We start from the raw sequence: 57,671 nt of genomic DNA on the forward strand, positions 1-57,671 counted from the left end.
ATCAAATTGTTGTTCGCCTGGTTGAAACTCTTCTCCGAGATATCCGTCAAGGAATTACTATTGGAATCGTATGTGATATCTGTCGTCGTGATCTTGTCAAAGAAAGATTCTGCAGTGTAGATAACCCTACCATTAGAGCCCGAATACATATATTGTGTTGATTCATCAAATGTTGGAAAACTATAATCATATTTGGTCTCATTTCTCTTGATGTTATTAACATCATACACCTCCTTCTTTTCTAAAAGACCGTTCTTAACCAGATTGAAATGAGGTATTGCCAACTCATTATTGAAAATATGATTAGGATAATCATCAGCTGTCTTGAAGTAATATTTCGTATAACCCGCCTTATCACTCTCCGTTATTTTGAGGTTCTTATAAATCATTACTCCCTCTTCACTCAAAGATGATACACCACTGGACAATCCTGAACCATCAAAAAGACTGTAATCATAGTTGATGCTCTTTTTTAACTCATAGGTCTCCGTCCCATTATCATAATGTGTAGAGTTTTCGGCCAGATCATAGAATTTCATACTTTCAAGCACCAGACTTCCTGATATGACATTTTCGTATGGCGGAGGCAAATAGGTTTTCTCAACTATGGTAAATTTGCCTTTCCCCCCCGTTCCTGTTACCTGAAGATATACATTATGGTCCGGTTCTATTATATAGGTACCTGTATCAGTTCTAGAATGTTCCGCGGCACCGACTACAGTGGGATCTACCAAGCGGTATTCAAAACTCATCGGCAGATCCCCACCTAAGCTAGGATTATCAGTGGTTCCATTGGGATACCATTCCAGTCTTTGAAATCCTACCTTTATCTGGGTTCTTGGTCTGTGTAAAAACCAGGATGAACGCAAAGGGTAATTTCTGTTTTGATTTTTGGTATCGATAACGATCTCCCTCTCTGTCGTATAAAAACTGATTCCATAAACAAATACATTAGGATTTTGTATATAACCAATAAACGCCGCGCTGTTTAAATCTCTTGGGGAGGCTATTTTAGTGTAATCAAAATTATATTCGATCTTTTTGCCGGAAGAGAACTTGACCATATTCAATATGCCCAGATCTAAAGGAGGGGGCAGGATCGTACCATAAGGTACATAAGGATAGACCTTATAACTAAGATCAACTTTATCAATTATAACATCATTTTTATCTACGTTTAGGATTTTGTGAAGATCTCTGCTATAGATCTGATTAAATTCGAATTCATATGGTGTGCCCGTGTCTATATCTAATATACTTTTTGATATGAAATTTTCTTTATGGTCCTTCAAAGTAACGCTATAAATATAGTAACTGTCCTGTAATGGAAACCTATCATTATAACTATTGCTGTATCCATGCACAAAATTGACACTTCCATATGCTGTTGTAACTTTTTGCGGTAGGTAATACCATGCATCATTGTCCTCGTTCGCATATCTTGCATTGCTGAACGTTACCACTATTCTATTTGAGGCATCCTCTACCCTTGTCACATAGAAATTATTCCTTAATTTCATTGTAGGTTGTCCTCCATATGGAGTGTAATAAACCATTTTACTCTGATCATAGTCTGTAAAATAATATTTGTATCCCTTGCTATCCGTTACCGTAAAGGACTGTACGATTCTAGCCTCTCCTGCCCAAGTAGTTGCAATTCTCTGGCAATCGATAATCAGGTTGCTGGGAGTCAGTTTGATGATTTTATAAGTGTCATTGGGATAAGTGCCTTTTTTTTCAAATTTGAAACTTCCTTGCTCGCCATTGAGATTGTAATAATAAATATCATCCCAATACCATTCTTTTGCTTCTATAGTATCTATCTCGTCAGGTGATTCATTATTCACGCTTCTTGTAATTGTGAAATTACTTCCTGTTAGTGCCCAGTTCTTTGCGATCAGACCTGAAAAACCCCCTCTTTTATAGGCATTGGCATTATAAGCCAGTCCAAAATTGATGGTCATATCCTTTGTGGCCGGAAGGCTTGTTAAGGGAAACGATATGTCAGGTACACCCGTCTGATAGGCTGCAGGGGTATTGACGGAAGCGGCCAGGGAATTGTCCTGACCCTTGTAAAATATTCCTATCGATAATATTAGTAATAATTGTAATTTTCTCATAGTGTTTTATTCTTTCACGATCTTAGTAGTTAGTTTTTTATCTTTCTGTGTCGGGATATTGGCTTTGATAACATAAACACCCTGCGGAAGTTTACTGGTATCAACCTTGGTAACTTTATTCTTTGTTTGCAGTTGTTGGATCACTTTCCCAGCCATATCATAAACATAGATATCTGCACTTTGGTAGTCCAGTCCTATCTCCACATAGGCATGGTCCCTCACAGGATTCGGGTAGATCCGGATATCCTTGTTCTCCATCAGGTCATCCAGCTGTTCATCTCTAAGCTTCACTATTTTCCAGTTCTCCTTGCCCAATTCCTCCGCGCTTGTTCCGGCCAAAAGGTATGAAGCATCACTTTGTAATTTCGCAGAGACCAGTCGTTCCTCATTCTTCTTCTCCTTTCCTTCAACATACTTGCGCCATCCCTCCTTGCCATTCGTGTCAATATACAGCATCCAGAACTTCTCATCATCCTTCTCCATCTTCTCCTCTGCCTGGGTATAACCACCAAGCAAGAAGCCTTTATCCTCACTATAGTTATCCTTGTTGGTCTTTCTGATAACATCCAGACTCATAGCAACATCACGGTTACCAAAGCTGTAGTTTTTCTGCCATATATCATTACCCGATTTATCCAAATTGATAACCCATAAATCGGTTCCTTCTTTGATATCTCCTTTCTTGTTGCCCGACGAACTGCTTCTGCTTTCCCCTGCAATGATGTATCCATTCTGGGTATTGGCAATAGCTTTTGGCCTGTCATCGCCTGTTCCTCCATAGGTCTTTTGCCACTCTATATTGGCGTTCTTGTCCAGTTTCACGATCCAATAATCTCCATTCCCAAAACCGTCCTCGGACTTACCAATGAAAGTTTTTACGGTTGAAGTTATTTCTGGGTTTATATTTTCGCTCGAGGTATTGGGGGCATTATTTTGAGAATGAGTTCTGTCAGTATTATTGATGTTGACGGCCTTTCCGGAAGTGGAGTAAACAAGCAAAACAACACCTCCATCCGGAGTAGGGATCATATCTGTGACTTCATCCAAAGCCTTTCCTCCCAGAATAATGGTTTGTTTTAACTTGCCATCTTTTTCCAGTTTTGAGACAAACACATCCTTGGAACCGAACAGCTTTTTATGATTGTTAATATTCCCTGCAACAAAGAAGCCTTGATCTGTAGATTGTACTATCGCAGAAGCCTCATCGTTGCTCTTTGTACCCAATGTCTTTTGCCAGAGTTCCTCCCCATTTTCATTTAATCTAAGCAACCATAGGTCGCTCCCGCCAAAATTATTCTCATTTTTATCTCCCGAAATATTGGAAAACGAAGTACCTACCAAAGCGAATCCACCCTCTTCTGTTGCAATGCTTGATGCAAGATAATCGTGCCTACTTCCCCCAAAATATCTCTCCCAGAGTTTGGAGCCCTGTTGGTCGAGTTTTACAATATGATAGTCGTAACCTGAGTTTTGCTTCTGACCTCCGTCTTCGGTCTTCCGACTTTGAATGGAGCTTCCCGAAAGCAATATCTGCCTGTCAATAGTAGAGGTCATCGTCGTGAGAAAATCCTGTGTGGAGGAAGGGATATCCCTCTGCCAGCTCACCTTTTGGGCATGGACATGGCACAGGACAAGAATGCCCACGCCGATGCTGAGTCTTTTCATGTTATGAGTTTTTTTAATTGTTATTCTCTCGATGCAATGATAGCAAGGAGATGCGACAAAACGTGTCGCTTTATAATTTGCTTTAAAAATAATTATTTTTTTTAGAATCACCTTACGGAAAAACCACAATAATCAATGTTTTCTGTAATGATTTCCGAAATTATCCCCATCGAATTATCGAACAAGCATCGAACATAGGATATACAAAGGATATACAACTATCGAAGAACGGATATACAAGGGATATACAAACTCACTTATTATGTTAAATTCAAAATCATAAACAACTAATTATAAACATCTTGAAAATATAACACGACAAATTTTGACGCATCAAGGAACTTTGGGATATAAAAAATCCCTCGCCAAAAACGAAGGACTTGATGAAATATGAATGTTTGTTTTTATTTCTGACCCAGAAAATATTCCGCCTCAGCTTCTCCCCATTTTGGGTCAAGGGAAGATTTTGATTTGTAAGTACCGAACTGCTCAATCGCTTTTTTGAACAACTCAGCACCCTTTGTTTTGCTACCACCGAATTGCTCCGGCGTGAAATAAGCATCTTCTGCTTGTAGAACTGTGATTCTCGGATTGTTTGGGTCCAATTCCTGAGCTTTAGCCAATGCTTGTTGTGCAATCGGTGCTTCGCTCATATATCTGGACATCGGGTCTGCCATCATTCTAAGTCCGCTGGCCATTTTTTTCAGGATAAAAAGCTCAGCATTGTTTGGACTGAGAGCTTCTGCCTTGGCAATATATTTCTCTGCATCGGCGGCAACTACATCTAAACCAGATTTATCATCCCCTCGCATCAGGATTCTTCCCTTTTGGATGGTTGCAAATGCGGCGTAATAGTAAGGTAGCCATTGCGTACTTTCCTTGATCCCGATCCTGTCAAAATCGTTGGCCAAAGCTGTGAACTCATCGGGTGTTTTGTGATCTTCCACACTAGCAATTTTCTCCGTCATTGCTTTTTCAAATGCTGTTTGAGCAAATGCTGTAAATCCTATTAAGGAAAGGCTGATTGTTAAGATTAATTTTTTCATAATGAATATTTTTATTTGTTATTTTAAATTTCTGATTCAAAGATAGAATGATTGTTCTTTCAATTAAATTTTATTCTACCGAACTGTGATTTTTTATGTCTGAGCTGTAATTCGAAAGATTTTATCGCAAAGAATCTATTAAGTTCAAAGATTCAGTAATTTGAATTTAAATAAGACCCACAGAACTTTTGTGCCTTTTGTGGTTTTAAATCATTTACAAATTATTATTAATCGCATCATTCGTCTTATCAACTCCAAAACTTACGAAGACTCCTACAAAAACAAACGTATTCACTGGCGGTCTAACAGCTGTTCTGCTATTGCCATCAGCAGAATAATTATAGCCGTAAATATTTTTATTTCCAAGAATATTATTGATGCTCAAAACAAATACAGTAAATGACTTCAAATCTTTCTTGCCAACGCTTGGAACATAATTGATACTGAAATTCAGCCCGCTGTAATCTTTTAATTTCCCTTGATGGCGAACAATATTCTCTCCATTTTCGGAAACCAAATCATAATAAGGTCTTCCTTTGGAATAAGTATAGGACAAATTAAATCCTGTTTTCCATTCCATTACAAACTTCTTCGCCACCGCATTGAAAGTATGTTTTGAAGCAAAATTCGGAGCTAAACTAAAAGGATAGTTTAAGAAGTTTCTTTTAGAATCCAGATAGGAATAAGTCAGCCAATAATCAATGTCTTTGAACGTTTTTTTATCTCTCCAGAATAATTCGATTCCTTTCGCAAAACCTTTTCCCGCATTGCTATTTGCAATTTGATAATATTGGTTATTTGCCGAAGAGACATTGTCTGCTAATGAAATGGTTTTGATCAGATCATCGTATTTTTTATAAAATGCCTCAAATCTCAAACTTCTCCCATCCGAATTTTTCTGAATCTGAAAGATATAATGGTCTGCTCTCTGAAAATCAAAATTCTTGCTGTAAAGATATTTGCTTTCCGGATTTTGATAGAAGATTCCGTAAGCCAGAGAAGTTGTCCAGTCTTTGGAAATTCTGTAAGCCAAAGCAGCTCTTGGTGAGAAATTCCATTTATCAAGATAAGAAGAATGTTCTGTTCTGGCTCCGATTTTTGCGGTTAGATTATTAGTAAATATCAAGTCGGTTTCTGCAAAGGCTGAAGAGATCAAATCTTTATAATCTCTTTCAAATGTTCCATATTTCATCGTTTCATCAGCATTATTCAGTTCAAATCCTGCTCTCAAAACACTTGCTTTGTTGATTTTTCTTTCAACAACTGCTTTTGCATTGATGTAATTGGATTGGTTGTTGATTGGCGTATTAGATAGCTCAACATTATCTTTAAAAGTCACAAAATTCAAGTCGCTGGAATTGTATGTATAAGACGTTCCGATATTCAAAAGATACTTCCCGAATTTCTCTCTATAAGACAGGTTATGATACATATTCTGACCTTTCAGACTGACCATATTTTTGTCAGAATCCGGCTCCAGGCTCTCCGATCCTACTGCCATTTTATTTTCATCTACGCTTCCATAATATTTGATGAAACCTCCTTTTTTGGTTTTGATTCTGAAATTCCCATCGAATCCGTAACCTTGTGGATATTTGTCAAAATCTGTATTGAAGTTGAACAGTTTCCCCATCAATCCGAGATTAGAATAACCGCCTGCAACGCCCCAGGAAGCTGTTTTTTCCTGATTAAGTTTCTGATAATTGGCACTAAGGAAAATCGGGGAAACTCCGAAGTCAAATGATGTCGTATCCGGCAGATCCACACTTTCCAAAATCAAAACCGATGACAAAGCCTGCCCATAAACCGCAGAATATCCACCACTTGAAAACACATTACCTTTGAATAATGATGTATTAAAACGGTCTCTCCCGGCAATTCCCGGAACAGAATTGGTGAAATAATTATTGACCAGGTTGCCATCCATAAAGATCTTGGTTTCCACTCCAGTTCCACCTCTCACAAATAATCCCTCACTCTCTCCTACTTTCTGAACGCCTGGTAAATAACCTAAAGCTGAGGAAATCTGTCCGTTAGCTCCGGCTGTTGTATAAACGTCCAAAGGTGTCAACAGAGCTGTCGCACGTTTCTTGTCGCTGGCTTCTATACTTCCCGCAGTAATCACCACCGCATTGATTTCACTAATTTGCTCTTTTAGATTAGCATTCATAGAAATATCTTTTCCTTCAATTTTGACAGGAAATTCAACTTCGTCATAATTTTGTCCTGAAAAAACCAAAGTCTTATCTCCGGTTTCTGTAGTGGTGAAAGAATAATTTCCATTGGCATCCGTGGTTGCACCGTCATAAGTATCTTTAAGCGTTACATTGATGTCTTTCAATGCTTTATTCTTATAAGTTACTTTTCCGGAGATAGTAATTTGTGACCAAATACTAATGTTTACCAAAAATAATAATAGACTGATAATTTTACTTTGAGTTTTCATATATTATAGTTTATTTATTGCTTTTAAGGTCATATGAAATCGTATATCTTCGTTGGGATCTATATTTCAAGATTATGGCGAATTCATATCTCTTAATATTGATTCAAAGATATTTCAGGGAATATTAATATTAAATTAATTGTAACCGAACTGTAGATATTCCTAACCGAATCGTAAATGTTTCACGTAAAACATTAGGTTTATAATATTGGCTTTAAATTTGTTACATCAAAAATAACAAATAAACTATCTTATGAAAAATCTACTACTTGTGGGCATTGCAGGTCTTTCTTTGGCTTCGTGCAAAACGGTATCGAAACAATATATCGTTCGCCCAAAATCCCATACAGAAACTCAAGGGACAGCTAATTTTACACAGAAAAAAGGAAAAGTCGAAATGGATCTGAGTGTTTTCAAATTAACACCTGGTCTTCACGCTGTTCACATCCACGAATTTGGAAATTGTAGCGCAACAGACGCTTCATCTGCCGGCGGACATTGGAATCCATCAAAAGACGACCACGGAAAATGGGACACAGAACACTTCCATATGGGAGATATTGGAAATCTGGAAGCTGATAAAAACGGGCAAGCACAATTGATCTTTACTACGGATAAATGGTGCCTTGGATGTGATGACCCAATGAAAAACATCATTGGAAAAGCAATCGTAATCCACGCAGGAGTTGATGATTTCCATACGCAACCTACTGGAAATGCGGGTGGTAGAGTTGGATGTGTGGAGATAAAGTAAATTAGACTTTTTAGATAATAGACGGATAGATGATAGACTTTGAATGAAAATCTATCATCTATCCGCCTATATTCTTTTGAATATATTATATTTCAAAACTTTGGAAAGCATCGATAATATGATGGATTTCCAAAGTTTTTTGTTTGTTCGGAAGCACCGAAATAATATCAAATCTGACTTCCTTATCAATATTATTTTCTTCGATAAAATAATTAGCTGCGGAAATTAACAATTTGATTTTCTTTTTGTTAACAGATTCCTGGGGTTCCAGAAAAGCATCTGTATTTCTAGCTTTCACTTCTACAATGACAATTTGATTCTTGAACTCAGCAATGATATCTACCTCTGCTTTCAGGTAACGGAAATTGCGAGCCAGGATCTTGTAGTGATTCTTGACTAAAAAATCAACAGCCAAGTCTTCAGCTATTTTACCAAAATCGTTGTGGTCGGCCATTTTAAATTATGATTGATAAAACTCAACGCTTACTTTTTTACCAACTTTCAGATTGATTTCTGAACCGATGATTAAAGGTCTGTTGTCAAAAATATGCCCATTTGGAAAGGTAAAAACAGTTGGAAAATCATATTTGGAAACTCTGTCGGCAATCAATTGATACGTGAAGGAATCGAAAGATTCTTCGTATTCTTTATTCTCATTTTCTTTGCCCATATTGGTCATTCCGCCAACAATTAATCCTTTGATCTTTTTGAAAATGCCGGCTAATTCCAAGCTTATAATCATTCTGTCCAAAGCGTAGAAATTTTCTCCGATATCTTCTATGAATAAAATTTTATCTGCGAAATCAAAGGAATATTGAGTTCCTAAAAGTGCATAAACCAACGCCAAATTTCCTCCAATTAGAATTCCGGAAGTCTCTCCTACTCTATTATTTGGATTTGAATCGATTTTATAATTGAGTTTTTTGCCTTTCAGAATATCAAAAATCAGTTCATAACTTTCTTCTGTAACGCCAAAACTTGAAGTTTTAATCGTTTGTCCGTGAATAGATGCAAAACCTTTTTTCAGCAAATAACTTTGAATAACCGTATTATCAGAATAGCCGATATACCATTTTGGATTCTTCTTGAATCCTTTCAAATCTAAATGTTGAACCAAATGCTGACATCCATAGCCACCTCTTGAAGCCCAGATTGCAGAAATATCTGGGTCGTTTAAAGCCCAATTGATATCATTTATCCGTTGTTCTTCTGTTCCGGCGTATGAATAGCCGTTTTGGTATTTTGTGTACAGATTTTCGCCTAAAATGGGTTCGTACCCTTTGGACTTTATTAATTCTAACGTTTTATCCAATTGTGGAATCTCGACAGAACCTGCTGGCGAAATAATGGCAATTTTATCTCCCTTTTTGAGTGGTTTTGGGAAAGTGATGTTTTGCATTTGTGTTTGTTTGATGTATTGATTTTAACGCAAAGGTCGCAAAGATTTTTTATTTTTATTGAAAATATTTTAAAGCTCATAAAGCCGTAGTACTCAGCAAATAATTTGATTAAAGATCGATTTTGTCATTCCGTAAGAATCTCAACAGTATAGATTCCTATGGAATGGCAAAAATTGTGTTTAGACTGTTTCTTTTTTATTTTGAATCTGCAACCCGACTTGAGCGGTTGGGCCCTTTGATTTTGCTCAGGATAAACTACAGACGGATAAGTTGCCCCAAACTATCTCTACTTGATCTTCGGCTGTTGTTTCTCTGCTTTTTCTAATTTTTCCTCGAACTTATTGAACTTTTTGAAGCTTTGAAGGAAAATAAAGAAACTAAATAATACCAAAATACAACCCACTGCCTTTCGGATTTTGTTGGCAACTCTTTGATTTAATTTATCGTGGAATTGTTTTGCTAAAAGTATCTTGGAAAGGTCAATTAACAAATAAGTTCCAATTACAATCCCAATATAAAGTATAAAATCCTGAACTTTTGGATAGGCATTTCGGACTGAAACTACGGTAACTAACCAAAATAAAACGACTCCTATATTTAGTAAATTGAGTAAAAATCCGTTTAGAAAGGTCTTGATGTAATTCTGGTCGATGAGTTTTTCTTCGCCTTCGATGTGCATTTTGGTTCTAGAGAGAAGCATATAAATGGCATAAATCAAAATGAGAAACGCCGAAATACGATAAAATCCGGGGTGTTTATCGATAAGACTTACCAAATCTGCGCTGGCATAATAACTGACAACTATACAAAGTAAATCGGCAGAAACTACACCGATATCCAAAGCAATGGCGTGTCTTGGACCGCGGGAAAAACTGGTTTCTATCAACAGGAAAAAAATAGGTCCGATAAAGACCAAACTTAGCATTATTCCTAATCCGACAGCGTATAAAATGAGTTCGAGCATTCTTTTTAAATTTCAGAACCGGCTGTAAAAATAGAGATTTAAAATTTAAAGCAATGTTTAAATTTCATCAAAATTGATTCTCCAACTCTAAAGAACGCAATTTTGATGAAAATTTTAGTCATTAATAATCTTAAAATCCAGTTGCTTAGCAATCAGATTGGCTTTCACCACTTTGATTTTGACCTCGTCTCCTAATTGGTAAGTGTTACCTGTTCTGGAACCGATAATCGCATAATTCTTTGCATCCAAAGAGTATGAATCATCCACCAAATCTCGCAATTTTATCATTCCTTCTGCTCCATTTTCAGGGATTTCTACCCAGAAACCATACTCTGCAACACCGGAAATAACGCCTGAGAAAACTTCGCCAACGTGGTCTTCCATAAACTTGACCTGCATAAATTTGATGCTTTCTCTTTCCGCTTCAGAAGCTAATCTTTCCATTGCTGAACAATGTTTTGCTTTCTCTTCCACTTCTTCTTTGTTAGGCGATTTTCCGCCGTCCAAATAATGTTGTAGCAATCTGTGCGCAATCAAATCCGGATAACGCCGGATTGGCGATGTAAAGTGCGAATAATACTCGAAGCCAAGTCCGTAATGTCCAATCGGGTCTGTGGAATAAACGGCTTTGCTCATACTTCTCATAGCCAAAGTTTCTATCATATTCTCTTCTCCTTTTCCTTTTACATCACTCAATAATTTATTCAAAGATTCAGCGACTTTTTGAGTATTTGCCAAATCCATTTTGTAACCGAAACTTCCTACAAAATCTCTTAAAGCCGTTAATTTCGCTGGGTCCGGGTCATCGTGGATTCTATAGATGAAAGTATTTCCCGTTGGTTCATTTCTTTTATTAAGTGAAATAAATTCGGATACTTTTTTGTTGGCCAAAAGCATAAATTCCTCGATCAAGTGATTGGAATCCTTGCTGACTTTGAAGTAAACGCCAATCGGTTTGTTATTTTCATCCAAATTGAATCTAACTTCACTTCTGTCAAACGTAATTGCACCATTTCTGATACGTTCCTGACGCATTATTTTAGCCAATCTGTCCAACTGAAGAATTTCCTCAACCAAGTCTCCTTCTTTGGTTTCAATTCTTTCCTGCGCTTCTTCATAAGCAAATCTTCTGTCGGAATGGATAACCGTTCTGCCAAACCATTGTTTATGGATTTTCGCTTCTTCATCCAGTTCAAAAACGGCTGAGAATGTGAATTTATCTTCATTTGGACGCAGTGAGCAAACATCGTTACTCAAAACTTCCGGAAGCATCGGAACTACCCTATCAACCAGATAAACCGAAGTTGCTCTCGCATAAGCCTCATCATCCAAAATGGTCCCAGGTTTTACATAATGCGAAACATCAGCAATATGAACGCCTATTTCCCAAAGTCCGCTATCTAATTTTCTGATAGATAAGGCATCATCAAAATCTTTGGCATCTTTCGGGTCGATCGTGAATGTCAGAATATCACGCATATCCCAACGTTTCGCCACTTCATCCGCATTGATACTTCTGTCGATTTGGTCTGCATCGTGTTCTACTTCTGGCGGAAAATTATAAGGCAATCCGTACTCTGCCAAAATTGAATGTATTTCTGTTTCGTGGTCACCAGGCGTTCCAAGAACAGTTGTGATTTCGCCTTCCGGATTTTTGCTTCCTGGTTTCCATTCCAGCATTTTTACGATGACCTTATCGCCGTCCTCTGCACCATTGAAATGGTTTTTGGAAATGAAAATATCGGTGTTGAGCTTCTTCTTATCCAAAACTACAAACCCGAAATCTTTTTCCGCGATCTTTTGAAAAGTTCCAACGAAAGTGTCTTTGGCCCTTTCCAAAACTTCTACCACAGAACCTTCCAGTTTTTTGCCTTTGAAATTGTAAGTTACGATCAGGACTTTATCGCCTTGCAAAGCGTCTTTTACATTTTTCTGATGTATGAAGATGTCATCATTGATTCCTTCAACTTTTACATAAGCATTTCCGGATTGATTGAAATCTATAACGCCTGTCAAAGTCCCTTCTATATTGAGGTTGACGATGTATTTTCCTTTCTCTGTTTCTTTGATTTTCTGGGTTGCCTGCAACCTGTGAAGCGCCTGAATCACAAGCTCTCTTTGTCTTGGATTTTTGTAATTTATCCCTTCTGCAATCTGTTTATAATTGTAGATTTTGGATGTTTTCTGATTCATAAAACGAAGGATCGTCCTTCCTAAATCCAGAAGTTTCTGTTCGTTTTTATGACTTATATTTTTTTTGTTTTTCATTTTTTAATTTTTTGTTTCAATCAATTTCCATTGATTGTTTACATATTGATAAAATAATTCCTTCCTGATTCTTTTTTCTCCGTTATATAATTCCAATTCAAAAAAATATACATTAGAAAAATCCATGTATGATGTAGGAAATACATTTAAAGCATAAATTATTAAAGATTTTTTTGATTGTGTTTCTTTTTTATCAAGATACAACTCTAATTCTTTTTTAGGTTTTTTATCAGAAGTATAGTAGAATTTTTTCTTATTATTTTCAGAATCTATATACAACCCTTCATATATAGGTTTAATATCATTTTCGGTTAAATAATCTGCTGATATTAAATTACCATTTACTTCTTTTATTCTTATTCCATTAGAATAAATTGAAGGAATAATTATTTTATTTTTGAAAAATTTTTGAAATCTTTTGTAATTTTCCTTATTCCACAATTTCTGATAAATCGAAAAGGAAATTTGATTATAATATTCAATACAATTATAATTTTTTACATTATTTGCTATTGGAATTCCATCTTCAATATATAAATAAAGTATTTTTATTTTATTGGATTTTATATTTTTAAATTCTTGCAATTCAAAAAGTTTCGGAAAAAAATTTTCGAAATTGATATTTTTTAATTTTTCTATTTCTTCTTCATCTCTTTTCTTTTTCTTTTCAAAATGTTTTTTACAATCTTCCTGAGTTCTCACAATTTCTGTAATATCATTTGTACTTGATGAATCTATTTCTTGCGCTAATAAACACAAAAAAGAAAAAATCATCAGAATAGAAAAATATATTTTCATTATTTTAGAATTTATCCTGTTCCTCTTCTATGATTCTTTTCAACTCCTCTTCTTTTGGAAGGCTTACCATATATTTTTTCACAAAAATCTGCTGAGAAAGTCCTGTGGTAGCATATTTTACCAAAGATTCATTTTTATTGGCGCAAAGAATAATTCCTATTGGTGGATTATCACCTTCATTTTTCTCGTTTTCGTTGTAATAATTGAGATAAACATTCATTTGACCAGCATCTGCGTGAGAAAACTCTCCTAATTTTAAGTCTATCAAAATATTACATCGCAAAATCCTATGATAAAAAACCAAATCTATGTAATAATGCGTATTATCAAATGTAATTCTCTTCTGTCTTGCTTCAAAACAAAAACCTTTGCCCAATTCCAAAAGAAAAGTCTGCAAATGATTGATAATACTGAGTTCTAATTGATTTTCTGTGTAAGAATTTTCTTCTTTGAGACCCAAAAATTCCAAAATATAAGGACTTCTGAAAAAATTTTCTGCCTGAGGTTTTTCAGATTTTTGATGTTCCTCCAAGACTTTTTGCTTGTCTTTGCTGAGACCAGTTCTTTCAAAAAGCATAGAATTGATGGCTCTCTGCAATTCCCGAACCGACCAATTATTCTTGACAGCTTCTGTTTCGTAGAAAGTCCTTTTGGTTTTATTTTCTAATTTTAGAAACTCGATGAAATGCGAAAAACTTAATTGATTGATTAATTTATTTGAATCATTACTCCAATGATTTTCTTTATTAATATCATCATTTTCAGATTCTGCTGACAGCGACCGCAAAATTTCATTTTGTTGGTTTTCAGTTAAATACAATTTTGCGGTCGCTGTCAGCAAAATGCTTTGATAAGTAATATAGAAATCCTTACAAATATAAAGATGCCTTTCTCTTATTTGTTCTACACCAGAATTTTTTAGTCTTTTTTCAATTTCCTTATACAGATTTTTTCCGTATTCTGCTCTGTCGTTACCATTCAACTCATATTCAGAAATATAAAAACCAATCAACCAATTTCTCAAAGTAAGTGCCACATTCACTTGTCTTTGAGCTTGGTTTTTGAAGAAGACTTGAGTTTCTCCAATCTTGGAAATTAGTAGAGATATTTCTTGCATTTTTATTTTAATCCAAAAATGGATTTAATTTTTTATTAAAGATAAAATAAAATAGGGGAGTTCAGGAAACCTTTGTATTAATTTATGGTTTCGTGAGAAAGAACTTTCTCTGTGAAATGCGTTGCAAAGATACAATTTTATTAATAATTCAGTTTTTTGCGGTCAATTAAAATAAAAAAGACTTACAAATTGTAAGTCTCTATATCTAGCAAAATGCGATTTTATCAACTCTGTTCTGATGTCTGCCACCTTCAAAATCAGTAGTGAGGAATCTATCTACAATCTCGAATGCCAATTCTTTTGCAATAAATCTCGCAGGAATCGAAATCATATTCGCATCATTATGTTGTCTCGCTAATGATGCAATCTCGGGCATCCAACACAACGCACATCTTATTTTCTGATGCTTATTTGCTGTGATCTGAACACCATTTCCACTTCCGCAGATCAAGATTCCCAATTCGTTTTCTCCGCTTTCCACAGACGTTGCTGCGGGATGTACAAAATCCGGATAATCTACAGAATCAGTAGAGTAGGTGCCAAAATCCTGAACTTCGTACTTACCTTCGAGGTATTTTTTTATCAATTCTTTGTATTCAAAACCGGCATGGTCAGCGGCTATTGCTATCTTTTTCATTTTAAAATTATCATTTTTACTTTTGACATTATAAAATTACTACATATTTTGTAATTGTTGGCATAGTATTTTAATATAATCAACATTAATATTTTGAATTAATTATTTAAATATCAATAATATAAAATTTATAATGATAATTAATTAAACAAAATTTATAATCATTAATAAAAAGATAATAGAATGTTAGAAATTGTTAGAAAACCTGTGGATAACTTCTGTCAAATAATTCTTTTAAAAATTGATTAATTTTAGTAATGCACTTTTATGGAGAACAAATAATTCTTTTTTTCAAAAAACTTTTATTGGAGATCAGGTTCGTTTATCCGCAAGAAGGTTTTGAAGAAGAGAGAAAATTTATAATTATAAACATTTGTTGATAACCTATTTAATTATTTGATTAATAGAATCTTAAATATGTTAAAAAGGTCTTAATTACTTCACATTTCCTGTGACAAAATATTCCATATTTATTTATCCGCATACTCTCTTCTACAACAATATACTACAATCTTATTTTTTATAAAAAGAAAAAGAAAGTTGTTTATGAATGTAAAATAAGTTTGTGGATTTTTTTTGAGAATAAAATTTTTAAAAGGAGGGAATTAGTTTTAAATTTGTGAAACAAAGAGAGGAGGATTGATTTCGAGTCTCTGTAAAAACCTTAAATTATATTTTAAATGAAATCGCTGCAAAGTGATTGCATTATAGCAAATGAAATAATATAAATCTGTATATGAAAACAATAAAAGATTTCGATTTTAAAAACAAAAAGGCTTTAGTAAGAGTTGATTTCAATGTTCCTCAGGATGAAAATCTTAATGTAACTGATAATACAAGGATTACTGCTGTAAAGCCTACTGTAGATAAAATTCTTGCTGACGGAGGTTCCGTAATCCTGATGACGCATCTAGGAAGGCCAAAAGGAGAAGTGAATGATAAATACTCTCTAAAACACGTTTTGAGCGAGGTTTCTAAGGTTCTTGGTCAGGAAGTAAAATTCGTGGAAGAATCGATAGGAGAGAAGGCGGAACAAGCAGCAGCTGACCTACAAGCCGGAGAGATCTTATTATTGGAGAATCTGCGTTTTCATAATGAAGAAGAAAAAGGTGACGAGGCTTTTGCTGAGAAATTATCTAAATTAGGTGATGCTTATGTGAATGATGCCTTCGGAACGGCTCACAGAGCACACGCTTCAACAGCTGTGATAGCAGAATTCTTTCCTTCTACTAAATTTTTCGGTTTACTGATGGAAAAAGAATTGGTAGCAATTGATAAAGTTCTAAAGTCCGGTGAAAAACCTGTAACTGCGATACTTGGAGGTTCTAAAGTTTCCACGAAAATTACAATAATAGAAAATATTCTTCCAGCAATTGATAATTTGATTATAGGTGGAGGAATGTCATTTACTTTCATTAAAGCACTTGGCGGAAAAATCGGACAATCTATTGTTGAAGATGATAAATTGAATCTTGCTATCGAGATTCTTGCAAAAGCAAAAGAACATGACGTAGATGTTTATCTTCCGACTGATGTTGTGATTGCCGATGATTTCAACAACGAAGCTGAAAGAAAAGTAGCGGATATCCGAGAGATCCCTGAAGATTGGCAAGGTTTGGATGCAGGCCCAAGGTCAAGAGAAATTTTCAATGATGTTCTTTTGAATTCAAGAACGATTTTGTGGAATGGTCCAATCGGTGTTTTTGAAATGCCTAATTTTGCTGCAGGAACTATAGCTTTAGGAGAAAGTATTGCTGAAGCTACAAAATTGGGAGCTTTCTCATTAGTGGGAGGGGGAGACAGTGTTGCTTTTGTAAAACAATTCGGTTATTCTGATAAAGTGAGTTATGTTTCAACAGGAGGTGGAGCTATGTTGGAAAGCTTGGAAGGATTAGAACTTCCAGGTGTTGCAGCAATTAACAAATAAGAATTCATTTTCTAAAATATAAAACCGACAAAGCAATTTGTCGGTTTTTATTTTTGTACGTACCTGAATAATATCTTCAAGAAAAATATTTTAAGCGATTCTCAAGGACTTAATTTAAAATTGAGAAATGTTTTTGATTTTTTAAATTTTTGCATTTATTAACAATTTTTGAACAAAATAGCTGAAAATTGACTTTCATAAACTACTCAAAAATCCATTTTCTATTTTTTTTCGATAATGTATATCAAACTTGAAAATTCGTTCGAAAAAAGTGCCTTTACGTTCGAAATTGTTCCATGAAAGACTGCTTTTAGCCAAAAAAGAGGTGATTTCTTATATTTTTCACTCAACATCGAGATATAAAATGAATCGAGTAGGAGCGGTTTGATTTTCCTTAATTTCCAATTTGGGTTTTTAGAAATCAGATTTTCCATTCCGTTTTTTGAAAAATGGTAGATGTGTCTAGGTACATCATAAGCTGCCCAGAATTCTTTGTAGTGTTTTGCATCATAAGAAGTTGGATTTGGAACAGCAATAATTAACAATCCTTTTTCATTTAATTTCTGGTGAAAAATTTCCAACATCTCGCTTTGATTTTCGATATGTTCGAAAACGTGCCAAAGCGTAATTGCATCAAGACTTTCATTTTCTATTGAATTAATATCATCAATGATTCTAGCTTTTGATGTTTTGTTAATAGCCGCATTCCTTGCATCAGAATTTGGTTCAAATCCAGAAGTTTGAAAATCATTTTCAATATATTTTATGAATTCTCCGGCACCACAACCGTAATCTAAAACTTTAGAACCTTTTTTTATTCTGTCCAAAAGAATCGTTTTCTTGTATTGAAGATTGAAAGACTGTAGAAATTTATAAAGCTTTTCTTTCAAACTTCCGTTATCCTGATGGTGCGAAATATAATTTTCACTCTCATAATATCTTGAAATATTAGAAGGAATAGGAAAGGTTTTAAAAACGCCTTTTGTTTCAGTTTCTATAATTTCAAATTCTTCTTGTGTAAGAAAATGGTCTTTAATTTTCATTCTTAATAAAAGTTTTTAAACAAAAAGAACAATGAAAAATAACATTGTTCTTTGGAATGTTTCACGTGGAACATTTATATTTTTATCTTCCCAAATATATCAAAAGTACATTAATATCTGCTGGTGAAACGCCACTGATTCTTCCTGCTTGTGCAATAGTTTTAGGTTTCACTTTACCCATTTTTTGTTTAGCTTCTGCAGACAGAGATGTTATTTTTGAATAATCAAAATCATCAGGAATTCTAATAGTTTCTAATCTATTCAATTTAGCAACATTTTCCTTTTCTTTCTCAATATAACCTTTGTATTTTATATTGATTTCTGCCTGTTCTCTTACTTCATTTTCATAAGTAGAAGCTACATCTTTTATGGCTTCGATTCCTTCTAATTTTTCCAAAGTCATATTTGGACGTGTCAAGATTTGAGCAGCTCTATATGCCTGATCAACAGGAGAGGATTCGATTGTTTCAAGAATAGGATTGATAATTCCTGGTTTGAGAGAAGTTTCTCTTAGAAAGTTTTCTAATTCCTCGCTTTTTGCGATTTTTTCCTCAACTTTTCTAAGTCTTTCTTCTTTTGCTAATCCAAGATTGTAAGCTTTCTCGGTTAATCTGATGTCAGCATTATCTTGTCTTAGCAGTAATCTGTATTCTGCCCTGGAAGTGAACATTCTATAAGGTTCTTCCGTTCCTTTGGTAATCAAATCATCAATTAAAACGCCAATATAAGCCTCATCACGATTAAGAATAAACTCTCCTTTGTCGTGAACTTTATTATGAGCATTGATTCCGGCAATTAAACCTTGTCCGGCAGCTTCTTCATAACCTGTTGTACCATTGATTTGACCAGCGAAATAAAGGTTTTCAACCAGTTTTGTTTCTAATGTATGGTTCAATTGGGTAGGAGGGAAGTAGTCGTATTCTATGGCATAACCAGGACGGAAAACTTTTACATTCTCAAAGCCTGGAATATGTTTCATTGCTTTGATCTGGATATCTTCTGGAAGGGAAGAACTGAATCCATTCACATAGATCTCCACAGTTCTCCAACCTTCTGGTTCTACAAATAATTGATGTCTGTTTCTCTCCGCAAAACGGTTGATTTTATCTTCAATACTTGGGCAATATCTTGGTCCCAAACTCTGAATAGTTCCGTTAAACATAGGACTTCTATCAAATCCTTCACGTAAAATATCGTGTACAGTTTCATTCGTATAAACGATATGACAGCTTAATTGTTTGGTTAATTTAGGTGTGTCTAAATAGCTGAATTTCTGAGGTTTTTCGTCGCCTTTTTGTTCCTCCATTTTAGAATAATCCAGACTTCTTCCGTCCACACGTGGCGGCGTTCCGGTTTTCATTCTACCGGCTTCAAAACCTAAAGAAACCAATTGTTCTGTGATTCCGAAAGCTCTTGGTTCTCCCATTCTTCCACCTCCTAATTGCTTATCCCCAACGTGAATCAAACCGTTGAGAAAAGTTCCATTCGTCAGGACAACTGATTTAGCTTTGATTTCGATTCCAAGGGAAGTTATAACGCCAGAAACTTTATTATTTTCGATAATTAGGCTTTTTACCATATCCTGGAAAAAGTCAAGATTAGGCGTATTTTCTAGAGCTAAACGCCATTCTTCTGCAAACATCATTCTATCGTTCTGTGTTCTTGGAGACCACATTGCAGGGCCTTTGGAAAGATTCAGCATCTTGAACTGGATTGCAGATTTATCAGCTACAATACCGGAATAGCCTCCCATTGCATCGATTTCTCTTACAATTTGTCCCTTTGCAATTCCACCCATTGCAGGATTACAGCTCATTTGTCCAATGGTTTGCATATTCATTGTGACAAGGAGCGTTTTTGAACCAAGATTGGCAGCAGCAGCAGCAGCCTCGCAACCAGCGTGACCTGCTCCGACTACAATTACGTCATATATTTCGCTTATCATATTCTATATTTTAAAGGTAATGTTTCACGTGGAACATTAACCATAATATTGGAACTAGCCCCGATTGTAGCGGTTACCCCGCAACTAGCTTTGGGAAAAGCATTGGCGTGAGGAGTATGAGCGGAAAGCGGGAAATAGCTCCTAAAAATTTTTAAATTGATTGATATAAAAATCTTCTTTTGCTCGCATTTGGGTTTGTTCTTCCTCGGTTTTATCCTTGTATCCGCAAAGATGAAGAATCCCGTGAGCCAAAACACGATTGAATTCTGATTCAAAGTTTTGGGATAGAGTAGATGCGTTGTCCAAAATGCGCGGCAAAGATACGAAAATATCTCCCGAAATGGTTTTTCCCTTCACATAGTCAAATGTGATGATGTCTGTGTAATAATCGTGGTCGAGATAATCCTGATTGACCTTGAGAAGATACTCGTCGTCGCAAAAAATATAATTGATTTCGCCAAGCTTCTTGTTTTCTGCCTGAATCAAGTTTTCCAACCATTCTGATGTTTTTGGATGGATTTCTACTTTGTCAATTTCTTCAAAAAAATAGTTTATCATAATTTAAAACCAATGTCCTAAAATGACACTGAAAACGCCTTTATGTTTGTTGAGAGATTTGCTGTAATTGATTTTTATCTGTCCAAATGGTGATTTGTAACCTGCAGTAAGTCCAAGAGAACTGTAATTAAGTTTTACTGCATCTTCAAATTTGATAGAGCTGAACATATTTGCCAGACTGAAATTACCAACTAAAAAATAGTTTTTACTGAACCTTAACTGGAAATCATTAGATGCAATGAAAATATTATTATCTGCCAAAGAAGCGAATTGATAACCATTTAATCTTTTAAAATTGACAATAGATTGTTCAAAAATTCCTCCGACCCTATACTTATAAAAAGAAGGAAGAGTTTCTTCCCCTATCGTAATCCCGCCGTAAAGGTTTAAACGATAAGTGAACATCTTTGAAATAAAGAAATTCATCTTGATATCAGCTTTGATAGTAATTGGTTTTTTCTCTAATTCTGAATTGAAGAGGTCGATGATCTTTCCTTCAGCATTAAGATAAAATCCTTTAGTCGGGAAATCTTTGTCGTTTTGCGTGTCACTTTTCAGAAATAGATATGGACTGAGATATTTTTCTACGTTTTTATTTGAACCGTTTATATCACTTTCAAAATAGTCGTGACTCAAACCACCACCAATTGCAAATTTGTCTTTCCAAACGGATTGTAAAAAGACCTCGTTTCTGAACCAATCCCAAGTTTCGGTTGTATTGTTATCAAAGTTTTTGAGGTCAAAAGTCATTCCTGTAGAATAAATTCCAAAGCCAGGAATGTAACCATTATCTATAAAATAATTGAAATAATATCTGGGATTATCTCCAATTATAACATCTAAGGAAAGGTTAGAGTTTCTAAAAAGCAATCTTTTTGCAGAATAATTCAGCAGCAAGCCGGTCTTGAAAACTTCGTCGTAATGAAGTCCAAACTTCAGAAAATGTCGGGAATCGTCTTCAGTAACATATAATTTGAGATAACTTCCACTATTTTCCTGAACGATATCGTAATTGATAAATTTATAATTATTGGTTGCGTAGAGTTTATCAATCATCTTGTTGATACTTCCATACGTCTGCATAGATGGTAATTTAAGTCCCATTTTTCCACGAATGTAGTTGGACTTATATATTCTGCCATTTTCCACGACAAGACTGTCTATTTTGTAAACACTGGAATAGATTGGATTGATAGAAGACCTTATTCTTTCGAAATTACGTTTGGGCAATTCGTTCAGAATATCAACATATTTTTGAGCTTCCACATAACCGCTGTCAAGGATTTTTCGTTTATCATCATAACTTGTAGCAGTCATTCCGGTAAGGTTCGGTTTTATGTTGATATCTGTATATTTATATTGATTTTTTGTTTCTTTTTGAATACCAAAATCAACAATCTGGTTCAATATCGAAATAATGTTAGTGAGATTATCACGCTTTGCCAATGGCTGATTGAGGTCAACTCCAATCACAATATCAATTCCTTTATCTTTCAGAGGTTTTGAAGGAAAATTAACGGTCATTGCACCATCAACATAAAGGCTATCTCCAATCTTTACAGGATCTAAAAGCGAAGGAAAAGCAGAACTTGCCATAATTGACGAAACCAAATCTCCCTTCTCAAAAATCTTCATTTCTCCACTTTCCAGATTAGTTCCAATACACATAAATGGAATTGGAAGCTTGGAAAAATCATCAATATTGGAAACATTTCTGAGCAATTCTTTCAGCATATAAACATTTCTCTGTCCTGTACTGATGGAAGATGGAAATGAAATTTTTCCGTTTTTCAAAGGAACTGTGAACAGATATTTGTCAACACTTTTATTGAAAAAAGAAGTTTCTTGTCTCGTTTTTGGTTCTGTTATCAAGGAATAGAAATCCGTATCCATTACGATTTTCTCGATGTCTTTTCCTGTATAGCCGGAAGCGTACAAACCGCCGACGATAGCGCCCATACTCGTTCCGGAGATGTAATCGATTTTAACACCAAGAGAATCCAGAACTTTCAAGACTCCAACGTGTGTAAATCCTTTTGCGCCTCCGCCAGAAAGAGATAATCCAATCTTAGGATTTTTTGGAATGACAAGATTTTCTTTTACCTGAGAATAACTCATCAGATAAGCTAAAAATGGAATCAGATAAAAGAGTTTCTTAATCATTTTTAATTTTTTATATAAATTCTTTTTACTCTAGGAGAAATCGAAGTTAATACTTCATAAGTAATTGTTCCACAATATTTTGAAAATTCTTCAAGAGTAGGATTTGAATTGAAAATTATTACAGAATCGCCTTCTTTTACTACAACATTATCCACGTCAATCATCATCATATCCATACAGATGCTGCCGACAATTGGGCAAAGTTGATTGTTAATGCCCACATTTCCCACTTTATTTCCAATCAATCTGGGTATTCCGTCTGCATAACCAACCGGAATGGTAGCAATTTTTGTGTCGTGTTCAGCTTTGAATCTTCTGCTATAACCAACTGATTCATAGGTTTTTACTTCCGAAATTTGAGAAATCACAGTTTTGAAACTAACAGAATGCTGAAGTTGTTTTTTGATGTCTGGATTCGAAGTTTCTCCAATCATTCCGATTCCAATTCTAACCATATCATATTGATAACCAGTATAATTTGTAATTCCGGAAGAATTTAAAATATGTCTTATGGGCTGATAACCCAATTTATCAATTAAATAACTGGAATTCTTTTCAAAACTTTTTAACTGGTTCAATGTAAATTCTTTTTCGTCTGGCATATCAGAAGAAGATAAATGGCTGAAAATACTCTGAACTTTGACATTCATCGAGTTTAATTTTTCAGTTAATTCATCTAATTCAAAATCCTTAAAACCAAGACGATGCATTCCTGTTTCCAGCTTGATATGAATCGGATATTTCTGCTGGTTTCCAGATTTTATCAATTGTTCATTGAATAATTCTAAAACTCGAAGACTGTAGATTTCAGGTTCCAGATTATATTCGATGACGCTATCATAGCTGTGCTGTTCAGGATTCATTACAATAATTGGCGTAATGATTCCTTTTTTTCTAAGCTCAATGCCTTCGTCTGCAAATGCAACACCAAGATAATCAATATGATGATGTTGAAGAAATTCGGAAATCTCATAACTTCCTAATCCATAAGCATTAGCCTTTACCATTGCCATCATTTTGGTTTCGGGTTTTAGTAATGATTTATGGAAATTGATGTTATGAAGAATCGCATTGAGATTGATTTCCAAAACTGTGTCATGTTTTCTTAGTTCAAGAATTTCCTTTATTTTTTCAATCTCGAATTTTCTAGCACCTTTAAGTAAAATAACCTGGTTTTCGATTTCATTAATCACTTTACTTTCAATAAATTGATTTGTGTCATTAAAAGTAAAAGTTTCAGAATTAAATATTTTATAAAACGAACTAATTTCTTCACCAATCAAGAAAACTTTATCAAATTTTTGTTCATTGACCAGCTCAGCAACTTCGGAATATAATTCTTCCGAATTCTCATTAGAATCCAGAATATCTGTAAGAATCAGAGATTTTTTCGGTTTGTTATATTCACCAATAAACTGAAAAGCAATTTTCAGAGAATCCAAATCCAGATTATAAGAATCATTGATAATCAGATTATTTCTAATTCCTTCGATACTTTCAAGACGCATTTCAACCGCTTTTAGCGCATCGATTTTTTCTTTGATTTGAAGATTTGACAAGCTGAGCTCTTTCAGAATTCCAATCAAAGCCAGAACATTGGTCAAAGTTGCCTCATCTCTTTGATTGATTGGAAGAGAGAATTCTTCATCAAAATATTTGATTTTAATATCCTGATTTCGGTCATTAATATTAGAAATTATTGTAATATCATTCTTACCTTTTAACCCATAAGATATTAATTTTTTACTTGAATATAATTGACGAATTGATTTGTTTGTCAATCCATTATCAGAATTGAAAAATATAATTTCCGATTGTCTGAAAAGTTTTAATTTTTCATTGATTAACTCTTTTTCAGAACTGAAATTCGCTGAATGTGCTGTTCCAATATGAGTTAATAATCCAATTTTTGGGTGGAAAACATTTTCCTGTTTTTCCATTTCGTCAGGTTTGGAAATGCCGACCTCGAAGATTCCCAATTCGTGTTTTTTATCGATTTGAAGTAATGACAAAGGCAAACCGATTTGCGAATTAAAACTCTTGGGACTTTTAACCGTAACAAACTCATTAGAAAGACATTGATAAAGCCATTCTTTAAGAATTGTTTTTCCGTTACTTCCCGTAATTCCAATTGAATTAATATTAGAATGCTCAAAATGATATTTGGCAAGCGTTTGTAAAAATTCGACCGAATTTTTTGTAATGATTTGATTGATAGAAAGATTATCGATTTTATTTTCAGTAATAATTGTATCGATTCCTTTTTCGATGACAGTCTCGATATATTTCTGCCCGGAATTCTTTTTGGTGCTTATCGCAAGAAACGCAGTATTTTTTGTAGAATAGATCGTTCGACTGTCAAAAGCAATATTTTTGATTTTGATTTCACCGTTTCCAATAATTTTGGAATTTGTTATTTGTGCAATTTCTTTTGCTGTATAATTCATGGATTATAAATCGTCTATTACAAATTTTTTATCTTCATCCTGATAATTATTGTACAGTCTCAGGACTTTCAAATAATCATATTCTAATTTGTATATTAAAGTTGTCTGTTCCGTAATCAGAAGCTTGTTATAGTTGGGAAATTTTTCAAGTTTTTGGAAAATTACTTTTTTATTTAATATTAAACTGATTTTATGATTCAGAATTATAATAAAATTTTGATACTCTCTATAAGTAAATCTATTTCCGATATAATCTTCTATCTGCTCCAAATCTGCGAGCGCAAACTTAGACCACCTTATTTCCATACTTTTTCAAAAAACGTTCTTCAGAAATTTTCATTACATCATCGTGGGAAAAATAGATTCCATTATCAAAATCTTTTTCAGCTTCTTCCAAAGTTTGTAATAGAGAAGTTTCTGGATCAATGATTTCCGCAATCTTGAGCAACTCTTCCGGATTGAACTTCTTTTCCTTCATTTTTCGAAAAAAAGTAGGTTCAGAAATTCCGCTTTTCTCAATAATATATTTGATTTTAAAAGGAGAATTCTTCAAAATCTCATCAATCGAATTGCTAATCTTTATATAATTTTTAATTTCTAATATCATTTTTTGAGAGTTTTTACTATTAAAATTTAAACAAATTTAATGAAAATAATGATATTAATCTTTTTTGATCTTTAAAACTTCATCTACAAAAACTCTTCTACTTACTGCGTCATAAGCTTCAGTTTCTCCAAGCTCCACTAATTCCTTTCCTGCAGAAGTCCGCATAGAATAGTTGGCGAGGTTTCCTGTTCTTTTACAAATTGCGTGAACCTTGGTCACATATTCTGCAGTTGCCATCAGATTGGGCATTGGACCAAAAGGACGACCCAAAAAATCCATATCCAAGCCAGCAATCACAACTCGTATTCCGTTGTTTGCCAATTGGTTGGCAACATCTACAATACTTTCGTCAAAAAACTGGGCTTCATCTATCGCAACAACATCACAATTAGAACCCAACAAAAGAATCTCGGAAGGACTTTCCACAGCTGTACTTCGGATTTTCGTCTGATTATGGGAAACAACATCTTCCTCAGAATATCTTGTATCGATTTTCGGTTTGAAGATCTCGACGTTCTGACCGGCCATTTCCGCACGACGGAGTCTTCTGATGAGTTCCTCCGTCTTTCCGGAGAACATAGAACCGCAGATAACTTCCATCCAACCGCTTTGTTTGGCATGATTAATTGTATTTTCTAAAAACATTATTAATTTAGCAAAAAATTGTTTTAAAATTTTTGTTTCAACGCAAAGGCACAAAATCAATTTCTCTAATCTAATTTTTAAGGCGCAAACTGACTTTTATTCAATCAAATTTTGCAACTTAAAAATGTTTTACTGGTAAAAAATAGCAACTTTGCAATTAAATTTTACAGCATTCATAGATTAAAATAATTACAGCAAAAACCTTTTGGGAACAAAATTGTTCTTAAATTTATAAACATCAAATTTAAGTAAAAATTAATAAGATATATTATGCAAAACCTGCAAGATACTTACGAAGAAATTTTCGATGAGATCAAAATTATTTTATCAGAATTATCAAAATCTGATACATATGAAGCTATTTTGGAGAAAGAAAAGGAAATTAATCAGCTTTATCAAAATTTTTCTTTCCTTAAGGTTTCTCAGAATTTTGATGTTTCGTCAGCAGACATTGAACCTTTACAAATTATTGATAATCAATTTACAAACATAGATTCTGATTTGATCTCTATTGAAGAATTTGAAGAAGAAAAAAAGGTTGCGGAAATCGTTGTTGAGGAAACTGAAGTTCACGATATTTTTGATGATGTTCCGGAAGTGGAAGAGGTTCATTCTTTTGCTGAAATTGATGCAGAGGAAAATTTGGTTGATGAATCAGTTTTTGAAAATGAAGTTGTTAATGAAATCAATGAAGAAAATCAGCCTGAAGAAATCATTGCAAATGAAATCGAAGTTGAAGCTCAGAATAAAGATTTAATTGAAGAACCGATTTTAGAAAATGAAGTTGTCAGTGAAATTGAAGCTCAAAACTACCACGAAGAAATAGTTGAAGCAGTGGCTGAAATTGAGAGTGAGGAGGAAAATCTTTTAGACGAACCAGCTGAAAAACTCGAACCAATGCAAGATAGTCAGTTTTCTTTTGCCATGGAAAAAGAAGAACCAATTGCTGAGGTTTCTAATGATGATTATGAAGCGAGATTGGCAGAAAAAGAAGCTAAGCTGAAAGAACTTGAGGAAAACAGAAGAAAAATCGTAGAGTTCTCAAAAGAAAATACTCCCCAGCCCAAGGAAGATGCTCAGGAAGTTTACGAATCTCAAACTCAACAGGAACATCATGATAAGAAATTCAAACTGGCCCACATCAAAGGCCTTAAAATAGCTAAATCTTTATTTGATGATGACCATTTGGAGGAAGAAGAAAAATCTGCTCCAGCTCAAAACTCAGGAAGTCTTTTGAAAAATAATGTTCCTACAGATTACATGGAAGCGCCGAAACCAAAACCAGAATTCAAGCTTGACCTGAATGATAGAATTGCTTTTTCTCAATATCTTTTCAACGGAAGCCAAAGTGAATTGAATGAAGTGGTTAATACGCTGAATTCTTTTACTTCAGTTGAAAAAGCTCAGGAATTCTTGAGTGATATCTATTACGAAAGGGATTGGAAAAAAGTGGATTCATACGCACAGAGATTGTGGACTTTGGTTGAAAATAGGTTTTTGTAGATGAGCGGTATTCTTTATTTTGTTCCAACACCCGTTGGAAATCTAGAAGATATGACTTTCCGGGCTGTGAAAGTTCTGAAAGAAGTGGATTATATTTTGTGTGAGGATACAAGAACTTCTGGCGTTCTTCTCAAACATTACGAAATTTCCAAACCTCTGAAATCCTATCATTTACATAACGAACATCAGGCAACTGAAAGAGTTGTTCAGGATTTGGGAAATGGACAGAATATTGCCATTATTACAGATGCCGGAACACCCGGAATTTCAGACCCAGGCTACCTTTTGGCGAAAGCCTGTGCAGATAAAGATTTAGAAATGATCTGTTTACCTGGTGCAACGGCTTTTGTTCCTGCTTTGGTTGTTTCCGGACTGCCGAATCACGATTTTTATTTTGCCGGCTTTCTTCCTCAGAAAAAAGGGAGACAAACCAAACTGAAACAATTGGCTGAAGAAAAGAAGACAATTGTTCTTTACGAAAGTCCACATAAAATCAATACAACATTGGAGCAAATCAAAGAATTCTTTGGAGAGGAAACAAGAGTAAGTCTGAGCCGGGAAATTTCTAAAAAATTCGAAGAAACTAAACGAGGGACAATCAATGAGTTAATTGAATTCTCGAAAAGCAAAACTTTAAAAGGAGAGATTGTTCTGATTGTGAATAATTCTTAAAGTATTATTTTTGCCATAACAAATTTAGAAAACATTATAAAAATATATGGGATTACTACAAGGTAAAGTTGCAATCATAACAGGTGCGACGCGTGGAATCGGAAGAGGAATTGCTGAAGTTTTTGCCAAAGAAGGAGCGAAAATCGCATTCACTTATGCTGGTTCTGTTGAAAAAGCTAAGGAATTAGAATCAGAATTAAGCAAAATAACAGAAATCAAAGGATATCAGTCAGACGCTTCGGATTATGACGCCGCTCAAAAATTGGTTGAGGATGTGTTGGCGGAGTTCGGAACCATTGATATTTTGGTGAATAACGCCGGAATTACGAGAGATAACCTAATGTTGAGAATGTCAAAAGACGATTGGGATACGATTATCAAAGTTAATCTGGATTCGGTTTTCAACTTGACGAAAGCGGTTATCAAACCAATGATGAAAGCTAAATCCGGTTCTATTATTAATATGACTTCGGTTGTTGGTGTGAAAGGTAACGCAGGACAAGCCAATTACGCCGCTTCAAAAGCCGGAGCAATTGGTTTTACTAAATCTATCGCTTTGGAATTAGGTTCCAGAAATATCCGTTGCAACGCCATCGCTCCAGGTTTCATAGAAACTGAAATGACAGCTGCTTTGGACGAAAAAACAGTTCAGGGATGGAGAGACGGAATCCCAATGAAAAGAGGAGGGCAGCCGGCAGATGTTGCCAATGCGTGTGTTTTCTTCGCAAGTGAATTATCTTCTTACGTTACAGGTCAGGTTCTGAATGTTGACGGAGGAATGTTGACTTAATTAAAACAATATCAATTATTTATAAAGCTTTTTGTTTACTATGCAAAAAGCTTTTTTTATAGAAATTATGATAATCGATTTTCCATTGACGTTTCAGATTTTCGGCAAAACTGTTTTGGCGCATCCTGTGTTTGAAACAGTCGGGATTTTTCTGGCGATGCGTTATTACTTTTATTTGAAAAGAAAATCATCGGAGAAAATGTCATTCAGTAGTTCGGCAGCGGTTCTTATTGGAGCGACTGCTGGAGCTTTGATTGGCTCAAAGCTGATTGGGAATTTGGAGAATCCTTATTTGTTATTCAATGATTTTAATATCCAAAGATTTTGGACCAATAATACTATTGTTGGAGGATTATCATTTGGATTAATTGGAGTGGAATTAGCAAAAAAGATTGTTGGTTATCAAAAAAGTACGGGAGATCTAATCGTTTATCCTTTGATTTTAGCAATGATTATCGGGAGAATTGGATGTTTTTTTACTGGAGTTTATGAGGAAACTTATGGGATTCCGACTGATTCGGTTTTTGGAATGCATCTCGGCGACCAATATCTCAGATATCCGGTTGCGCTTTATGAGATTATTTTTCTCATCATTCTTTGGATTACTTTGAAGAGGATACAAATCAAATCAAAATTTTCGTCAGGCTTTATATTTCAATTGTTTATGTTGAGTTACTTCACGTTTCGATTGATGCTTGATCTTATAAAACCTAAAATCGAAATTATAGGAAATCTCGGAACGATTCAATTGGTGTGTATTGTTGTGATAATTTATTATATCTTTAAAATGAAAAACACATTGAATCAAAAATCAAATCAATAAAAGATGAAAACTCTAACGCTTTTAGAAGTCGGTAATTTGGGAGGTTTAGTAGCAATGATTATTGGTATTATGATAATTGTGGCTCTTGTTATTTCCCTTTTCATTACATTTTTTGTAAAATCAATTTATGAATCCAAAGACGGACGCAAGTTTTCCAATTCTCAGTTTTGGCAGACAATGCTGATTTCATTATTGATTTGTGGTTTGATAAGTGGAATGATATGCGGAGGAATGTAAAAATTTGAATCATGCCTGTAAGAAACTATACTTATTACGATTACACCATCAGTCTTTGTCCGGAATGTCTGAAAAGAGTAGGTGCTAAAATTATCATTGAGGATGAATCGGTTTTTATGACCAAGAGGTGCCCTGACCACGGTTTTTTTAAAACTAAAATCGCGTCCGACGTTCATTATTACAAAAACATTAGAAACTACAACAAAGCGTCTGAAATGCCGGTGCATTTTGGAACGGATGTAGAATATGGCTGTCCTTACGATTGCGGATTGTGCGTAGATCACGAGCAACACAGCTGTCTTTCTATTGTGGAAGTTACTGACCGATGCAATCTGACTTGCCCAACCTGTTACGCGATGTCCTCGCCACATTACGGAAGCCACAGAAGTCTGGAAGAAATTGAAGCGATGTTTGATGTCATTGTTAAAAATGAAGGTGAGCCGGATGTTGTTCAAATCAGTGGAGGTGAACCGACGATTCATCCGGAGTTTTTCAAAATAATGGATATTGCGAAGTCAAAACCGATTAAACATCTGATGCTGAATACAAATGGTGTAAGAATCGCCAATGACCCGGGTTTTGCTGAAAAGCTGGTAACTTATGCGCCTGAATTTGAAATTTATCTTCAGTTTGATTCTTTTAAGCCTGAGGTTCTGAAAGATTTCCGAGGAAAGGATTTGACAGATGTTAGAATGAAAGCTTTGGAAAAACTCAATGCTCTGAATCTTTCGACAACACTTGTAATCGTTCTTCAAAAAGATAAGAATATTGATGAAATTGGAAAAATCATCGAGTTTGCTCTAAAACAAAAATGTGTGCGAGGAATCACTTTTCAACCTGTCGAAATTGCCGGAAGAAATAGGGAAGATTCGGCTCACGAAAAGATAACTTTAACAGAAGTAAGACAGGAAATTTTGAATCAGTTTCCGTTATTAAATTCAGACGACATCATTCCGGTTCCTTGTAATCCGGATGCTTTGGCAATGGGTTATATTTTGAAACTGGAAGGAGAAACAATTCCTTTAACAAGATATATTAATCCGGCTGACTTGCTGAATAATGAAACCCGAAACACCATTGTTTATGAACAAGATACAGGATTGCAGATGCAACTTTTGGATATTTTCAGCACAGGAATTTCGGTGGATAAAGTGAAGCCTAAAGTTAACCAACTATTATGTTGTCTTCCGGAAGTTTCTGCTCCAGATTTGGATTACGATAATCTGTTCAGAATCATCATTATGAATTTTATGGATGCTCACGATTTTGATGTCAGAGCGGTTAAAAAATCCTGCGTTCATATTGTCAACAAAGATTTGAAAATGATTCCGTTTGAGACGATGAATCTTTTTTATCGTGATGATAAAAGCAAATATCTGGAAGAATTAAGAAAAAAAGACAAGGTTTTGTTTTAAATTATTTAGATAATATTCACATTAATAATGACAATCAACGGAAAAAATTATAATAACATTTTATTGGTTTTTGCTTTGGAATCTGAGGCAGGAAAGGAATTCGAAAATTACAATAAAGTCTTTGTGGGAATAGGAAAAGTTAAAGCGACTTATAATGTGACAAAAGCCATTCAGAAAACTGATCCGGATTTGATTATCAATCTGGGAACTGCCGGGAGTACAATTTTTGACAGAGGAAGTGTTGTGAATTGCAGCCGGTTCATTCAGAGAGATATGGATGTCAGAGCTTTGGGTTTTCAGAAGTTTGAAACACCTTTTTCTGAAGAGTCCATTATTTTAAAATACGGACTAGATATAGAAAATCTACCCAACGGAATCTGTGGTTCCGGTGACCAATTCGAAATGGAGCATATCAATCCAGAATACAATGTCATTGATATGGAAGCTTTTGCGCTTGCGAAAGTGGCGGAATATGAGAATATCGATTTTCTATGTCTGAAATATATTTCTGACGGAGCAGACGGAAATGCGGCCGATGATTGGACGCAAGAGGTGAAAAAAGCTTCGATTGCTTTGAGAAGAGAACTAGATAATCTTTAATAGAAAACCAGCCGAATTTGGCTGGTTTTTTTATTTCTTGTTCAAAACTTTATCATAAATCTTCTTAACCTGCAAATCTCCAAAACCAAAAATCCCTAATTCTTCCTGAAATTTTTTAAAGACCGAATCAAAATCTGTCAATCCGTTTTCAATTTGATTTTTAATAAAATCTTCTGGATTTATATTAATGTAAGCTTCGATAACTTCTTTTAAAAAATGAAAGCAATCGGATTGGTTTTCAGATAATTGTTTCAAATAATCAATATCATTATTTTGATAAGATTTCCAAAGATTCAGAGCCAATTCAATATCATTTTTATTAAATAAAACTTTGGATTTCAACGATTCTTCCAAGTCAGAACCTTCTGGATCTGAAAAACCTTTCCAATGGTTTTCTACAGTCTCCTTTGGAAAAACCCGATAGATTTTTAAATTATTAATTTTTGAAATTAATGAAATACAAAACCACAAATTAACCTGACAAAACAAATCATTTTCAAACCAGAGATTGACTTCAGAGCCTTCAGGAATATTCAGAATCCTTTCAAATTCCGAAACTGATTTTTCATAGTAACCCTCCTTGGAAACATTGTAATCCCCAGAAATTGATCTGGCTCTTAATTCCCAAAATTCTTCCAGAGAATCGGTTTTCAAATTTCCAGAAATCAAAGCCTCACGACAAACAATTATCTCGCCATCGACCGAAGTTTTCTTCAAATCTTCAGCAAGATAGTCGCCATTGGTTATGTGAAAGATTTTCTTCAAATGTTATCCGTTAAAAACCTGATTTTCCTGCTCTTGAACTCGGATGAAAGTTGTTCTTTTAGACAATTCTTTCAACTTAGATGCGCCGACATAAGTACAAGTTGAACGAACGCCTCCCAAAATATCTTTTACTGTTTCTGCAACAGGTCCTTTGTAAGGAACTTTAACCGTTTTCCCTTCGGAAGCACGATATTCTGCAACACCTCCGGAATGTTTATCCATTGCAGTCTGAGAACTCATTCCATAGAACAATCGAAAGGTTTTTCCATTTTCTGTAATTAGCTCACCGCCGCTTTCGTCGTGTCCGGCGAACATTCCGCCCAACATCACAAAATCTGAACCGCCGCCAAAAGCTTTGGCAACATCTCCGGGAACTTTGCAACCACCATCACCAATGATTTGTCCTCCCAAACCATGCGCCGCATCAGCACATTCGATGATTGCGGAAAGCTGAGGATAGCCAACGCCTGTTTTCACACGAGTCGTACAGACAGAACCTGGTCCAATCCCGACTTTGATGATGTCAGCTCCCGCTAAAATCAGTTCTTCCACCATTTCGCCTGTTACAACGTTTCCTGCGATGATGATTTTGTCAGGGAAATTTTCTCTTGCTTTTTTTACAAATTGAACAAAATGTTCGGAGTATCCATTTGCGACATCAATACAAAGAAACTGAATCTTCGGATTGGCATCCAGAATCGTTTTGATTTTCTCTTCATCGGCTTTACCCGTTCCGGTACTGAGTGCGATGTATTGGTAGAATTCGTCAGATTTTCCGTCAAGGAATCGATTCCATTCTTCAACTGAATAATGTTTGTGAATGGCTGTGATGATTTTGTCTTTGTAAAGAGCTTCTGCCATTTCGAAAGTTCCGACCGTGTCCATATTGGCTGCAATCAACGGAACACCGCTCCATTTTTTCTGCGTGTGCAAAAAAGTGAATTCTCTTTCTATCGTAACTTCGCTGCGGGATTTGAGTGTAGAACGTTTCGGGCGAAACATCACATCTTTGAATCCTAATTTGATTTCGTTTTCTATTCGCATACATCAAAATTAGCATTTATTTTTTTGAATTGGGATGATATTGAAACTGATTTTTGCCTTAAATTATAAAATCAAATTTGTCATTCCGTAGGAATCTCAACAGTCTAGATTCCTACGGAATGACAAACTTTGTGGTTATAATCTAGTTTGTTTTATGTTGAAACTTGCAGCCCGACTTGAGCGGAAATCTTTTTTTGCTTGTACAAAAGTTTTATTGCTTGTGAAAATTTTCTGCAAAAAAGATTGAGAGTGGAAGGCGGAAATAGCTGCCCAAAATATTCAATTAAGAATCTCTATTTTTGTTCCACATGAAACATCTTGTCATTATTGGTCTTGTTATTCCGGAGCCTGCTTCTACAGCTGCAGGTCACAGAATGATGCAGCTCATCCAATTGTTCTCGGAAGCGAATCACAAAATCACTTTTTTGACAGCTTCCAACAATATCGAATTCTCAGAAAAAATTGAAATCGAAAAAATTGAAATCAACAACGAAAGTTTTAATGAAAAAATAAAAGAGCTCAATCCTGATGTTGTGCTTTTTGACCGCTATGTAACCGAGGAACAATTTGGCTGGCGGGTTTCTGAAAATTGTCCAAAAGCTTTGAAAATTATTGACACAGAAGATTTACATTTCCTTAGAGAAGCAAGGCGAAAAGCTTTTGTTGAGAAAAGGGAAGTTAATAATGAAGATTTGGTCAATGATATTTTCAAGAGAGAAATAGCTTCGATCTTGCGTTGTGATCTGTCATTGATCATTTCGGAATTTGAATATGATTTGTTGGTAAATAATTTTAAAATCAATCCAAATCTATTGTTTTATATTCCGTTTTTGACAGAAAGTTTTGAGAAAAACAGAACACGTTTTGAAGATAGAACACATTTTGTCAGCATTGGAAATTTCCTTCACGAACCCAATTGGCAAACGGTTTTGAAATTGAAACAGATTTGGAAATCAATCAAGAAAAAAATTCCGGAGGCAGAACTTCATATTTATGGTGCTTACATGAGTCAGAAAGTTTTAGAACTTCATAACGCAAAAGATGGTTTTCTGGTGAAAGGAAGAGCAGATTCTGTGGAAGAGATTTTTAATCAATCGAAGGTTCTTCTTGCGCCAATTCCGTTCGGAGCAGGATTGAAGGGGAAACTTTGGGAAAGTATGAAGTTTGGTTTACCCAATGTGACGAGTTCAATCGGAGCAGAAACGATGCACAAGGATCTGCCCTGGAATGGATTTATTGAAGATTCTGATGAGGTTTTTGTTGCGAAAGCAGTTGAACTTTATCAGAATGAAAATATTTGGAATAAGGCTCAGGAAAACGGTTACCAGATTTTGGATTCTGTTTTCAGGAAAGATTTGTTTGCAGATTCTTTCATAAATAAAGTTTCAGAATTAATGGAAAATCTGGACAATCACAGAACCGAAAATTATCTGGGGAAAATCCTGCAACACCACCATTTGAACTCGACAAAATATATGAGCCGCTGGATCGAAGAGAAGAATAAGAAAAAATAGTATCTTTATTCGAAACACAAATCGATGTCAACATTTGATCAAGACCTTAATAAAGAACATTTATTAGGTCAATTTTTGGATGAGATCTATGAGAAATTAAATCTGAATTTCACACGAGTTACTGATACTGAATTCCAAAATAAAGGTGTGGACCTGATCTTCGTCCATAGCGGGAAAGAATATTATATTGATGAAAAGGCACAGCTGGATTATCTTAATAATTCTTTACCGACATTTACTTTTGAACTAAGTTATCTGAAGAATGGAAACTGGAGAAAAGGCTGGCTATTCGATCATAAAAAGATCACGGACCATTATTTTCTGATCACGGATATAAGAATAAAAACTCAAACTATTGAGGAAGGTTTTGAAAGCTGTTCAATTACAAGTGTCGATACAAAAAAACTTAGAAAATATCTTGAGAATATAGGACTCGATTGGGATACTTTGAATGATCTGGATGCACAAATCAGACATTCTGATCAAGAAAAAAACATCCCTCTTCGTAATCTAAAAGAGAAGCAAGAGGGATGTTTATATTTTTCTGTCCAAAAAGATGAAAAACCCTTGAATCTTAAGTTATACCTCAATTGGCTGATCAAGATCGGTGTTGCAAAAAGAATCTATCCTTTTTGATTAAATTTTAAAAGCATTTCACCTATTTTTTCGATCACTCCTACAACCAATGCATTTCCCATGAAAAAAGCCCGTTTAACATCGCTTACGCCTTCCAATAATGTATGGTCATCCGGAAACATATTCAGTCTTTCAAGTTCAATGGGTGTCAATCTTCGCAGTCCCTTATTCGTTCTTACCACGTGTTTGAATCTCGAAGCCGATTTTCCGCCTTCTCCTGTGATGATTGTTCTGGAAGGACTTTCCAAATTATCAGGGAAGATCATTGCACCTTCGCCGTAATTGTAAGAAAAACCATCTGCCGATTGTCGCACTTCTTTTTTTGCACCTTTCAGATAATTCCATTTATCAATTTCGCTTTCATCAATGAAATATTCTTGCGGAACTTCATCTGCAGGAATCAGGATATCTTTTAATAAAGTCCTTTTTCCTTCGTAATTTGGAGAGGTTTTCACTGTAGTGACTTTTCCGTTGAGAATCATTCCGGAGTTTTGGAAAGGCGAATCTCCTTTTTCTTTGTTGAATGAAGTTGATATTTCCTCGACACTTTGATCAAGGTCAAAAGTTTTGAGCTCGGAAATCTGACCAACTTCAAAGGTCTTTGCAAAAACACCTTCATCCAAAAGCCAATCAACTTCTGGGGTTTTTATTAATGAATTATAAATTGCTGAATCTTTCAAATAGCCTAAGATGAAAGTCCGTCTTCTTTTTTGTGGCATCCCGTAATCTGCAGCATTCACAACTCTCCATTCCACGGCATATCCAAGGTCTGACAAACATTTCAGCATGATCGCGAAGTCTCTTCCCCGTTGTGTCGTAGGTGATTTCAAAAGACGATCGACATTCTCCAGAAAAAGGAACTTGGGTTTGTCTTTCTTAGATTCCAATATTCTGTAGATCTCCCACCAAAGAACACCTTTTTTACCCTGGAGACCTTTGGAATTTTTCAAAGTGGTGGCCACCGAATAATCCTGACAAGGAAATCCGCCTACCAACATATCGTGTTCCGGAATCTCCTCGCTTGGAACTGTGGAAATATCTTGGTTAGAATGTCCTTTTTTACCGAATCTTGATTCATAGACCAAAGAAGCGTGCTGAGTTTTGGTAGAAGGTTCCCACTGGTTGCTCCAGACAACCTCGAAATTCTCTTTCGAAGACGCTTTGTTGCTGTTCTGCAGACCTATTCTAAAACCGCCAACGCCGGCAAAAAGTTCGATTACTTTTATCTTTTTCATTGTACACAAAAATAAAAATAAAATAATGGAGTACAATATGATCAAGAAAGATTTAGGATTTAAAATAGAACTCTATAAAATACAAAACCCCTTCTAACACGAACTTGAACCGATTAGTATTGATATTCATTAAATTAGATTGATTTACAATCCCTTGCGGCTCGAACATTTTTATTGTCAGAAGATTATTTTCCATATCCTCTGTTCTTACTAGATCGGCTGAAGAGTATCGTTGATGGTTACCTGTATTTTTTCTGCTTTCCAGATTTTTTTATTGGGATCTGTGGGATCTTTCAGCTGTCGTGAAACCTGGGCAATGTAATAATCAAAATTCTTAGATGGTGTCTTCCATTCTTCTTTTGCAGTGAAGGAAACTTCCAACAAACCATCTTTTCCTACTTTCTCTTCGTTGTAGCTCTGTTTGCTTTCGTGGGTGTAAATGATGTGATTCACTTCATTCATCCCTTCTTTTGGAACTTCTTTAAAAATGTCTACCTTCAATGTTTCCTCCTGCATATTTACAGTATGCACCCAAAGTTTGTGGGTTTTCCCGTAGAATGTTTGTGTACGCTGAATGTCTTTTCCATCTTCCGTAGAAAAAATGATGGAAACTATTTTCTAGATTTATAATAATAATCTATTGGCTGAGGATTATCTGGTAACTCATTACTCTTAAAAATATCTTCTTCCATGCTAGCTTTTTCATACCAATTTTTAAGGTTTTTTAAGCCATAAAACTTGTTTTTTTCAAATTCTTTAATGTAACTTTTATTATGATCAGAATAATTATAAAAGTTACCAAGGAACATTTGATTAAAATCATATTGAGAATCGTATCTATATTGCTCTCCAAATTCTAAAAGATATGCTGCAATTTTTGATATTTGTTGAAATGTCAAATCCTCTCTTTTTTCTGTATCACAACCGAGACATAAACCATGCTGAATATAATCGGCGAGACATAAGATATAATCCGGATTACCTGGATTAGACAATTCTTTTATAACCTCTAAAGTGTTTTGATGGATAGAAATACTACCATCACAATTTTTAGTCCATAGTAATTTTTCAAATTCCTTCTCAATATTTTTGTTGTAATTAGAATAATTTTTAGGTAATGTTTTTAATAACATCCATTTTACAAGTTCCTTATCTTGTGTATAACCAAAAGTTCTTACTAAGTTTTCCATAAAATATTGATCATTAAGAATAAGCCATTTATATTGTGCCTTATTATCATTAAACAGATACATATTACGAGCAATAATAATTTGATTATTTTTTTTCTGTTGTTGTGAAAGATCTATTAAATCTTTCCATTGAATCACACTTTGAGTCCCTTCATTCGTCTCAATAATTATTGGTTCTTTTTCATATTGCAATAATTTTGAGAATTTTTTCTGATAATCTAAAACTAATGGTAATGGATAAAAAAATGTTACAATCTTACTTTTTTTTGACACATAAATATTTTGATTATCAGCTGAAAGGGCATTAAATACTAAATCTTTATCACACGGATTATATGTATCTATTTTTAAATAGTTCACAGAGGAAGAATAATTAATAATTCTTCCGAATATATTCTTTATTCTGTTGGAAAAATCTTTTTCATCTGGTATTTTATAACCATTTGAATTTAAAATTGAATCTTCAATATCTACTAAAACATTAAGATCCCTTTCCGAATAATCATCAAAACTTCCGTATTCTGAAGAGGCACCATTTTTTATTTGTTTTATTAAAACTGCCTGGAACTCACTCTGTTTAAACTGCTCCTTATTATTTGTAGAACTAATCATACTTGTATTTTTTTCTTGACAGTGAATTAATATAAAGCAAAAGAATACCGCTATACAATTCATTTTTTTATTTAAACTATCTAGAACTTTCACCTTTTTTATATAGCCATTAGAATGTAGTACATCAATGATTAATTCATTTGTAACATCTAATTCTTCTACAGGAAATTGTTCTGAATATTTTTGTATAATTCCTAAATCATTGTAAATATAAATTCCCCTCTCTAATTGTTTTTGTAGTAAGTTTTCAATTTGCTTAGTATTCATCAATTATTTTTTTGTATATTTTGTAGCAGTTCATCACCATCAATATCTTGAATTTTTTTGTTTACTTTTTTTGTAAATATTTGATTTTTGCTACCTTGCTCATTTTTATCAAAAACTTTATAGGTGATTTTATTTAAATATAATTGTTTGTCTTTAGCATTAAAATTGTATTCACAAATTATTCTCCCTCCAGAATCTTGCTTAAATTCACAGAAAATGCTATTTTCTTTACTAAAAATTTTAGAATAGCGAAATCCAGTAAATTCTAAATTTTCATATTTATAGATTTGATTGTTATATTTTACTTCAATTTCATAATTGCTTTCATTAAATAAACAATAAAGATTTTTTGATTTGTCTGGTTCTTTCGTTTTTATAGTTTTTTTATTCCATTCATCACATAATTCTTTGTCAAAACAATCTGTACATGGTTGATGAACTATTAAAATTTTGCTTTTTTGCAAAAGCAAACTATCAATTACTTTATATTTTGCAACATTGATATTATTAGAAAACTCCCAAAAATTATTTTCCATTTTTATCAGTTTCCACTTAATATTCCTTTCTGTAAAACTATCCTGTTTTAAATTTTTATATTTATCTGTAACAAATGTGTAATTGCCCTTATTGGTTGTAAAGTCCCTGATATGATAATATGAGCCTTCTTGAGGAACATAAAAATAAAATTCATTTTTTGAAAATCTTAAAACTGGATAGCCTCCATCGCATCTATCATTAACTAGATATGTATTATCTTTTTTTTCAACAGAAACCAAAGTAGTATTTTCAAATTCATTCTTTTTAGTTTGACAACTGTAAAGTGAATGAATGATTATGAATAGTAACAATAATTTTTTCATATTAAAATGTAATTAATCTACCTGTTGAGTTATTTATATTTCTTCTTATTTGGGTAACGGTATAGTCGTGACCACTTTTCCTTGTCCTATCAGTAAATAATTTATCTTTCATTAAAGTAAATTTATAATCTTCTGACGCTCCTTTTCTAGTTCCTACATCCCAAAATCTATACTTCACCTCTCCATTTTCACACAACTTGCCAACTATTATTACGTAATGATCGGTGGTGTTAGTTTGTTCGTTGTATCCGAAATTTAATGCATGATTTACACCTACTAAAACTGGATGTCCCGCTTCTAATGATTTGTCTATATATTTTACTCCGTTTTCAAAATTTGTCTGATTCAAGACCAATTGTGTATGCGAACTATTCTCAATAGCTGTTTGGTAATATGAAGTATTATCTGCACCTGTCGGGTTTTCAGCATGAACAGACAGAGGTTCCATGATTATTCTACATCTTATATTACAATCTGTAGCTCCTCTTTGAGGCGAAAAAGTCATTTTTGACCTCAAATCTATCTCCGGTTTTCCGTCGCATCCCAAAGAAACATTATTGATAATTCCGTTGCAAACATTCTTATCATATTTAAATACTTCTTTAAGTTTATTATAAAAGCTTCTACTGGTGTCAATAGCTTACTAGGTCGGCCGGAAGAGTATCGTTGATGGTTACCTGTATTTTTTCTGCTTTCCAGATTTTTTTATTGAATCTGCGGAATCTTTCAGCTGTCGTGAAACCTGAGCAATGTAATAATCAAAATTCTTTGGTGGGGTCTGAAAAAGAAATTTAGTACAAGAAGAAATCTCATTTTTACTTTTTAGGATGTTGGTTTCGCCATTCATTATAATCTATTGGTTCATTGTCCCTTCCCCATACTTGATTGTAGTCAACTATATATTCGTCATAATCTGCATTATCCCACCATTCTTTAAATTTTGGTAAATTAAAATAATTGTTCTTTTTTAAAATTTCTATATCTTCATCATTAAGAAAAAACCGTAACCTCCCCATCATTTTACTATTACTATTGAAATTTTTATTATATTTATATTGTTCGGCAAAGTAAGTAAGATTTGCCATTATTTTGACTTTATCAGCTTCTGAAATATTTTCAGTTTTTATATCTTCAAGATTCCCTAAATATTCTAAGTATGCCTGAATATTGTCTAAAATAAAACGATTCTCAGAATTGTCATTTGGCTGATATAATGTTTGCAATACCTTAAATGTATTTGCATGAAGTTTTAAAGTTCCATCGCATTGTTTTATCCAAAACAATTTGCCATAATCTTGCGGATTATTTTTGTCAAATTTTGTTCTTTCTATTATCCATTTGAGTAAATCTGAATCTTCTGTATATCCAAAAGTTTTTACCAAACTTTCCATAAAATATTGGTCATTTAGGATAAGCCATTTGTACTGTGCTTTATTATCATTGAAAAGATACATATTGCGAGCAACAATGCTTCGGATGTTCTTTTTTCTTTTATCTGAAAGATTATATTCAGGTTCATTGTTATTCTCTAAATCTTTCCATAATTCAATTGAATAGTCATTATTATCCTTATCTACGTACTTTATAGGAGTATTTTCTTCAACTTTTGCAATTTCTGGAAACTCTTTTTGATAATTTATAATCTCAGGAACATAATAAAAATCAGTTATGAAGTTCTCATTTTTAATTATATAAGTCCCTAAATAGTCAATCCCATTATTTGGACTATAATTAAATTCTTTATCACATTTATTAAAATAATTGATATACAAATATTTATTTTCAGAATTGGGATTGATTATTCTACCAAAAATAATTTGAATTTTTTTATTAAACTCATTATTGATTAATACTTTATATCCGTTAGATTTTAAAATACTTTTTACAATTTGTATAGTAACATCTAATTCTCCTTTTTCAAAAGGTTTTTTAATTATTTCTACTCCTGCCTCATTAAAATATTGATTTGCACCATTTCTTAATTGCTTTTCTAATACTATATTAATCATACTATTAATTGAGTCTTGTTTTTTTTGTTCTGTAATTTCATTATGTTTTACTTCTTGACAACTAAGTTGTAAGGTTAAAAACAAAAACAAGTTAAAATGTTTAATCATAATTCGATTTATTATCTTGATGAGAAAGCAGAGTTTTCTGCATCAACATCATATTTGGGTAATTTTTTTTCATCCTCAGAAGGAGTATATTTTTTTGGCTTCATAATAAAAAATATGTCATTACTATTTTTAGATATGGATCCGAAACAAATTTTTTGATGACCAGATTTTTTACTTCCTTGATTACCACCTAAATAAACATACTTTTTCCCGTCATTATTTTCACCTACAATAATCGCAACATGTGAAAAAGTGAATACAATGATTGCTCCTACAAAAGGTTCCGATTTTTCACCATTTGTCCAACCATCCTTCCCCGTGTCCCCTCCAACCTTGGAATTATTTGCTTCTCCCCAGTCAAAAGCTCCCACATTTCCTTTAACATTGGTGTCTTTAAAGTTTTTTGTATGCTGAAAACACCAATAAATAAAAGTGGCGCACCAAGGCTCGGAATGAACTGCAGGAGAGTATTTTGATAAGTTAAAGTATTCTGTAATCCTCTCACTTAAGGGGGTTTCTTTTTCAACATATCCCTTATAAGTATTATATTCCTGCCATGCAACTTCTAGCCATTCTGCATTGCCTCCTGCCAGTTGTGGCACCATAATTTCTTCCCCCTTACAAGCATTTTTATCATATTTAAACCATGTTTTAAGTTTAGAAAGACCTGTTTTTCTTGCATCCCAACCATTTGGATCTACTTCTAATTTATGAGATAAAGTATATCCATTTAATATTTTACAGATCAAATAATAATAACGTTCTTCGTCATCCTCCATTAATAAGGAAGCTTCATTTAAAGTTTTACCTAAAGCTTTGCTAAAATATTCTCTTTTAAATTTCATAGCATCTTTCTCAGCTTGAGAATAATTTCCTCTAGGATTTTCTTTCCATGTTGGTATTTTTTTATAAATCGACCAAAACCACCCTCCACTATCTACAGCCAAATGAAGTTTGGTTGCTACTAATTCGGGATAAGTTTCAATATCTTCGGGTACTTTTTCATTATATGCTTTATAGGCGACAGGAGCACTTCCATCTCCTGTGAGTTGCTGTATTCCTCTGCCTTTATATTTGTAGCCACTAGAAGCATGATCGCTTTTTTCTTCTCCTGCAGTTCTAAAAAAACTTGTTTCAGAATATACATTTGCAAAAAAAGCTATTTTTTGAATACATTTATTAATAGAATATGTGCTAAACATTTTATTTAATTCTATCGTTAAATCAGCAAAACTTTCACGATCCATGTGGGTTGATTCCCAAATTTCTTCTTTTCCTCTCATATGATTAACCAAACTTCTAATATCCGTTTCAAGAAACGGTCTATCACACCAGCAAGTTTTCTCCTTTTTCGCCTCCGCCATTTCCACCACCACAGGAACTACATCATTATCAATAACTTCCGGGGTTGTTAATTGTGATACTTTCAAACATCCTTGCTGATAGAAAATAAATTGTTTTCTCAGTTCCAACATTTCTGCCTGTGTGAAAGGGGTTCCGTCTTGTTTATAGGCTAGTATCCTATGTGTTTTTGCTTGATTTAATCTGGAGCTCCCACACTATCAAACATATCAGCATAGTCAACCATTGCTTTTAAGTTGGGTAGATTATAATAATTGTTTTTCTGATATTCTTGTTTTACTTTTTCCCATTCTTCTTTATCAAGATAATCTCGATAATCTGCCAATATGGTCATTTCTCCCCAATTTTGTCCATCATGATGATATTGCTTGAATAATGAATCATATATATTTGCCAAATAAGCCAATATTTTCATTTTTTCTTTTTCTTTAAAAATATCTTTTCTTTGATTATCAATAAGTCTCGAACTATAGTATTTTAAAGGGAGAATTTTTTGAATTTCTTTATTTTCATTAAACAAATCAGAAAATGTTGACAGCAAATTATTACATATAAATAAATTCTCTTTCTTGTTTTTATTAAATATTACATCGCCAATTTTATACTTATCGCCCATCTCCATATTTGAATAAAAAATGTTAAGAGATTTTTTATTAGATTTTACAATGTCATCAAACCTAAATAGAACCAGTATATCATACATAAATTCTGATTCATTATTTACCAAATATGATACTCCTGATTTATCATTATTAAATAAATATTTATTAAATAATGATATTTTAAGATTTTGTTTTATTTTTTGCGATTTTGAGTCATAAATATTCTCTAATAAAAGCATTGGTGTTACGAATTTTCTTTTCTTATCTATAAAAAGGTTCGTCAAACATAAATCATATAAATTTTCGTCTAAACTTCCCTTATACTGAACAAAATCATTTCGATTAATTATAAATATATCATCAGATGTTTCATCAATATTTATATGAAATTTTCTTTCAATAACCTCTTTAAATTTTGCATAATCTGGCTTCATATAACCATTGGATTGCAACATTTCTTCAATTAAAGGAAGTAATATATCCAAATCTTTTTTACTAAAAACATATTCATCAGATTCCGAAATATCACCACAAGTATAGCTTCTTTGTAACTTAATTTGATTTTCAATCTCTTTCATGTTTTTATCTTTATTATCATTTTTCATAGTTGTGGTATTATCTTGTATTATACTATGATTCTCTTTGTTTTGTGAACAACTAACGCAATAGATTAGTGTAAATAATAGAAGAAAAAATTTATTGGTATTCGTATTCATCTGTTTATCTTTTTATTATATCAATTTTATATGCTGAACTACTCGTCCATTTCATTAATTTATCTACTTTTGAATAATGAAGCATGGGAGTATAAAATCTACAACTAGTTAAGCTATCTGTACCACCACTTTTATTTTTCTTTGTGAGAGCATGTGAGAGTAGATGACTTGAAAGTCTTTTCCACTTTAGCTTAGTAACACCTCGCATTCTTATAGACTTATCCAATCCAATAGGTTTTTCAGTTGAAGATATAGCCTCTATTGTTGAAACCACGTCGTTTTCTTCATCGTAATCTATAATAACTCCAGTGTGTCCCATTCCGCCACTTAAATTCTTCCATATAAAAATATCTCCTATTTGCGGCTTGTAACTTAGATTATCATGTTTTACTAAATAGCTTGCACTATCTTGAGCATAATCGTAAAGCACAGCAGTTCCTGCTGCCCATCCTTTTGAACACCATTCTATTTTTGCTAAATATCTACATATAAGTTCAGAACAATCCATTGTATTTTCACCATTAGCCAACGTTCTGTTTTGATCATTTTCATAAGGAACTTTATATACCACACCATTAGCTACATCATCTTGAGAAATGGCTTTTGTTAAAAGCCATTCAATGCCCTCCTTAATTTTCAAATCAGAATTTTCTAAACTTAAAGAAGTTACCGTATCGTTTTTTCCACATTCATCAACCTTGAAAATTTTCTTGGTACCGATTTCATAAGTATATTCTTTGTTTTTATAAGTATATTTCCCTCCTTGGTATGAGCCTCTCCTCTTATCTCTTGATTTAGTCTTTGAATTTATATTATCAACTAAATCATTTATTACTTTTAATTCATCTGTTCCTGCAGTAACAATTTCATTTAAGTTTTTGTCTATCCAAAAACCTATTCCGGATAAAACTGCATATTTTTCTTCTGCCAATTTTTCAGGGTGCTCTTCCAAATAATTTCCATCCAATGCTACAAATTTTTCTTTTGGTAATCCTAACTCTTCTCTATGCTTATTATAAAATTTTTGAAACCCTTCATAGTTATTTCTACCTGTTATCATGATAAAGCCTCTTCCTCTGAAAACATAACCATCCTCAGTCCCCACTCTATTTCCATTTTTATTACCATAAGCATTGATCCCAATGGCTCTATCATTATGTGCATCTCGTCTGCATCTTTCTACATTTCCACTATAATATGATAAATCACTATTTAAAAGAGTTTCATATTTATAGTTTAAACTTTCAGTTAATGTCACTAAATCTGTTTCCGTTCTTACTTGAGCAAAAAAATGGGCTTTGCGCTTACATGTATTTATTTGAAACTTCTCAAAATACTCGTTAATATATGGTAAACATTTTTCCATAAGTGATTTACTACCATTAAAAAAAACTTGCTGTAGCTCTGGTAGAGTTATTTTAGTTCTACATCTTTGGCATTCTCCTCCTTCTGTTTTCGCCTCCGCCATTTCCACCACCACAGGAACTACATCATTTTCTATGGCTTCCGGGGTTGTTAATTGTGATACTTTCAAACATCCTTGCTGATAGAAAATAAATTGTTTTCTCAGTTCCAACATTTCTGCCTGTGTGAAAGGGGTTCCGTCTTGTTTGTAAGCTTTTATACCCAACTTTTCCATATCTTCTGTTCTTACTAGATCGGCCGGAAGAGTATCATTAATAGTAACCTGTATTTTATCTGCTTTCCATATCTTTTTGTTAGGATCAGCAGGATCTTTCAGTTGTCGGGAAACCTGGGCAATGTAATAATCAAAATTCTTTGGTGGCGTCTTCCATTCTTCTTTTGCAGTGAAGGAAACTTCCAACAAACCATCTTTGCCTACTTTTTCTTCGTTGTAGCTCTGTTTGCTTTCGTGGGTGTAAATGATGTGATTCACTTCATTCATCCCTTCTTTAGGAACTTCTTTAAAAACATCTACTTTCAATGTTTCCTCCTGCATATTTACAGTATGCACCCAAAGTTTGTGGGTTTTCCCGTAGAATGTTTGTGTACGCTGAATGTCTTTTCCGTCTTCCGTAGAAAAAATGATGGAAACTATTTTCTGTTCTGTAGTAAGAGTAAGTTCTTCATTAGGTTCTAAAACTTCCAATAGAGTGGTACCACGCTGTATTGTAACCGATTTTGTTCCTTCAATGGAAAGATTGGAAGGAAAAATAATATCTCCTGTAGAGGCAATCTGCGGTTCTATGGTAAAAACCAACCTGTATTGCGGATTGGGATTATCTGCGGTTTTGGGGATGGCTTTTTCTATTTTTTCTTTATAGGTTGCATTTGTGGTAATTTGGAAGGATGCTTTACCCTCACTGTTCAGCGTTACCGGTTTTTCTTCCAGCATATATTTTGCAGGTTCTTGATAAAAACCATCTTCTTGTCCTTTTACCCAAATTTTCACTTTCAGGGCTTGGTTTTGCAGTCCGTCAATCTCTAAAAATCCGTAGGTCTCTTCTTCATAGCCGGTTTCGGTTCTTTTTATTCCTGTTCCATAAGCCCAAAGCGCTCGTTTTAGCTTTGGATGAGCCACTTTTATTTTAGTTTCCGTTACTTTTGGATCAGTATGTTGTCCTTCCATGTGAGCAGAAATGGTAAATTCTCCCAATTCGGTAAAAGTAAGTGTACCATCTCCGTTATTGGTAACTCCTTGCGGTACTTCTACTCTTATGGTTTCTCCGCTTACTAGTGGAGATATTCTTGCGGTGGCTGTATATTTTACTTTTGTTCCCTGCGGTACTGTAGTTGCAGGAATTGCAAGTTGATCTATGGAATTCCTGATAACCTCAAAATTGAAGCAGTCTCCTCCGCTGAATTGCGGTTCTTTTCCTGCTCCTAAAGGATTTGCATAGGCTTCTATGGAATATTTCCCAAAATAGTTACCGTTTATAAGACCTGCATCACGGAAAAGAAATTCATCTATTCGTTTATTTATTTTTAAGGCTTTGAATGAAGCTGAATTTTCAAGAGCCCGTAATCTACCGGTTCCTTCTTTTTTCAGATACCAGTTCACAGTTTTAAAAGCACCATCGGGGATGTATATTGCATTAAAACCTTTTACCCAAACAGAAAAATTGTCATTATATCTTAGTAAGGAACTCCCATGATCTATGGTTTCTATCCCTAAAGTACTTTTAATTTCTATTGTTGCCGTTTCCGGCTTGGTTTCATTAGGGTTAGTAAACGCTTCTATGATATATTTCCCTTTGTTTTTAAAGGTTACTAAGATTCCCGAGGGGGATGATATTACAGACACTATGTTGGGAGAAGTAGTTCCTGCAAAAGTATTGTGCAAAATATTATTTCCTTCTTTTATTCTCCAATAGGCAGAAGGAATAACTGAAGTTTGTATTGATTTATTTAAAATTCTGCCTTGCTCTAATGGAGATCCAACCTTACGTTCAAGAGATACCGGAACGGGAATATTGATAATAGAAGAGGCAGGAATGGTTATTTTTTTTACAAAGTCTTTTACAACTTCTATATCAAGGGTGCATTTGGCATCTCCGGGTTTTCCTCCGTAAGCTTCAATCTTGTATTTTCCTTCTTCCAAATTTTGAAAAACTTTATCCAAATCCTGATTAAATGTAGCTCCTAATCCAATAAAAGTTTTCACTTTATCTTTTACGCCTTCTCCTTTAAAAAGTGTCCAAATAATTTTTGTAACCTCTCCTTTGAAATTTGCTTTTAATGTAAGTTTCGGAGTAAGGATATTAAAATTTGAAAACGGACTCCATGAATTATTTGCCTGCTGAATATAATAGTACGTATCTTTTAGTTCTGTAATAGGAATCGGGGAAATCATTGAAATAGAACTTACGGATACTTTGGTTTTATCAGCAAGATCTTTAGTTTCCCATTGTGGAGAAGCATTGGCTACGGAAAATTCATCCGCTTCTTTTACATCGATTTGAGATGCGTTGTTGGATTGTCCTGTCGTTGCAAACTGAATAGTACCCGGAACTCCATATCCTGGGCAAGTGCCGGTCGATACATCCAAAAGTACCTTCATACTCTTATTGAATTCTACATTTTCATAATAGTCTTTGTATTTTATACTGCATTTCGCTTTACAAGGAGAATATCCCGTAGATGTATTTTTAGGATCTTGACACATTACAAAACCTTGACCATTATTAAAATTTTCAGCTTTGTCATCTAAATAGGTAGCGATAGGTTTTTCCTGAGCAAAATATTTATTTTTACCTAATTTTTTTTTCTGGCTTGTGACTTTTATAGGTACTGCGGTTCCTTTATTTTTAATTACCTGTGCACTAGAACAAAACGCTTTTGCACCTTCTACGATGATATATCCTTTTTTTGCCATTTTCTTTGTGTTTTTTTATGTTTATAGCCCTCTTACTACTGTCAAAATCCTCTAATAAGTAGCATAAAAATTTTAAAATAATATTTCATTATTAAGGTCTAGATCCTATTAGTCTATTGTCAATCTTTCATTTTATAAATCTCATAATAGCCAAATATAATGCGCAAATGCATAGCGAACATGTAAAAGAAGATTTTAATAAAACTGCTTTAATAATTTCACCTTCCGTAAAAGTAGACCAGCAAGCATGTCTATTTGTAAATTCATTTTTATTAATAAAAATCCAAAATATAAACACCATTAATAGAATCAAATAAATGATACATTTTTTATTTACTAAGCTCAAACAAAAAACCAAAATAAACTGAATCGGCATAAAGAATAAAAATCCCTCCAGCAAAGAACTTTTTCCGTCTATACAAGATGTTCCATCAGGCAAAAAAACAGCCATTTGTAAACCTCCGATTATTACAGATATTAAGCTTATTATTAGTGCTTTTTTTATTTTGCTCATCATTTAATTGGTATATATTTATCATATGTAGAAGGTACTCCAACTGGCCAAGTTCCTGCTTTTACACCATTTAATGCTCCAGTTGAATTCCATAATGCATGATCCCCATCTTGCCAAAATTTAGCACCAATTTGTTTACTGTTTTTTATTTCTAAAAACAATTAGAATAGAAAACACTAATAAAAGTGATACAGTAAGAGAATAAAAAATAATTTGGTGGAAAGGGCTCTTTAAATTTGGAAATATAATTTTTAAATTGAGAAATACTTTTTTCTTCTTCAAAGGCAATTGAGATATAAATCAGTTTATTTGAAATATTGTAAATCTTTAACCTAGAGAAAGTAATATTTTCATTTTTAAAAAAAATGCTAATCGTATCAGGATTAATATCTTTTACAAGGTAATATAATTCGCTTGACAAATAAAAATGACACCAAAATTTTTTAGTAAATAAATTAAACATAATTTCTTCTAATTTTCATCAATATGATCCGCTACCCAATCTGCTCCAAAATAGCCAGCTGTTCCAAATATTAGTGCTCCTACAGCACCTGTAATCAGCGCATCAGGACCTGTTTCTATTCCAACTGCCGCACCGCCAATAGGAAATCCAAATAGATGTTATCCGTAGGATATGAACTGTCATAAGTTCTGTCAAAGACCCATATTAGAGATTTTTCTTTTATGCTGACAAATACTGAAAACAAAACTTGTAATTAGTTCTTTTTTCTCTTGAAAGTTAACACTTACGTTTTGCTTTACCTTGTAAAGCATAGCGGTTTCTGTATATTTTTGACTTGGTTTTATTTGAGTATCCATTTAAAAAAATTAATTTTAATTTTTACAATTGTTTACGATAACTTCTTCCGGCAAGTCATAAAAGTAAATTTTCTCAATTGTTCCTTTGTTACACTTTTGAACATAGTAGTTAGCGATATAATCTTCTTTATAATGTGAAATTTCTTCACTTGAAAACCCTCCGGTATCTTCCTTGTTTTTCATAAAGTAAGAAGTGTTATTTGTTTTTTTGTAAAAAACAAAGTCAACAGAAGTAATATTTTTTTGCATTAATATCTTCTCATGCTTCAACCTACTTTTCACATAATTTACTATGTCATACTTCAACGAATCTTTCACAGAATTGGGATTATTAATTAAAATGTAATACGAAGTCTTTACAGAGTCCTTATAGTAATCATTTGTAAAAGTTAATTTATCTAAAGAGATAAATTCAACCCTCTTATCATCACAACCCATGATAATAAAACACAAAATGAAAATTGCGAGAATTTTTATAAATTTTAAATGCTTCATTATTTATTTTTTATAAAGTGTTTGAATAGGTAGTTATACCTATTTTTCTTTAGAGAATCAATTTGAAAAAATTAAATTTCTCCAGGTCTTTTTCTTCCCATATTTCGTAACCTATCTTCTCTTTCTTTTTCAAGCCTTCTACTATTTTCCCTTTGTGTTTTTCCAATAGAAATATTTTCTTTGAATGTTTTTTCGAACTCAACTTTTGTTACAAATGGTTTAAAGCCTCTAATGTGTTGTAAAATAAACCAATATCTAAATCCCATTAGATAGTAATAATTTTTTTTCTATATCGGGCATATCAAGTCCAAAATGATCATAGAGAGCAATCTTATATGTTGCCTCATAATTGCCATTATCAAATTTGTTGAATTTTATTAGCTTTATTTCATATGCCCACGTATCATTCATACATATTGTAAGTCCTCCATAAAAGGTATCTTTCAATGTTGAAAACTGTGGATGTCCCCAACTTCTTTTCCCAAATTTTCCACTTTCATTATCTGTAAAATGAATTTGTGCATCTTCAATATTAGTTGTTCCCTTATACTTATTTAATCTCTCTGCAATTTCGTCTTCAATACTTAAACAAAATCTCGTTGTTGATGGGTGATTTTGAACATATTTAGTAAGTATTGAATTGGTATATTCTCCTCCTTCGCTTCGTTTGAATTTTTCAATCATGTCCAACGCCACAGTCTCTAATTCTCCAACTGAAAATAGATCCTTTACCATTCTTTTAAAGCCTATCCATAGTTCATCATTTGTCTTATCTCTAATTTCTCCTTTAATCCATATACCTTTACTTTCAATATCTTTTATTGTATAACGGGCAGGATATTGATTCGATACACCAACTCCATAACATAAATCATCAGCCATGTTTTTCCCTTGTCTATCTAATCCTTTGATTTTAAATCTATCTATATATACAGGTAATGGATTATTTATTTTAACTTCAACACTTACCTTGTCTGTTGGACTTTTAAAATATGCATATACACGCATATTATAGCAAGGAATCTTTACCTGTATAGTTTGAGTATTTCCATTTAACAAAGAATAATCAACAATCCAAGGAATTGGGATTCCATTTATTTTATATAACCATGCAAGTTTTCTATATTCACTCTTCGAAGCAGATCTATTAAAAGTTGCTTTAAACCAGTATTTCAATCCCTCTTTAGTTTCTTCCAATTTTTTACCATTATCATCCAATGGGCCTTCTACTTTAATAACCAATAAAGTTTGATCCTTTTTTGTCTGATACTCATCAAATTTCTTTCCTCCATTTTTCCCATGAAAAGTAGTTTCTGTAGGGGATTTAAATTCCAAACTTCCTTTAGAAGCGTCTTTGGTTATAGATTCCGCTTCTTTGTAAGATTTCCCAAATACATTGCGTATAATATTTCCACCTTCTCCAGCCATATTATTGCATTTTCACTTGTTTTCCACTATTGACGTTTACTTCTTTGGCACTTTCTACATTAATGGCTTCTTTCGTGCTTATGTAAGCCCCAGATTGCATGTTTTCAGTAATTTTTTTAGCCATAGAGCTTCTTCCCACTTCAGCCGTTTCTATAATATTACTCGCTGTAAGATTATAATCGTCATTAGCTGTTTCTGTAATATCTTCTCCAGCTAAAATATTTACATTCTTTTGAGCTGAAGCTATAATATTATTTCCTGCATTGATCAGTACATTCTCTCCCGCCGTAAAACTCATATTCTTCGGTGCATTCACATTAATATTTCCCTGTCCGTCCATCAGATAAGTATTCCCGCTCGGATCTTCTATAAAAACAGAACCTTCAGCGTCGTTTAAGATAATCTTGGTTCCTGATCTTGTGTGAATCACCTTCTTGTCGTTTCCACTGGTGTGGTAAGAACTTGTCTCGCTTCCATTATAATGCGTCCCCATCACAAAAGGCTTTTCTGCATTTCCTGCTTCAAAGCCAACCAAAACTTCCTCACCAATCTCAGGGATAAAATGAAAACCCTTTCCTGCTCCAGAGTGGGGCTGAATTAATCTTATCCAAGGCGTTGTCTGGTTCTTATCTTCCTGCCACGGAAACTGTACTCGGATTCTTCCCATTCCCATAGGATCGTTGTTATCCATCACTCTTGCAGGTTGCTCTTCACCTTTTGGTACGGCTTCGGTGTCGATAAATGGTACTGCATTGAACAAATCCGGGATTCCGACAAACTCGTTGTAATAATCACCAGGTTCGTAAACATGCTTGATTTCTATGATCCTATAGGTTTCCATCGCTTTGCCGTTGATATCCGAAAGTTGGGCTCTGCCACCGATCTTAAGTTCCGGAGTTTTGCTTCTGCCTTTTACCTGCATCAGGTTTTCACGCCTTTCTTTTTCTAATCGCACGGCTTCTTCCAACTGACCTTCCGAACTGTCGTGGATTCCTGTATGGTTGAAATGCATTTTTGGCTTCTTCTTAAAAATATTTTTAGAGGCATTGGTTGCAATCACCTGAAATGGGCTTTCCTTGAATTCGCTTCTTTCACCATTACTGTTCTTTTCTATTTTAGCTCCGCTTTGCGTGTCATAACTTATGAATGTAAAATCCTGAGCCTGCATCCGCATCTCAAACTCAACATCTATTAAATCTACATTCTCACCCAATTTCAAAATAGGCTGTACGGTATTTCCGAAGATTAGTTTTTCGCCGTTATAATAGAAATATTCTCCGTGACGGATGGCGAGCCTCTTAATAAATTCGTAATCGGATTCTTTGTACTGAACCGTGTAAGGAAAGGCTTTTTTATTATATTCATTAAGATGATCGGAGGAAACTTCTACTTTAGCTTCCTGCGGATATTCTTCGGTAACCTGTTTGATGATCTGCTCCAGCGTTTTGTCTTCAAAACTCTGGCAGTCTTTTCCGCTTTCCAGCAAAATACTTGGTGCATAACCTGTAATATGAAGATCCCCATAACCTCCGCCTTCGTCTTTTTTGTTTCTGATCTTGCCGATAATGCCTCTAAAATAATGCTGAGTTGTACCAAAACGCCAATAGGTAATTCCTATTTCTTTTCCGAGCAAATTTTTGGAATTCTCCATCACATAGCCTTGAAAAGTGTCTAAGGCATCATCCGGAACGACAATCGTAAAGCTGTCGTGATCGTTGGTTTTCTGGCTCAGTTCTACCGTGTAGCTGTTTTTACGGATAAACTCTTTTCCGTCTAAGGTCAGAAGACAATACACCAAAGGGTTTGTTTTGTCGTGAAGCCAGTCTTCAAATCTGCGGGAAGTGCCAAATATGGCCGAGAAATCTTGGTTTTCCATAAGAGGTAATTTTTTAGGAGCTATTCCTGCTATCCGCTCATACTCCTCGTGCCAAAGCCAAAAGTCCAATGCTTACTGTGGGGTAACCGCTTCTATCCGGGTTAGAATTATTCCGCTACAAAATTTTGTAAGGAAAACCTCTTCAATTGTGAAATTTCTTCTTTAACCTTCCCAAATTGGAAATGACTCAGAATTGCATTGTAAGTATTTTTATCAGTATCAAAAGCTATCACATTATTATCCTCAAATCGACTTTCTACATTACTATATATTTTGTATTTGTATTCTCTTCCTTTTTGGGATAATAATTTTTTTTCATAACCTATTTCTTCATCATTCGATTTTTTTATTAAATACATTAATACACCATTTTTATTATACTTGTAGTTTACATTCCAGATATCTTGGGTATCAGATTGTGTTCTTGTTGTATATATTTTTGCACTTAAAATTTTTAATTTACTATTCTTATATTTATTATTTGAAGTAATTTTTAATAAATCTTTAAATTGATACGGATAGTCTCCTAAATCGTCATCTAGAAGGTCGATTAAATCTAAAATATTTTTATTAATTAAAATGGTGCTTTTTAATTGATTATAATATAAAGAATTTAAAAAATAAATATCCTTATTGATAGTTATTGATTTGGAATTATCGAAAAATGAAATATGTAATGTATCTGAAGTCCCATTTTCATTTATTAATAAAAGTAAATTATTTTCATTTTGTTCTTTCTTTAATACAAAAATCGTGGGTGAAATTTTATCTATTGGTTCATAAGATATATCATAATACGATATAGAGTCTTTTTTTGAACTGATGTCATAAACATAAGTGAAAGTTTTTTTTGTTCTATCACTTTTTACTAATTTATCATTTTCATAAGTCTTTAAAGTAACATATTCTTCCTTTATTATTGTTTTGTGATTTTGAGCAAAACAGTAGCTATAAGAAAAAATAAAAAAAATGTATAAGGCTTTCATATTTTCTATTTAATTTCTTTCCAAAATATTGAATATCCTGCAACTTGTGTTGCAATTATACCAGTTGCTTGTTTTGTCTTATTCTTATAATAAAAATCTCCTGTAGTCCAATATTCTTTTCTGCTAAAATCATCCGCAGGTATTGTATATATTGCTCTCATTCCTCGTGATGTTTTTTTATGTATATGACTGCCTTTGTCTGTTTTAGGATTATGTGATGAACCGTAAGGAGTGCCATTAGGATATTTTTGTTTTATTTTAGCAACAAATTTATCATACAAGCCTTTTTTAATTTTTACAAAATCATATTCATCAAATTTATTATGTCCCGTTTTTGAGCTACTGTCTGCCTTAAGTTCTGTATCTATTCCCCAAGCTAAAAAATCTACTCCGTCCCAAAATCTTGCACCGTCTGTTGGGTCAATTTTTGAAGTATCAATATCTCTTAACAAGGCATCAATAACTCCCTTTCGTGAGTACTTACTTAATGTATCATCTTTGGTATCAGATAATGCAGTTTTTTTATCATTAATATCAACAGAAGAATATCCCGTCATTAACCTTCCAAGCATTGTTGTTCCTTTATCCTTTCCTTCATTATAATTAGCATGAGCTATAAATATATATTCATTTTCTTCATTTGATAATCCTTCGTGCTTAACAATATTACAAACTCTGCCAAAATCACTATAATTAATTTTCAATTTTTTAGCATTCACAAAAGTGTCCTTTTCTTTGCCTTTTCCATCACAAGCATAAACATCGGATTCGTTACCGTTTTTCTGTCCTGCAACTTTTCCCTCAAAACTTCCATCGTAGTTGTAGTAATATCCATTAATTTTATCTTCTGGCTCTTCATTAGGAGAATAAGCTATTGGCTGATAAATACTACTACCTCCTTCTTCTGAGAAATTTTGTGCAGATTTTATTATAGATATTTTACCACCAACAGAACATTGGCAGGTTGAATCATCTAACAATTCCTTTTTGCCATCTATCTCAAAAACAGAGGTGTTTTGCCATTTTATTGGAGCGGGAGAACAGGAAGACCTCGTAATACTGCAAACGCCAAAAGGCTTGATGTTTACATTTGGCTTTTTGTCTTCTTCTGTTGCCTGTAATTTACCTTCTATCTGCATAAAGGTTTGGCTTGTTACTGCAATAGGAGTTGTTGCTGTTCCTTTGTCGCATTTTAGTTGGGTGGTATCTGTGATATGTTTTGGCATTTTTTATTATATTAATTATCCAAATAAGTTATCCCAAAAGCCTTTTTTATTTCTTTTCTCATTGTATATTTTATATTGTTCTTCTTCAAAGATTTTCCATTCTTCATAGGTGTAAGATTTCCCTTCAAAGGTTTTGTAAATTTCTTTTTCGTATAGTAAGGTATTGTATCTGCTGTTTGAAATTTTTTCTTTGGTTGATTCTGTTTTATTGTCAGAATACTTATTTTTGTTATAATCATCTTCATTGCTGAAAAAATTCCTGTACCATTTTTCGTTTTCAAAACGAATTTTTTTGACCAAATCATGATTAATGAGTTCGCCATCTTTGTAAATTCCTTCCATCGTTTCATATTTAATGATATAAACATTATATGCTTTATTGTTGGTGTCCTTTATTGTTAACAAATAAATATCTTCATCAAAAGTATGAGAATAGGCTGTAAAAATATAAGGCCTTGATTTTATATTCTCAATGCTGACT

General features: G+C 33.7%; 51 protein-coding genes (1 of these 51 running past the window's edge). 11 read left to right on the top strand and 40 right to left on the bottom strand.

What is annotated here, in order from left to right:
• The 4 genes from BLT30_RS17680 to BLT30_RS17695 form a co-directional block, all read right to left on the bottom strand.
• The coding region (locus BLT30_RS17680; RefSeq protein ID WP_139166709.1) for a hypothetical protein at positions 1-2,120 on the bottom strand (2,120 nt) is incomplete at its 3' end.
• A 6-nt stretch (positions 2,121-2,126) separates the two neighbouring features.
• Positions 2,127-3,785: a T9SS type A sorting domain-containing protein gene (locus tag BLT30_RS17685; protein WP_089875122.1), complete on the bottom strand. Its 1,659-nt coding sequence runs from the start codon at positions 3,783-3,785 to the stop codon at positions 2,127-2,129.
• Positions 3,786-4,189: 404 nt separating this feature from the next.
• Positions 4,190-4,831 carry a tetratricopeptide repeat protein gene (locus BLT30_RS17690; protein ID WP_089875125.1) on the bottom strand — a complete coding sequence of 214 codons (642 nt, stop codon included), beginning with the start codon at positions 4,829-4,831 and terminating at the stop codon, positions 4,190-4,192.
• Positions 4,832-5,045: 214 nt separating this feature from the next.
• Positions 5,046-7,277, bottom strand: coding sequence for a TonB-dependent receptor (locus BLT30_RS17695; RefSeq protein ID WP_089875127.1), 2,232 nt, complete (start codon positions 7,275-7,277; stop codon positions 5,046-5,048).
• 253 nt (positions 7,278-7,530) lie between these two features.
• On the opposite strand from BLT30_RS17695, the gene BLT30_RS17700 reads away from it, so the two are divergent.
• Entirely contained in the window at positions 7,531-8,031 is a 501-nt protein-coding gene (locus BLT30_RS17700; protein ID WP_089875129.1) for a superoxide dismutase family protein, read from the top strand.
• Between the two features lie 85 nt (positions 8,032-8,116).
• Here the strand turns inward: BLT30_RS17700 and BLT30_RS17705 are convergent, their stop codons facing one another.
• From BLT30_RS17705 to rpiB, 7 genes are all read right to left on the bottom strand, one after another.
• The gene (locus BLT30_RS17705; RefSeq protein ID WP_089875131.1) at positions 8,117-8,485 is read right to left on the bottom strand and encodes a YraN family protein; all 369 of its coding nucleotides are present in this window, start codon (positions 8,483-8,485) and stop codon (positions 8,117-8,119) included.
• Between the two features lie 6 nt (positions 8,486-8,491).
• A complete protein-coding gene (locus BLT30_RS17710; protein WP_089875133.1) occupies positions 8,492-9,430 on the bottom strand; it encodes a S66 peptidase family protein in 939 nt (312 codons plus the stop codon).
• Positions 9,431-9,717: 287 nt separating this feature from the next.
• Positions 9,718-10,395 (bottom strand): LysE family translocator, encoded by a 678-nt coding sequence (locus tag BLT30_RS17715; protein WP_089875135.1) that lies wholly within the window; start codon positions 10,393-10,395, stop codon positions 9,718-9,720.
• Positions 10,396-10,509: 114 nt separating this feature from the next.
• Positions 10,510-12,663 (bottom strand): ribonuclease R, encoded by a 2,154-nt coding sequence (rnr, locus tag BLT30_RS17720; RefSeq protein ID WP_089875137.1) that lies wholly within the window; start codon positions 12,661-12,663, stop codon positions 10,510-10,512.
• 3 nt (positions 12,664-12,666) lie between these two features.
• Positions 12,667-13,461, bottom strand: a complete 795-nt coding sequence (locus BLT30_RS17725) for a hypothetical protein (RefSeq protein ID WP_139166712.1) — start codon at positions 13,459-13,461, stop codon at positions 12,667-12,669.
• A 4-nt stretch (positions 13,462-13,465) separates the two neighbouring features.
• A complete protein-coding gene (locus tag BLT30_RS17730; RefSeq protein WP_089875142.1) occupies positions 13,466-14,578 on the bottom strand; it encodes a PDDEXK nuclease domain-containing protein in 1,113 nt (370 codons plus the stop codon).
• A gap of 205 nt (positions 14,579-14,783) precedes the next feature.
• The gene (gene rpiB, locus BLT30_RS17735) at positions 14,784-15,215 is read right to left on the bottom strand and encodes a ribose 5-phosphate isomerase B (RefSeq protein WP_089875144.1); all 432 of its coding nucleotides are present in this window, start codon (positions 15,213-15,215) and stop codon (positions 14,784-14,786) included.
• Positions 15,216-15,951: 736 nt separating this feature from the next.
• Between rpiB and BLT30_RS17740 the strand changes: the two genes are divergently transcribed.
• Complete coding sequence (locus BLT30_RS17740) at positions 15,952-17,142, top strand: phosphoglycerate kinase (protein WP_089875146.1); 1,191 nt, start codon at positions 15,952-15,954, stop codon at positions 17,140-17,142.
• 221 nt (positions 17,143-17,363) lie between these two features.
• Here the strand turns inward: BLT30_RS17740 and BLT30_RS17745 are convergent, their stop codons facing one another.
• The 8 genes from BLT30_RS17745 to BLT30_RS17780 form a co-directional block, all read right to left on the bottom strand.
• Positions 17,364-18,185, bottom strand: a complete 822-nt coding sequence (locus BLT30_RS17745) for a class I SAM-dependent methyltransferase (RefSeq protein ID WP_089875148.1) — start codon at positions 18,183-18,185, stop codon at positions 17,364-17,366.
• A gap of 82 nt (positions 18,186-18,267) precedes the next feature.
• Positions 18,268-20,130, bottom strand: coding sequence for a tRNA uridine-5-carboxymethylaminomethyl(34) synthesis enzyme MnmG (gene mnmG, locus BLT30_RS17750; protein ID WP_089875150.1), 1,863 nt, complete (start codon positions 20,128-20,130; stop codon positions 18,268-18,270).
• A 141-nt stretch (positions 20,131-20,271) separates the two neighbouring features.
• Positions 20,272-20,688 (bottom strand): rRNA maturation RNase YbeY, encoded by a 417-nt coding sequence (ybeY, locus tag BLT30_RS17755; protein WP_089875151.1) that lies wholly within the window; start codon positions 20,686-20,688, stop codon positions 20,272-20,274.
• 3 nt (positions 20,689-20,691) lie between these two features.
• The gene (locus BLT30_RS17760; protein ID WP_089875153.1) at positions 20,692-22,851 is read right to left on the bottom strand and encodes a patatin-like phospholipase family protein; all 2,160 of its coding nucleotides are present in this window, start codon (positions 22,849-22,851) and stop codon (positions 20,692-20,694) included.
• Between the two features lie 2 nt (positions 22,852-22,853).
• The gene (locus BLT30_RS17765) at positions 22,854-25,298 is read right to left on the bottom strand and encodes a bifunctional UDP-N-acetylmuramoyl-tripeptide:D-alanyl-D-alanine ligase/alanine racemase (protein WP_089875155.1); all 2,445 of its coding nucleotides are present in this window, start codon (positions 25,296-25,298) and stop codon (positions 22,854-22,856) included.
• Between the two features lie 3 nt (positions 25,299-25,301).
• Entirely contained in the window at positions 25,302-25,604 is a 303-nt protein-coding gene (locus BLT30_RS17770) for a type II toxin-antitoxin system RelE/ParE family toxin (RefSeq protein ID WP_089875156.1), read from the bottom strand.
• A complete protein-coding gene (locus BLT30_RS17775) occupies positions 25,585-25,905 on the bottom strand; it encodes a hypothetical protein (protein ID WP_089875158.1) in 321 nt (106 codons plus the stop codon). The genes BLT30_RS17770 and BLT30_RS17775 overlap by 20 nt, the downstream gene beginning before the upstream one ends.
• A gap of 54 nt (positions 25,906-25,959) precedes the next feature.
• Positions 25,960-26,550, bottom strand: a complete 591-nt coding sequence (locus BLT30_RS17780) for a thymidine kinase (RefSeq protein ID WP_089875159.1) — start codon at positions 26,548-26,550, stop codon at positions 25,960-25,962.
• Between the two features lie 270 nt (positions 26,551-26,820).
• Here BLT30_RS17780 and BLT30_RS17785 point away from each other — a divergent pair, with 270 nt between their 5' ends.
• The 7 genes from BLT30_RS17785 (at position 26,821) to BLT30_RS17815 (ending at position 32,590) form a co-directional block, all read left to right on the top strand.
• Positions 26,821-28,053, top strand: a complete 1,233-nt coding sequence (locus BLT30_RS17785) for a hypothetical protein (RefSeq protein WP_089875161.1) — start codon at positions 26,821-26,823, stop codon at positions 28,051-28,053.
• Positions 28,054-28,725, top strand: a complete 672-nt coding sequence (gene rsmI / locus BLT30_RS17790; RefSeq protein ID WP_089875163.1) for a 16S rRNA (cytidine(1402)-2'-O)-methyltransferase — start codon at positions 28,054-28,056, stop codon at positions 28,723-28,725.
• Between the two features lie 46 nt (positions 28,726-28,771).
• The gene (fabG, locus tag BLT30_RS17795) at positions 28,772-29,515 is read left to right on the top strand and encodes a 3-oxoacyl-[acyl-carrier-protein] reductase (protein WP_074235959.1); all 744 of its coding nucleotides are present in this window, start codon (positions 28,772-28,774) and stop codon (positions 29,513-29,515) included.
• A 67-nt stretch (positions 29,516-29,582) separates the two neighbouring features.
• Positions 29,583-30,338, top strand: coding sequence for a prolipoprotein diacylglyceryl transferase (locus BLT30_RS17800; RefSeq protein WP_245707210.1), 756 nt, complete (start codon positions 29,583-29,585; stop codon positions 30,336-30,338).
• Between the two features lie 3 nt (positions 30,339-30,341).
• Positions 30,342-30,575 carry a hypothetical protein gene (locus tag BLT30_RS17805; protein WP_089875166.1) on the top strand — a complete coding sequence of 78 codons (234 nt, stop codon included), beginning with the start codon at positions 30,342-30,344 and terminating at the stop codon, positions 30,573-30,575.
• An 11-nt stretch (positions 30,576-30,586) separates the two neighbouring features.
• Positions 30,587-31,990 (top strand): radical SAM protein, encoded by a 1,404-nt coding sequence (locus BLT30_RS17810; RefSeq protein ID WP_089875169.1) that lies wholly within the window; start codon positions 30,587-30,589, stop codon positions 31,988-31,990.
• A 27-nt stretch (positions 31,991-32,017) separates the two neighbouring features.
• On the top strand, positions 32,018-32,590 hold the full coding sequence (locus tag BLT30_RS17815) for a 5'-methylthioadenosine/S-adenosylhomocysteine nucleosidase family protein (RefSeq protein ID WP_089875172.1): 573 nt from the start codon (positions 32,018-32,020) through the stop codon (positions 32,588-32,590).
• Between the two features lie 30 nt (positions 32,591-32,620).
• On the opposite strand, the gene BLT30_RS17820 is transcribed toward BLT30_RS17815, so the two are convergent.
• Both BLT30_RS17820 and BLT30_RS17825 read right to left on the bottom strand, forming a co-directional pair.
• A complete protein-coding gene (locus BLT30_RS17820) occupies positions 32,621-33,355 on the bottom strand; it encodes a DUF1835 domain-containing protein (protein ID WP_089875175.1) in 735 nt (244 codons plus the stop codon).
• Positions 33,356-33,358: 3 nt separating this feature from the next.
• A complete protein-coding gene (locus BLT30_RS17825) occupies positions 33,359-34,399 on the bottom strand; it encodes a GMP reductase (RefSeq protein WP_089875177.1) in 1,041 nt (346 codons plus the stop codon).
• A gap of 308 nt (positions 34,400-34,707) precedes the next feature.
• Between BLT30_RS17825 and BLT30_RS17830 the strand changes: the two genes are divergently transcribed.
• Complete coding sequence (locus BLT30_RS17830) at positions 34,708-35,913, top strand: glycosyltransferase (RefSeq protein ID WP_089875179.1); 1,206 nt, start codon at positions 34,708-34,710, stop codon at positions 35,911-35,913.
• Positions 35,914-35,937: 24 nt separating this feature from the next.
• Positions 35,938-36,549 (top strand): hypothetical protein, encoded by a 612-nt coding sequence (locus BLT30_RS17835; RefSeq protein WP_089875182.1) that lies wholly within the window; start codon positions 35,938-35,940, stop codon positions 36,547-36,549.
• Here the strand turns inward: BLT30_RS17835 and dcm are convergent.
• From dcm to BLT30_RS17920, 19 genes are all read right to left on the bottom strand, one after another.
• Positions 36,537-37,784, bottom strand: a complete 1,248-nt coding sequence (dcm, locus tag BLT30_RS17840; RefSeq protein ID WP_089875184.1) for a DNA (cytosine-5-)-methyltransferase — start codon at positions 37,782-37,784, stop codon at positions 36,537-36,539. The genes BLT30_RS17835 and dcm overlap by 13 nt on opposite strands.
• Before the next feature lie 210 nt (positions 37,785-37,994).
• Positions 37,995-38,300 carry a hypothetical protein gene (locus BLT30_RS17845; protein ID WP_089875187.1) on the bottom strand — a complete coding sequence of 102 codons (306 nt, stop codon included), beginning with the start codon at positions 38,298-38,300 and terminating at the stop codon, positions 37,995-37,997.
• A gap of 95 nt (positions 38,301-38,395) precedes the next feature.
• Positions 38,396-39,853: a hypothetical protein gene (locus BLT30_RS17850; protein ID WP_089875189.1), complete on the bottom strand. Its 1,458-nt coding sequence runs from the start codon at positions 39,851-39,853 to the stop codon at positions 38,396-38,398.
• A complete protein-coding gene (locus BLT30_RS17855; RefSeq protein ID WP_089875191.1) occupies positions 39,853-40,713 on the bottom strand; it encodes a hypothetical protein in 861 nt (286 codons plus the stop codon). The genes BLT30_RS17850 and BLT30_RS17855 overlap by 1 nt, the downstream gene beginning before the upstream one ends.
• Before the next feature lies 1 nt (position 40,714).
• Positions 40,715-41,218 (bottom strand): hypothetical protein, encoded by a 504-nt coding sequence (locus tag BLT30_RS17860; protein WP_139166714.1) that lies wholly within the window; start codon positions 41,216-41,218, stop codon positions 40,715-40,717.
• 310 nt (positions 41,219-41,528) lie between these two features.
• Entirely contained in the window at positions 41,529-42,830 is a 1,302-nt protein-coding gene (locus BLT30_RS17865) for a hypothetical protein (RefSeq protein ID WP_089875195.1), read from the bottom strand.
• An 11-nt stretch (positions 42,831-42,841) separates the two neighbouring features.
• A complete protein-coding gene (locus tag BLT30_RS17870) occupies positions 42,842-44,305 on the bottom strand; it encodes a CHAP domain-containing protein (RefSeq protein ID WP_089875197.1) in 1,464 nt (487 codons plus the stop codon).
• Positions 44,306-44,370: 65 nt separating this feature from the next.
• Positions 44,371-45,399, bottom strand: a complete 1,029-nt coding sequence (locus tag BLT30_RS17875; RefSeq protein WP_139166715.1) for a hypothetical protein — start codon at positions 45,397-45,399, stop codon at positions 44,371-44,373.
• Positions 45,400-45,514: 115 nt separating this feature from the next.
• Positions 45,515-49,846, bottom strand: coding sequence for a PAAR-like protein (locus BLT30_RS17880; RefSeq protein WP_089875200.1), 4,332 nt, complete (start codon positions 49,844-49,846; stop codon positions 45,515-45,517).
• Positions 49,847-49,973: 127 nt separating this feature from the next.
• Positions 49,974-50,363: an MFS transporter gene (locus BLT30_RS17885; protein ID WP_089875202.1), complete on the bottom strand. Its 390-nt coding sequence runs from the start codon at positions 50,361-50,363 to the stop codon at positions 49,974-49,976.
• Positions 50,360-50,521, bottom strand: a complete 162-nt coding sequence (locus BLT30_RS18250; RefSeq protein WP_175487231.1) for a hypothetical protein — start codon at positions 50,519-50,521, stop codon at positions 50,360-50,362. The genes BLT30_RS17885 and BLT30_RS18250 overlap by 4 nt, the downstream gene beginning before the upstream one ends.
• Positions 50,522-51,014: 493 nt before the next feature.
• Positions 51,015-51,179, bottom strand: coding sequence for a hypothetical protein (locus BLT30_RS18255; RefSeq protein ID WP_175487232.1), 165 nt, complete (start codon positions 51,177-51,179; stop codon positions 51,015-51,017).
• Between the two features lie 15 nt (positions 51,180-51,194).
• Entirely contained in the window at positions 51,195-51,674 is a 480-nt protein-coding gene (locus BLT30_RS17895; RefSeq protein ID WP_139166717.1) for a hypothetical protein, read from the bottom strand.
• 71 nt (positions 51,675-51,745) lie between these two features.
• On the bottom strand, positions 51,746-51,940 hold the full coding sequence (locus BLT30_RS18125) for a hypothetical protein (RefSeq protein WP_139166719.1): 195 nt from the start codon (positions 51,938-51,940) through the stop codon (positions 51,746-51,748).
• On the bottom strand, positions 51,930-53,102 hold the full coding sequence (locus tag BLT30_RS17900) for a DUF3289 family protein (RefSeq protein WP_089875208.1): 1,173 nt from the start codon (positions 53,100-53,102) through the stop codon (positions 51,930-51,932). The genes BLT30_RS18125 and BLT30_RS17900 overlap by 11 nt, the downstream gene beginning before the upstream one ends.
• A gap of 1 nt (position 53,103) precedes the next feature.
• Complete coding sequence (locus BLT30_RS17905) at positions 53,104-54,978, bottom strand: type VI secretion system Vgr family protein (protein ID WP_089875209.1); 1,875 nt, start codon at positions 54,976-54,978, stop codon at positions 53,104-53,106.
• Positions 54,979-55,085: 107 nt separating this feature from the next.
• The gene (locus BLT30_RS17910) at positions 55,086-55,964 is read right to left on the bottom strand and encodes a hypothetical protein (protein ID WP_089875211.1); all 879 of its coding nucleotides are present in this window, start codon (positions 55,962-55,964) and stop codon (positions 55,086-55,088) included.
• Positions 55,965-55,969: 5 nt separating this feature from the next.
• Positions 55,970-57,190, bottom strand: a complete 1,221-nt coding sequence (locus BLT30_RS18455) for a DUF4280 domain-containing protein (protein WP_089875213.1) — start codon at positions 57,188-57,190, stop codon at positions 55,970-55,972.
• Positions 57,191-57,205: 15 nt separating this feature from the next.
• Positions 57,206-57,671 carry the 3' portion of a hypothetical protein gene (locus BLT30_RS17920; protein WP_089875214.1) on the bottom strand. 215 nt of this gene lie beyond the right edge of the window, so only the last 466 of its 681 coding nucleotides appear in the window; its start codon lies beyond the right edge, outside the window — the gene reads right to left on this strand; it ends in the stop codon at positions 57,206-57,208.

The sequence above is a fragment of the Epilithonimonas hungarica genome, assembly GCF_900102265.1.
Lineage (GTDB): Bacteria > Bacteroidota > Bacteroidia > Flavobacteriales > Weeksellaceae > Epilithonimonas > Epilithonimonas hungarica.

Coding starts and splice junctions, on each gene's coding strand:
- BLT30_RS17685 (WP_089875122.1), bottom strand. CDS start 3,785: ATGAAAAGACTCAGCATCGGCGTGGGCATTCTTGTCCTGTGCCATGTC.
- BLT30_RS17690 (WP_089875125.1), bottom strand. CDS start 4,831: ATGAAAAAATTAATCTTAACAATCAGCCTTTCCTTAATAGGATTTACA.
- BLT30_RS17695 (WP_089875127.1), bottom strand. CDS start 7,277: ATGAAAACTCAAAGTAAAATTATCAGTCTATTATTATTTTTGGTAAAC.
- BLT30_RS17700 (WP_089875129.1), top strand. CDS start 7,531: ATGAAAAATCTACTACTTGTGGGCATTGCAGGTCTTTCTTTGGCTTCG.
- BLT30_RS17705 (WP_089875131.1), bottom strand. CDS start 8,485: ATGGCCGACCACAACGATTTTGGTAAAATAGCTGAAGACTTGGCTGTT.
- BLT30_RS17710 (WP_089875133.1), bottom strand. CDS start 9,430: ATGCAAAACATCACTTTCCCAAAACCACTCAAAAAGGGAGATAAAATT.
- BLT30_RS17715 (WP_089875135.1), bottom strand. CDS start 10,395: ATGCTCGAACTCATTTTATACGCTGTCGGATTAGGAATAATGCTAAGT.
- rnr (WP_089875137.1), bottom strand. CDS start 12,663: ATGAAAAACAAAAAAAATATAAGTCATAAAAACGAACAGAAACTTCTG.
- BLT30_RS17725 (WP_139166712.1), bottom strand. CDS start 13,461: ATGAAAATATATTTTTCTATTCTGATGATTTTTTCTTTTTTGTGTTTA.
- BLT30_RS17730 (WP_089875142.1), bottom strand. CDS start 14,578: ATGCAAGAAATATCTCTACTAATTTCCAAGATTGGAGAAACTCAAGTC.
- rpiB (WP_089875144.1), bottom strand. CDS start 15,215: ATGAAAAAGATAGCAATAGCCGCTGACCATGCCGGTTTTGAATACAAA.
- BLT30_RS17740 (WP_089875146.1), top strand. CDS start 15,952: ATGAAAACAATAAAAGATTTCGATTTTAAAAACAAAAAGGCTTTAGTA.
- BLT30_RS17745 (WP_089875148.1), bottom strand. CDS start 18,185: ATGAAAATTAAAGACCATTTTCTTACACAAGAAGAATTTGAAATTATA.
- mnmG (WP_089875150.1), bottom strand. CDS start 20,130: ATGATAAGCGAAATATATGACGTAATTGTAGTCGGAGCAGGTCACGCT.
- ybeY (WP_089875151.1), bottom strand. CDS start 20,688: ATGATAAACTATTTTTTTGAAGAAATTGACAAAGTAGAAATCCATCCA.
- BLT30_RS17760 (WP_089875153.1), bottom strand. CDS start 22,851: ATGATTAAGAAACTCTTTTATCTGATTCCATTTTTAGCTTATCTGATG.
- BLT30_RS17765 (WP_089875155.1), bottom strand. CDS start 25,298: ATGAATTATACAGCAAAAGAAATTGCACAAATAACAAATTCCAAAATT.
- BLT30_RS17770 (WP_089875156.1), bottom strand. CDS start 25,604: ATGGAAATAAGGTGGTCTAAGTTTGCGCTCGCAGATTTGGAGCAGATA.
- BLT30_RS17775 (WP_089875158.1), bottom strand. CDS start 25,905: ATGATATTAGAAATTAAAAATTATATAAAGATTAGCAATTCGATTGAT.
- BLT30_RS17780 (WP_089875159.1), bottom strand. CDS start 26,550: ATGTTTTTAGAAAATACAATTAATCATGCCAAACAAAGCGGTTGGATG.
- BLT30_RS17785 (WP_089875161.1), top strand. CDS start 26,821: ATGCAAAACCTGCAAGATACTTACGAAGAAATTTTCGATGAGATCAAA.
- rsmI (WP_089875163.1), top strand. CDS start 28,054: ATGAGCGGTATTCTTTATTTTGTTCCAACACCCGTTGGAAATCTAGAA.
- fabG (WP_074235959.1), top strand. CDS start 28,772: ATGGGATTACTACAAGGTAAAGTTGCAATCATAACAGGTGCGACGCGT.
- BLT30_RS17800 (WP_245707210.1), top strand. CDS start 29,583: ATGATAATCGATTTTCCATTGACGTTTCAGATTTTCGGCAAAACTGTT.
- BLT30_RS17805 (WP_089875166.1), top strand. CDS start 30,342: ATGAAAACTCTAACGCTTTTAGAAGTCGGTAATTTGGGAGGTTTAGTA.
- BLT30_RS17810 (WP_089875169.1), top strand. CDS start 30,587: ATGCCTGTAAGAAACTATACTTATTACGATTACACCATCAGTCTTTGT.
- BLT30_RS17815 (WP_089875172.1), top strand. CDS start 32,018: ATGACAATCAACGGAAAAAATTATAATAACATTTTATTGGTTTTTGCT.
- BLT30_RS17825 (WP_089875177.1), bottom strand. CDS start 34,399: ATGCGAATAGAAAACGAAATCAAATTAGGATTCAAAGATGTGATGTTT.
- BLT30_RS17830 (WP_089875179.1), top strand. CDS start 34,708: ATGAAACATCTTGTCATTATTGGTCTTGTTATTCCGGAGCCTGCTTCT.
- BLT30_RS17835 (WP_089875182.1), top strand. CDS start 35,938: ATGTCAACATTTGATCAAGACCTTAATAAAGAACATTTATTAGGTCAA.
- dcm (WP_089875184.1), bottom strand. CDS start 37,784: ATGAAAAAGATAAAAGTAATCGAACTTTTTGCCGGCGTTGGCGGTTTT.
- BLT30_RS17845 (WP_089875187.1), bottom strand. CDS start 38,300: ATGCAGGAGGAAACATTGAAGGTAGACATTTTTAAAGAAGTTCCAAAA.
- BLT30_RS17850 (WP_089875189.1), bottom strand. CDS start 39,853: ATGAATACTAAGCAAATTGAAAACTTACTACAAAAACAATTAGAGAGG.
- BLT30_RS17855 (WP_089875191.1), bottom strand. CDS start 40,713: ATGAAAAAATTATTGTTACTATTCATAATCATTCATTCACTTTACAGT.
- BLT30_RS17860 (WP_139166714.1), bottom strand. CDS start 41,218: ATGACTTTTTCGCCTCAAAGAGGAGCTACAGATTGTAATATAAGATGT.
- BLT30_RS17865 (WP_089875195.1), bottom strand. CDS start 42,830: ATGATTAAACATTTTAACTTGTTTTTGTTTTTAACCTTACAACTTAGT.
- BLT30_RS17870 (WP_089875197.1), bottom strand. CDS start 44,305: ATGTTGGAACTGAGAAAACAATTTATTTTCTATCAGCAAGGATGTTTG.
- BLT30_RS17875 (WP_139166715.1), bottom strand. CDS start 45,399: ATGAAAAATGATAATAAAGATAAAAACATGAAAGAGATTGAAAATCAA.
- BLT30_RS17880 (WP_089875200.1), bottom strand. CDS start 49,846: ATGGCAAAAAAAGGATATATCATCGTAGAAGGTGCAAAAGCGTTTTGT.
- BLT30_RS17885 (WP_089875202.1), bottom strand. CDS start 50,363: ATGATGAGCAAAATAAAAAAAGCACTAATAATAAGCTTAATATCTGTA.
- BLT30_RS18255 (WP_175487232.1), bottom strand. CDS start 51,179: ATGGATACTCAAATAAAACCAAGTCAAAAATATACAGAAACCGCTATG.
- BLT30_RS17895 (WP_139166717.1), bottom strand. CDS start 51,674: ATGAAGCATTTAAAATTTATAAAAATTCTCGCAATTTTCATTTTGTGT.
- BLT30_RS18125 (WP_139166719.1), bottom strand. CDS start 51,940: ATGGGATTTAGATATTGGTTTATTTTACAACACATTAGAGGCTTTAAA.
- BLT30_RS17900 (WP_089875208.1), bottom strand. CDS start 53,102: ATGGCTGGAGAAGGTGGAAATATTATACGCAATGTATTTGGGAAATCT.
- BLT30_RS17905 (WP_089875209.1), bottom strand. CDS start 54,978: ATGGAAAACCAAGATTTCTCGGCCATATTTGGCACTTCCCGCAGATTT.
- BLT30_RS17910 (WP_089875211.1), bottom strand. CDS start 55,964: ATGAAAGCCTTATACATTTTTTTTATTTTTTCTTATAGCTACTGTTTT.
- BLT30_RS18455 (WP_089875213.1), bottom strand. CDS start 57,190: ATGCCAAAACATATCACAGATACCACCCAACTAAAATGCGACAAAGGA.